General features: G+C 57.1%; 37 protein-coding genes. 20 read left to right on the top strand and 17 right to left on the bottom strand.

What is annotated here, in order from left to right; all coding sequences use genetic code 11:
- Positions 1-118: 118 nt before the first annotated feature.
- Together M7439_RS02825 and M7439_RS02820 are read right to left on the bottom strand one after the other, a co-directional pair.
- Positions 119-916 carry a lysylphosphatidylglycerol synthase domain-containing protein gene (locus M7439_RS02825; RefSeq protein ID WP_298345454.1) on the bottom strand — a complete coding sequence of 266 codons (798 nt, stop codon included), beginning with the start codon at positions 914-916 and terminating at the stop codon, positions 119-121.
- Between the two features lie 1,374 nt (positions 917-2,290).
- Positions 2,291-3,205, bottom strand: a complete 915-nt coding sequence (locus M7439_RS02820; protein WP_298345451.1) for an HNH endonuclease — start codon at positions 3,203-3,205, stop codon at positions 2,291-2,293.
- A gap of 481 nt (positions 3,206-3,686) precedes the next feature.
- Here M7439_RS02820 and M7439_RS02815 point away from each other — a divergent pair, with 481 nt between their 5' ends.
- A complete protein-coding gene (locus M7439_RS02815) occupies positions 3,687-4,103 on the top strand; it encodes a GNAT family N-acetyltransferase (protein ID WP_298345448.1) in 417 nt (138 codons plus the stop codon).
- A gap of 464 nt (positions 4,104-4,567) precedes the next feature.
- A complete protein-coding gene (locus M7439_RS02810) occupies positions 4,568-4,927 on the top strand; it encodes a DsrE family protein (RefSeq protein ID WP_298345445.1) in 360 nt (119 codons plus the stop codon).
- 277 nt (positions 4,928-5,204) lie between these two features.
- On the opposite strand, the gene dinB is transcribed toward M7439_RS02810, so the two are convergent.
- A complete protein-coding gene (gene dinB / locus M7439_RS02805) occupies positions 5,205-6,284 on the bottom strand; it encodes a DNA polymerase IV (RefSeq protein WP_374045741.1) in 1,080 nt (359 codons plus the stop codon).
- A 418-nt stretch (positions 6,285-6,702) separates the two neighbouring features.
- Between dinB and M7439_RS02800 the strand changes: the two genes are divergently transcribed.
- On the top strand, positions 6,703-8,148 hold the full coding sequence (locus tag M7439_RS02800) for an AMP-binding protein (RefSeq protein WP_298345440.1): 1,446 nt from the start codon (positions 6,703-6,705) through the stop codon (positions 8,146-8,148).
- A 708-nt stretch (positions 8,149-8,856) separates the two neighbouring features.
- Here the strand turns inward: M7439_RS02800 and M7439_RS02795 are convergent.
- The 3 genes from M7439_RS02795 to M7439_RS02785 all read right to left on the bottom strand — a co-directional run bounded on the left by M7439_RS02795 (position 8,857) and on the right by M7439_RS02785 (position 12,999).
- A complete protein-coding gene (locus M7439_RS02795; RefSeq protein ID WP_298345437.1) occupies positions 8,857-9,825 on the bottom strand; it encodes a hypothetical protein in 969 nt (322 codons plus the stop codon).
- Between the two features lie 900 nt (positions 9,826-10,725).
- Positions 10,726-11,772 carry an MBL fold metallo-hydrolase gene (locus M7439_RS02790; protein ID WP_298345434.1) on the bottom strand — a complete coding sequence of 349 codons (1,047 nt, stop codon included), beginning with the start codon at positions 11,770-11,772 and terminating at the stop codon, positions 10,726-10,728.
- A gap of 516 nt (positions 11,773-12,288) precedes the next feature.
- Positions 12,289-12,999 (bottom strand): YitT family protein, encoded by a 711-nt coding sequence (locus M7439_RS02785; protein WP_298345431.1) that lies wholly within the window; start codon positions 12,997-12,999, stop codon positions 12,289-12,291.
- A gap of 52 nt (positions 13,000-13,051) precedes the next feature.
- On the opposite strand from M7439_RS02785, the gene M7439_RS02780 reads away from it, so the two are divergent.
- Positions 13,052-14,479 (top strand): PLP-dependent aminotransferase family protein, encoded by a 1,428-nt coding sequence (locus M7439_RS02780; RefSeq protein WP_298345428.1) that lies wholly within the window; start codon positions 13,052-13,054, stop codon positions 14,477-14,479.
- Between the two features lie 326 nt (positions 14,480-14,805).
- On the opposite strand, the gene M7439_RS02775 is transcribed toward M7439_RS02780, so the two are convergent.
- The 3 genes from M7439_RS02775 to M7439_RS02765 all read right to left on the bottom strand — a co-directional run bounded on the left by M7439_RS02775 (position 14,806) and on the right by M7439_RS02765 (position 18,472).
- Entirely contained in the window at positions 14,806-15,912 is a 1,107-nt protein-coding gene (locus M7439_RS02775) for an MFS transporter (protein WP_298345425.1), read from the bottom strand.
- A gap of 719 nt (positions 15,913-16,631) precedes the next feature.
- Positions 16,632-17,150 (bottom strand): hypothetical protein, encoded by a 519-nt coding sequence (locus tag M7439_RS02770; RefSeq protein ID WP_298345422.1) that lies wholly within the window; start codon positions 17,148-17,150, stop codon positions 16,632-16,634.
- The gene (locus M7439_RS02765; RefSeq protein ID WP_298345419.1) at positions 17,147-18,472 is read right to left on the bottom strand and encodes a YCF48-related protein; all 1,326 of its coding nucleotides are present in this window, start codon (positions 18,470-18,472) and stop codon (positions 17,147-17,149) included. The genes M7439_RS02770 and M7439_RS02765 overlap by 4 nt, the downstream gene beginning before the upstream one ends.
- Before the next feature lie 378 nt (positions 18,473-18,850).
- On the opposite strand from M7439_RS02765, the gene M7439_RS02760 reads away from it, so the two are divergent.
- Entirely contained in the window at positions 18,851-19,615 is a 765-nt protein-coding gene (locus M7439_RS02760) for a hypothetical protein (RefSeq protein ID WP_308464372.1), read from the top strand.
- Positions 19,616-19,765: 150 nt separating this feature from the next.
- Complete coding sequence (locus tag M7439_RS02755) at positions 19,766-20,230, top strand: phage tail protein (protein ID WP_298345413.1); 465 nt, start codon at positions 19,766-19,768, stop codon at positions 20,228-20,230.
- Positions 20,231-20,382: 152 nt separating this feature from the next.
- Here the strand turns inward: M7439_RS02755 and M7439_RS02750 are convergent, their stop codons facing one another.
- Positions 20,383-21,138 carry a Fic family protein gene (locus M7439_RS02750; protein WP_308464371.1) on the bottom strand — a complete coding sequence of 252 codons (756 nt, stop codon included), beginning with the start codon at positions 21,136-21,138 and terminating at the stop codon, positions 20,383-20,385.
- 907 nt (positions 21,139-22,045) lie between these two features.
- On the bottom strand, positions 22,046-22,273 hold the full coding sequence (locus M7439_RS02745; RefSeq protein ID WP_298345406.1) for a hypothetical protein: 228 nt from the start codon (positions 22,271-22,273) through the stop codon (positions 22,046-22,048).
- 43 nt (positions 22,274-22,316) lie between these two features.
- On the opposite strand from M7439_RS02745, the gene M7439_RS02740 reads away from it, so the two are divergent.
- On the top strand, positions 22,317-23,255 hold the full coding sequence (locus tag M7439_RS02740; RefSeq protein ID WP_298345403.1) for a TIGR03621 family F420-dependent LLM class oxidoreductase: 939 nt from the start codon (positions 22,317-22,319) through the stop codon (positions 23,253-23,255).
- A 411-nt stretch (positions 23,256-23,666) separates the two neighbouring features.
- On the opposite strand, the gene M7439_RS02735 is transcribed toward M7439_RS02740, so the two are convergent.
- Positions 23,667-24,215: a GNAT family N-acetyltransferase gene (locus M7439_RS02735; protein WP_298345400.1), complete on the bottom strand. Its 549-nt coding sequence runs from the start codon at positions 24,213-24,215 to the stop codon at positions 23,667-23,669.
- A gap of 924 nt (positions 24,216-25,139) precedes the next feature.
- Here M7439_RS02735 and M7439_RS02730 point away from each other — a divergent pair.
- A complete protein-coding gene (locus M7439_RS02730; protein ID WP_298345398.1) occupies positions 25,140-26,390 on the top strand; it encodes an ATP-binding protein in 1,251 nt (416 codons plus the stop codon).
- Positions 26,391-26,792: 402 nt separating this feature from the next.
- On the opposite strand, the gene M7439_RS02725 is transcribed toward M7439_RS02730, so the two are convergent.
- Positions 26,793-27,860, bottom strand: coding sequence for an Lrp/AsnC family transcriptional regulator (locus M7439_RS02725; protein ID WP_298345395.1), 1,068 nt, complete (start codon positions 27,858-27,860; stop codon positions 26,793-26,795).
- 85 nt (positions 27,861-27,945) lie between these two features.
- Here M7439_RS02725 and M7439_RS02720 point away from each other — a divergent pair, with 85 nt between their 5' ends.
- From M7439_RS02720 to M7439_RS02705, 4 genes are all read left to right on the top strand, one after another.
- Positions 27,946-29,478, top strand: coding sequence for an MFS transporter (locus M7439_RS02720; protein ID WP_298345393.1), 1,533 nt, complete (start codon positions 27,946-27,948; stop codon positions 29,476-29,478).
- Positions 29,479-29,646: 168 nt separating this feature from the next.
- Positions 29,647-30,324, top strand: a complete 678-nt coding sequence (locus M7439_RS02715; RefSeq protein WP_298345390.1) for a 4a-hydroxytetrahydrobiopterin dehydratase — start codon at positions 29,647-29,649, stop codon at positions 30,322-30,324.
- Between the two features lie 305 nt (positions 30,325-30,629).
- Positions 30,630-30,884 carry a ribbon-helix-helix protein, CopG family gene (locus M7439_RS02710; protein WP_298345387.1) on the top strand — a complete coding sequence of 85 codons (255 nt, stop codon included), beginning with the start codon at positions 30,630-30,632 and terminating at the stop codon, positions 30,882-30,884.
- Entirely contained in the window at positions 30,881-31,270 is a 390-nt protein-coding gene (locus M7439_RS02705) for a type II toxin-antitoxin system VapC family toxin (protein WP_298345384.1), read from the top strand. Before M7439_RS02710 ends, M7439_RS02705 begins: the two co-directional genes overlap by 4 nt.
- Before the next feature lie 313 nt (positions 31,271-31,583).
- On the opposite strand, the gene M7439_RS02700 is transcribed toward M7439_RS02705, so the two are convergent.
- Complete coding sequence (locus M7439_RS02700) at positions 31,584-32,588, bottom strand: DMT family transporter (protein WP_298345381.1); 1,005 nt, start codon at positions 32,586-32,588, stop codon at positions 31,584-31,586.
- On the bottom strand, positions 32,588-33,634 hold the full coding sequence (gene ada / locus M7439_RS02695; protein ID WP_298345378.1) for a bifunctional DNA-binding transcriptional regulator/O6-methylguanine-DNA methyltransferase Ada: 1,047 nt from the start codon (positions 33,632-33,634) through the stop codon (positions 32,588-32,590). The genes M7439_RS02700 and ada overlap by 1 nt, the downstream gene beginning before the upstream one ends.
- Positions 33,635-34,229: 595 nt before the next feature.
- Between ada and M7439_RS02690 the strand changes: the two genes are divergently transcribed.
- The 5 genes from M7439_RS02690 to M7439_RS02670 all read left to right on the top strand — a co-directional run bounded on the left by M7439_RS02690 (position 34,230) and on the right by M7439_RS02670 (position 38,615).
- Positions 34,230-35,030, top strand: a complete 801-nt coding sequence (locus tag M7439_RS02690; RefSeq protein WP_298345375.1) for a GNAT family N-acetyltransferase — start codon at positions 34,230-34,232, stop codon at positions 35,028-35,030.
- Between the two features lie 263 nt (positions 35,031-35,293).
- Entirely contained in the window at positions 35,294-35,797 is a 504-nt protein-coding gene (locus M7439_RS02685; RefSeq protein WP_308464373.1) for an alpha/beta fold hydrolase, read from the top strand.
- A gap of 49 nt (positions 35,798-35,846) precedes the next feature.
- Complete coding sequence (locus tag M7439_RS02680) at positions 35,847-36,032, top strand: alpha/beta fold hydrolase (protein ID WP_298345372.1); 186 nt, start codon at positions 35,847-35,849, stop codon at positions 36,030-36,032.
- Between the two features lie 472 nt (positions 36,033-36,504).
- A complete protein-coding gene (locus M7439_RS02675) occupies positions 36,505-37,146 on the top strand; it encodes a hypothetical protein (RefSeq protein WP_298345369.1) in 642 nt (213 codons plus the stop codon).
- 917 nt (positions 37,147-38,063) lie between these two features.
- Entirely contained in the window at positions 38,064-38,615 is a 552-nt protein-coding gene (locus M7439_RS02670) for a hypothetical protein (protein ID WP_298345366.1), read from the top strand.
- Between the two features lie 186 nt (positions 38,616-38,801).
- On the opposite strand, the gene M7439_RS02665 is transcribed toward M7439_RS02670, so the two are convergent.
- Positions 38,802-39,533 carry a transposase gene (locus M7439_RS02665; protein WP_298345363.1) on the bottom strand — a complete coding sequence of 244 codons (732 nt, stop codon included), beginning with the start codon at positions 39,531-39,533 and terminating at the stop codon, positions 38,802-38,804.
- A 21-nt stretch (positions 39,534-39,554) separates the two neighbouring features.
- On the opposite strand from M7439_RS02665, the gene M7439_RS02660 reads away from it, so the two are divergent.
- A complete protein-coding gene (locus M7439_RS02660) occupies positions 39,555-39,782 on the top strand; it encodes a hypothetical protein (protein WP_298345360.1) in 228 nt (75 codons plus the stop codon).
- Here M7439_RS02660 and M7439_RS12970 read toward each other — a convergent pair.
- On the bottom strand, positions 39,750-39,959 hold the full coding sequence (locus tag M7439_RS12970; protein WP_366525223.1) for a DUF6444 domain-containing protein: 210 nt from the start codon (positions 39,957-39,959) through the stop codon (positions 39,750-39,752). The genes M7439_RS02660 and M7439_RS12970 overlap by 33 nt on opposite strands.
- A gap of 154 nt (positions 39,960-40,113) precedes the next feature.
- Here M7439_RS12970 and M7439_RS02655 point away from each other — a divergent pair, with 154 nt between their 5' ends.
- Positions 40,114-40,305 (top strand): CsbD family protein, encoded by a 192-nt coding sequence (locus M7439_RS02655; RefSeq protein ID WP_298345357.1) that lies wholly within the window; start codon positions 40,114-40,116, stop codon positions 40,303-40,305.
- A 78-nt stretch (positions 40,306-40,383) separates the two neighbouring features.
- Positions 40,384-41,049: SCO6880 family protein (locus M7439_RS02650; protein ID WP_298345355.1), on the top strand; the 666-nt coding region annotated here is incomplete at its 3' end.

Here is a 41,049-nt window from a genome sequence, read left to right as displayed (position 1 = left end):
TCCCCACCACCCCCTAGTTCCAGGAGCCTTCTCAGTACTCGTTCCTTCTGTTCTCTCGGGTATACCTTCATCTGACTCCTCGTTCCCCGCCCTTGATATGACTGTAGTGGATCTCCCTTCAAGGGCTCTGATGGCTAGGGCAGGGGACAGTGATATGTAAGGCGACAATTGATGCAACAAGACAGCCGATATCGGTAAGCCAATTCATCAGAGCAAAGAATAGGGACGCTATCCAGTCCTGCCATCGCGGATCAACCGTGCGAGCATACCGGCCGATCTCTTCGATAGCTTTGCGCACGCGACTCTCAGAGGAGAATCGAGCTAGGTGTTTTGAAGTTGCGCCGCGTGCAGTACGGCTCCGTTGGTGAAACACCAATATCGCAGATCCCCCGATTAAGGTGATTGCAACTGCGAGCAAGGGCCACCGTAGGTCACTGCTGGGTCCTTTATCACCAGCGATCCAAACTCCAGCGATCAAAATGCCACTTATCGTGACGCTCGATAGTACACCTGAAACGACAAGTACCCAAACGACAAGATGACGGGGCGCTTCGCGTCGCCGAAGTTGGTCTAACGCCCATACCGTCGACCACGCAGCACCGCCTGGAAGACTCACGGAAAGCGCATTGCCTGCAAGAGTTATCTCAATCATTGCCCAAAGATGCAGTGTTGTACCTCCTATGCGTAGAAGCCAGCGCTGCATCCGAGCGAAAGCGCCCATTGACGCCATCTCGGCGAGAATGGCGATGCCAACCCAACCCCATCGCAGATGTGCAAACAAGCCAATCGCAAGTGCGAAATTACGTCGTTGAGCGAAAATCGCATATCCTGCGACAACTGCAAGAGCGACTTCGACTACGGAACGAAGGATTCGAAACCAGTGAGAGTTACTTCGCCGCGAGCCTGCGCTGGTCATGTCAAAGTACGACCCATATAGGCGCTGACTACCACGTTCGCTGGATCACGGCCAGAAACCTTCATAAGGAACTCATTCCCACAATATTGGAAGTTCAAAATCTCGAGAACCGATCGATTCAGTGAGCTGCTTCGATCATAATAGAAGGTCTCACAGGAGGAGGCACAAATATTGGAAGTCAATTGGGGCGTCCTCCTCGAACCATCATTGGAGCTAGCGTAAGTGTTGCTTGCGTACTGGTGAACCAACCTGGTGTGGTCAAAACCCAAATGCTAACGGAAAGGCCCATTTTGCCTCGCTCCCTGAACAGCGTCCCCTTTCACCTCATGACCGAGCCTTCCCATAGGCCAGCTTCTCGTCGGACTCACCTTGACTGGAGTCCCTTACCCATTATTCATTGGGCCAAGATCACCGGGCCACTTGCGGGGTCTCCGCTGGATGGGGTCCACCGCTGAGGACCGCATCCGGAACCGAGAGATACACAGGATGGGTGCATACCGATCCTGATCGGATGGTATCGCATCCTTTAAGTAAACGGGCCAGACCAAGGATTTGTGGTACACGGGAGCAGGTGCCCGTTGAACTCTGGATCCGAAGTTCAAATCCTAGCCCTTCATGCCTACCCAGGCGTTAACATCAATGCAGGTCAGCAAGGGCGTGTTCTTCACTGTGTGTCATCAATAGGCATGCTTAGTCACGATTCCGTGACACGAAATGTGACAGGGATTGTGCCGTCGTGACCTATGCAACGACCGTGCACCAATGACTCCAGCTGATGCCTTCGTGCGGGTCTAGTCCTCGCATGGTGGCTGGGTTATATTTGGGACTGGACGGACTGCAATCGGAGCTATCCATAAACAGCCATCAATGAGATTGCAACCGAGCCACTCCTTCGTCAACGGGTCAAAACTGCAATCCCTGATTGGATCCAGTGGTGTAATGGGAGACATCGTCAATTGGGAATCGACTATTTATCGCCGATTCAGTTCGAACAAGCCGCTATGTTGCAGGCTACATAGGTAAGGGGAGTCCGGTGTCCCATTTGCTGAGCAAGTCCACTATCTGTAATCCATTGGTCTCATGTTGCTTTGTAATCCGTACATCGATGTGTCCAGGCGACATACTCGTGGTAGTTGGTCTCATCATCCATCTTGGGCCACTGAGTTTGATGCTGAGATCTTAAGGAGTTATACGGACAGTAGTTTACGAGCAGATCAGTAGTTGAGGGAGATGGTTACGGATATGACTGGACATATTGTGGTGCTCGATCCCAGATTGGGCGGTCTCTTGGGGGTTGCCCACAGCCAGTCAGGTTGAGGATCTTTAGCGCAAGCTGGTTCATAAAAACTCCGCCGTTTAGCGCGATTGGAAAGGTCACCTCGTGTTGCGAAACTCCTCATATCGCTCCGAGAGGCGGGCTCTGTCCGGATGCGACGCCCGCTCTCTTGGAAGTACGAGCTGAGTTCCATTCATTTCCTTGAGGCCATGTTGGAGCATCGGGCCATCGATCTCGCGTAGAAGTTCGGGTTTCACCTCCACGACGAAGTCGGGGCGAATACCCAAGAGATTGCGGTCAAAGGCGGCATGATGGAGCTTGCACAGGGTCAATGCATTGGGCACAATCAGTATCCCTCGCGGATGGCCATCGGGAAGAATGTGGGCAGCATCTAGTAGTTCGGCGTGATGGAGGCGACAAATCGCGCAGGTCGAATTATAGGCATAGAGAACTCGTGCTCGAAACGATGGTTGGTGCAATCTAGCCTTGGTCATCTTAGCGCGGTACTCACGTTGAAAGATATCGATCGAATCAAGGTCGAGTCCATGAAGATATTGGTCCACCGCTATCGCGAACTCGTGGTGTGATTGGTCCTCCGCTTCGACATAGACGGGATAGATGGGCAGGTAAATACTGCGTGCAATGCCAACGAAGTAAGCCAGGGGCAACCCCATTTTCATGGCATGACGTAACGCCCTATTGTCCGATTGCTGTCCATCTTCGCCTCGGTACTTATAGCGAACTAGGCCATGCGATCCAACATCATCGATATACGGTGGAACCATTGATGGAGGTGTGTAGGTGGTTCGAATGGTCAACGCGCCAGGGAGGTCCCGTACCTTTCGGATTCCATTTTGTACAATGAGTCGGATAGGTTGACCCTGGAACTCAAAGGTATTGATCATGCGAGAGGGGAGAAACTCTGCTTTCGCTCCTGCAAGGCAACGGTCCAGATGATCAAACATGGCCTGACGGAGCTGCAAATCACCGTCGTCTGTTTGAAAGTTCTTCACTGCTCCCAACCTTAGTGGATCGGCAATCTCAGTTTGCCCGTTGGCGAGGGGTCAATCCAACAACTGGTAAACTATTTTGGTAGAGAAACTGTGAATTCCCATTGCACTGGTGTGGCGAAACCGACCCAGGTGCTCCAGTGGCTTAGCGTTCTAAATTTTACTTACCTTTGACTTCCCCCGACCTTAGTGTGGGGGGGTTAGCTCGACCGCACAGGGTCAGCTGACGGTATTTGGACCGTAGCCTACCCGCCCGGCGTAGCTCTTACGTAGTAACTCTCACAGAGTTCAGTCAAAGCAATCAGACAAGTAGCACCCTTCGGCAACAGTCTGTGATCGCGTCGGGCTGCGGGAACAGAGATGGAAGTTGGTCTGACAGATTCCCGGGGATCGTGCTCGAATCATGATCTCCGACGTGTCGACTCCAGGTCGATTGTATTCGTGGCGGAAGCTCTTGGCGCTGAGACGCGGTTAGATTGAGTGCGTGCGGGATGCAGTCGATTTCAGAGAATACCAAGAAGGCGATCTTGATGGTGTGCTTGCCTTGTGCCGCCAAGAGGCCTGGAGTTCCTATGTTGACGACAGGGATCGGGCGCACGCAGTCTTCACGGCGCCAGGGGTCGTGTCCGTTGTTGCCACCGATGCCGGTCGAGTTGTCGGATTCGCTTACTTCCAAACCGATAGAGCAATACAAGCCCACCTGTCCCTTCTCGTTGTTGAGCTGAGTGTTCGAAGAGCCGGTATTGCCAGGAGAATCATATCCCACGCGTTCCCGCTACTCGGCGTGGCAAGGGTCGACCTCATCACTGATACCGCCGAAGAGTTCTATCGCTCCCTGTATCACAAGGAGGAGTCGGGCTTCCGACTTTATCCACCAGGGATTGCTGCTAGCGATGGATAAGTGATGTCGTTTGTCCTGCTAGGGCGAGTGGATCAAGTGCGAGGGTCGATCGTGCTAGCCACACAGAACTAGGCCGTGCCGACTTGCACGACCGCTAGAACGCTAACCAAAGGGAACACTCTGCAGGCGATAAAGCCCGAGGCGACACCGACCGAAGGTTTTCGACGGAACGGTCGCTGCTGTTGCTGGATTGTGCGTGTTGATCCAAACAAGCATTGACGATCGCACGAACGATTGTGAGCAGGAATGTCGCTCCTTCACATGACTGTTGGTATGATGCAGGGCTCTACGTGGTACGGATCCGTTGAGCCGATGGCCAGGTGTTATCGCGTAGGCGCGTCACCAAGAGGCAAGGAAGCAGTCAGTGAAGGTTCCAGTGTTGGTGGATATGGCTACCATGATGATGAGACCCATTGGGCTATCTGCTGGGTGAATATGAAAGTACTCAGTGATGAGGAGGAGATGTGGAGTCGACTGACCGATCAACACTTGTTGTATTGACAACAGGGAAGGAAGCCTTCGTCAGGGCAAATGCCGTGCTACAGATGACGCTCATGATCCGCAAGACAAAGCAGGAGATGCCCGTTGAACTATTACTGCTCGGTCCCGGTGTTGAGGTGTTGCGCTCCAATCAGAAAAACTCACCACAGTTCGAACAGCAGCTAATTGGATTGCGAGAGGCTGGGGTAAGGATTGCCGTCTGTGAGGTCTCCTTGGAGAGTCTTGGGCTGACCAAGGACCAGATGTTCGAGTGTGAGACGGTGAAGGGCGGCGTGGAAGTGGCCACGAAACTGGCGGAGGACTGGAACGTTCTTACCTTCTAACCGCCAGTCCTCCTATGGTGCTGGTGTGGCATGACTAGAGATCCGGAGCCAAATGGGTCTCTGCACTCATGTGGCCCCATGCCTAATCAGGCGGAACCGTCTCTTCCACCGCCTGGTACAATACCGGCATCAGCGAGGGAGTAGGTGGGGGAGGCGCCTCCTTGTCTTGAGGCTCTCATGTCGTAATCGGGATTGGGTGAAGGGTGCAATTCGAATCTCTTCACCATTCCTCCATGGCGCTGTGCCTGGGTGTGGATCGTGGCTCTCATGATGGCGGTTACCCATTGAGAACGGTTTCATCCAATAAGCTGAGCTGATCAACGATGACCACATCCGTCTGAGTGTTTACCAGACCGCTGATCGCCACGCCCAACAATCGAACCGATGCATGGGCACCTCGATCGGTGGGGACGGCTCTTGCCAGGAGTGTCGGCAAGATAGCTGAGATCGCCTCTGGGCGCCAGATTGGCTCCGGGACGGTGAGCGCCCTGGTCACTGTCTGAAAGTCTGGGAAGCGTGCTTTGATACTCACGGTGCGACCGGCAAGGTCCAACGCAGAGAGATGAGACGAGACCCGTTCTACCATCTCCGTGAGAACCGTCATCATCTCCTGCCTGTCGTTGAGGTTGGTTGGGAAGGTCCGCTCACTGCCGACGGATTTGCGTACACGGTTGGGTTGGACGGGACGCAGATCGATCCCATTGGCTACTTCGTGAAACCAGAGTCCGATCTTGCCGAAGTTGCTCACCAGTGTCTGCTGCGATGTATGGCGGAGTTCAAGAACCGTGTGGATCTCCAATTTGGCCAACTTGTCCACGGTGGCTGGCCCGATACCATGGAGCTTGCTCACGTGGAGGGGGGCCAGGAATGCTAATCCACGCTCTGGCGGAATCACCATGAGGCCATTTGGTTTACGCCAGTCGGAGGCGAGTTTGGCGAGCAATTTGTTATAGGACACCCCAGCCGAGGCAGTGAGCCCAGTCTCACTCTCGATACGCCCACGGATCTCTTTGGCGATCTCGATTGCTAGGAGCCCATCCGAGGTGGCCTCCGTCACGTCAAGGAATGCTTCATCGAGGGAGAGGGGTTCCACAAGGGAGGTGTAGCTGTGCAGAATCTCCATGACCTGCTGGGATGCGTGTCGGTAAGCGTCCATTCGGGGACGGAGAAATATCCCCTGAGGACAGAGTGACTTGGCTCGAGAAGCAGTCATGGCGGAGTGAACGCCGAAACGGCGAGCCTCATAACTGCAGGTCGCTACGACTCCGCGACCTGCAGGATCTCCACCGACGATGACGGGTTTCCCTCGTAGTTCAGGGTGGTCTCTCTGCTCGACGGCTGCGAAAAAGGCATCCATGTCCACGTGAATAATCTTGCGAACGCTGGAAGTCGTTCCTGTACCTTCGCTCGGCAACTATGAACTCCTTGAGCATCGACGCCATGGCGCCTAACTACTCCACCAGAGTCTAACACGCCCAAGAATCTGCGCAAGAACTGCACCAGTGGGTACAGACGGAGGTGATGGTGTTGTGAGGGAACGCGTTCATCGGCCGCCCGTTCGCGTGTACTCCCTTGGAGAATGAGTTTGGTTGATGATGACCAACACTGGGGTGGATACAAACACCCCGGACCACGGTGTCGGCGCTAGGATGCACGCGATACACCATATGGATTAGATTCTTTGCAGCGATCTCTCTGATGTGTCACCACCGCAGGTGTCCTCACCGGGACTGGGGATCCCTACGGGCGACGGGGGCTCAGTTTGAGATGCTTGGATGGGAGGAGAGCTCGTGGTCGAGACACTGATGTCGGTGTGGCAAGCGATGTATCGGGAATCACCCTCCAAGGTCGTGATTGACGAACCGCAGCATTCGCGCCAACTTACCGCGGAAGATCTCTTCACGAGATCGGAGCTCAGCGCTAGGCAGTTGGCAGCGCTCGGATGTGGTGCTGGGGATCGCGTGGCCCTTGATGTCGCGGAGCCGATCGACTTTCTCATCGCTCATCTGGGCATCCTACGTCTTGGTGCCATTAGCGTACCTGTTCCCAAAGGCGCAAGCGACAGCGAGGTGCGTGATCTCGCGCAGAACTGCTCGCCCAGAGCTGTGTTGACTGATCATTCTCGGAGCGCTGCATGGGATGAAAACGGCGTCATGGTTGTGCACCCCGGTGTCAACGTGAGTCCAGATCATGAGGTACCCATCGATGGTGCGGACGCTAGCAGTATCGCGCTCATGCTCTACACCTCCGGTACAACCGGAAAGCCGAAAGGAGTCCCGCTCTCTCATCGGAACCTGCTGGCCACCGCTCGATCGGTGATCACCGCCTGGGAGTGGAGTAGGGAGGATTCCCTGCTGCTCACGCTTCCGCTACATCACATGCATGGGCTCGGTGTCGGTCTCCACGGCACACTGTGTGCCGGAGCGACGGCCGTGGCCTTTGAGCGATTTGACGTAGATGCCGTGATCGAACAGGTGCGCAACCAACGGGTGACGATGTTCTTCGGGGTCCCGACCATGTATGCCAAGTTATTGGACCGGGAGGGTTTCGAGGCGTTTACAAATTTACGATTGATGGTTTCGGGTTCGGCCCCCCTCTCGAGGGAGACCTTCCGCCGAATCACCGAGGTGACGGGACAAGAACCGCTTGAGCGCTACGGGATGAGCGAGACGGGGATGATCACCTCGAATCCGTATCGTGGACGCCGCAGCGCCGGTAGCGTTGGCAAAGCACTCCCCGGGGTAACGATACGACTCTCGGGCGGTGACGAAGGAGAGATTCTTGTCCGTGGCGAAGCCGTCTTCGGCGGGTACTGGCAACGGGAGGAGGCAACTCTACAGGCCTTTACCAGTGACCAGTGGTTCCGAACCGGGGATCTTGGCACTCTTGATAAGGATGGATACTTGATCATCAGCGGTCGTGCCAAGGAACTGATCATCAAAGGGGGCCAGAATGTTTTTCCTCGGGAGATCGAAGCCTGCCTTGAGGAGATGGAGGGTATTGTTGAGGTGGCGGTGATCGGTGAGCCAGATGAATATTGGGGGGAGAGGATCGTGGCTGTCCTTGTCGCGGCGAGTGCCCCGCCCGATCAGGAGGTCGTACGCCAGTTCGTTGCCAACCGCCTAAGCCGTGTCAAGGTGCCGGATGAGGTCCGTTACGTTGAGGAGCTCCCCCGGAATCGAATGGGCAAGATCCAACGAGAACTCCTCCAGGGGCGGTAACGATCCCACTGGCCCCTCTGGCGAATCTCGGGTGATTCCGTTGTGAAGGAGGCAGATCTGCGGACTTCGGGTTCTGGCGGGTCCGTACGAATTCCCTGAGTGATGTAGCACACTACGGCCAGTGCAACACGGGGGCCTCCACCGGCCGGTCCCAACTCATAGGATTGCTGTCCTGCCAGCAGAGGGGCCGGTCAGTATCCACAACCTCCTCCAGCCGGCGAGGGCAGTCCCGTTGAGTCGAACACCATGAGCAGGGCTCCCAAGGTGTTACGGAACGAAAACGGCCGGAGGAGGCATCAAGGGGCTCGTGCCCGCCGAGCGCTCCACTCGAGTGAAGCACTCTAGGATCGTGACGACGTCGTTTCCCATCAGTTCAGAGGGTAGTGGCCCCTGTCGCCATGTGCTGACTCTCGGAGTGGATCAGCGGCTCTCTGTAGGCGCGGGTCTACTCGCCGATGGGCGTCTCTCGTGCTCCAGCGCAGTGGTGATCTTGGAAAACGAGAGGTGGCATCGGTGGTCAGGGGCATACCACAGGTTGGCATCGCTCCCCGTCCACCTTATCGGCTCCCCTCGACCGCCCTCAGCTAGCGACTCTACCCAGTTGTGTTGTGATCGGGCTGGAGTCGGCGAATTCACCGGTAGAGCTGTCGCTGTCCCTCGGGTTTTGAGGAAGCTGCCCGATCACATGCAGGTTCAACCGATCGACAGTCAAGACGATGAGGTCGACGAGGCAAGTGCACCCGAATCCGAGGGACCTCCGGTCTCGAGGACCTTGACCAAACCGGTCGGAGCGTGGGCAAGGATTGCATCAAGAGGAACGGTGGATCTGTCAGGTGTAATCGATGATGGGGCGAGAACGACGTTGGTCGTGTTGGCCACAGTTGTGCACTTGGCGTAGTCAAAGGGGACGGTGACTTCTGTGCCAACCTTGAAGTTGTCGGTTTTGAGATTGCCATCAGCGAAGGTTGAGAACCACTGAGCACAGCTGGGGGCCTGGTAAGCAACGCGTAAAGACCCGTTATGGAGCGCTGATGCTTGTTGCCAGGGCACCGAAAGCACCTCGCGAGCGATGGCGATCTTCGGTCCGGTCAGCGGGCCGCCACACGACGGAGTACCCCGACTGGTATAGACAACTGCTCCGTTCCCATCTTGCCCATAGATTACGACTGCGGTGTAGATCGGGTGATAGGAGGTCTTGGTTGACGGGCCATCTTTTGATGAAGTCATCGCGGGGCAAGAGGTGGTCCCACCCCATGCGATTCCTACCCATGCGCCACGGTGATCAAGGGGTGGGGTACCTGAAGGCACCTTTGTATCCCCTAGCGTCACGCGTCCGTAGCCCACGATCGCATGGGCGTAGGATCCTTGGACAGCAGAAGTAGCTGCGAACAACTTTGCGGCTTGAGACCAGCTCAGTCCAAGATGCTTCGCTGTGATCGCAGCTCGCGGTGGTGAGATCTGTAACCCACCCACGGTCACGACCCTGTTATAGCGGCCACCGGCGATGGTGCTCGCAGATGGGGAGGCCGGGAATGCTGGAGGCGGGTCATGCGCGGATGTTGATGATGATCCGCATGCGGCCAATCCCGAGGCCGTTGCACACAACAGAACCCCACCGACGAGGGCTCGCAAAGACTTGTAGGTCTCCAAGCGAAGAGCAATCTCTGGCGCCTTCATCGTCTGATGCCTACCGAGGCGTACCTGCAGTAACGGGTTGCCAAGCTGAACCAATCTGCTTCTTGTCTGGTGCCACGTTCCAGGCTGGCCTTCAATGACTTCATCGCGCCTCCTGTGTGCTCAGTCACTGCTCGAATCACGCCATCTGGATCACGCCATCTGGATCACGCCATCCGAACCACGCAATAGAGAGCTCTACCGAGCGAACATAGCATATTTATGGGTCCACTGGGCCTCGGAAGTCTGGTGGGGAAGTGATCTGATGATAAGCGCGGCCGTCCCAGGAGTGGGTTAGGGAGTATTCCGGTTTGAGCGGTCATGGGAGTGGGAGAAGATGCGATTCCAGGCTCACCACAAGTGCGTGGAGTGAAGTCCAGCGAGACACGCATCGACCCGCTGGTGGTCGATCGCTCGGCCAGAGGGAATGTGAGCGAATCGATACAACAGAATAGTAGCGAATCGATACAACAGAATAGTGAAGAACGCCTTCTGGCGTCGTGGTGTCTTCCTCGGCTTCGTTCCTGGTGATTCGCGCTCCGTGTAGATACCCGACAGCAGAGTAGGTTGTAGTCATTGGAATGCGCTTGCACGAAAAGGTCCTTGTCAACGGTCCTATTGGGCTTCGCGTGATGGGTCATACGCACGAGCACGCAACTCGATCACCTCCCGGTCGCTGTTCAAACAAACCAGAGCCCAAACGTAGGTGGCAACAGGTCAGGACTGCCCTTGGCGTGAGTCTCATGTAACATCGCTGGCGCGAGGGCCAGAGCGCGTCCGCCCACGCTCTCGATGATCAAAGGCTAGGCCAACGGGTAGTTAGCACAGTCGATCCAGCATCGCCTAGCAGAGGAAGTGGAATCCAAGGATCGTTTGCTGGTGGGCGTGATGAGGTGTGTGTCGCTACGAACTGGCAGCGATGATCATTTCGCTTCCGACGGTGTTAGCGAAGAAACGCTCCGGAAAAGCCTTTGCAATCGCAATGGTTGCCGCCATACCAGTGCAATGCGCCGGCAGAATTCGCTTGGGCTTTAGAACGTCGAAGGCCTCGATGACCTTAGGGATGCTGGGTGCAAAATCAGCCCCTGAGAGATGGAACCCGCCCACGACCGCCGCGATAGCCGATTCTCCGGTGAGATAGGTCGCGTAGTTGAGGGTGTTGATCACACCCGCATGACCGCAGCCGGTGATCACAACGAGACCCTGGTTTTTGACATTGATGACGATTGCTTGATCGTCGAGTACGAGAGCATCACGAATCCAATCCTCCCCGTCAAAGCGCTCTTGTACTGGAAACCCGTGTTCAAACGAGGTTGTTCGTTGTATCTCCCCAGTGACAAGGAGCGCCCCGTTGAAGAGGTAGCTCGGCTGAGGCTCTTCGATCACGTCAATCATGGAAGCCGCGAGATAGCTACGTGATGGAGTTGGTATCGGTATCATTCCCTCCTTCGTATTGAGGCGTCGGACATTGAAGGAGTCTGGATGAAGGACGAGGGGCAAGTTCTTGCCTTTGAGTTGCTCAACGAGACCGACGAGTCCGCCGGTATGGTCGAAGTGACCGTGACTCAACACGATGATGTCGATGTCTCGAGGATCAAGATCGAGCAGAGACATGTTGTGGACCAATCCATCTGGCGAGATCCCGGTATCGAAAAGTATGCGGTAGGTGTGGGGCCCATCGTCGATGGTGACCAGAGCGGAGTAGCCATGCTCTGCTCTGAGCGGAATGTGGGTATAGCCCTCAAGCGTTGACTCGGCAGGAACGGGATGAATGATATGGTGCCTTTTGATGACGTCTTCGGAGGGGGCGAACATATCGCCATAGTTGTCGACCAGCGTGAATACACGAACGCCGTCAACACCCCGGAGAGCAATACCCTTGTCGAGCGGTCTTTGATAGGTGGATTCCTGGGACGAGGAATGATGATGTTCGATGGTGTCGTCGCACATAGCGACTCCTTTCCAAAAGGCCGGCCGGTAGACCCCTGTCTGGCTATGCCTTCGCTAATGGAGCATAACCCATCCAGGAGCGGAACTCAAGGCGTCTCCACCAAGCGCGACATGACCGTACAACACTGCCCCACAGCGATACATCCTCTAAGAGGCTAACGGTCGAGAACCGTGCCATGTCAATAAGTCTAGATTGCACCAGATGTCGTGGGCCAACCCTGGCCAACTCAAGGAGTCCGTACGGTTGTTGCACTCGAAGATGTCAGAACCAGCGTGTTGGTGTTATTGGATCTTGCGTTCTCGATGGACGGGGAGGTCATAGTTGAATTGCTACGTACCGAGGTGTTTCGATCGGTGATGCATGCGAAGTGGATGTGAGAGAGGGTAATCGCCCATTGTGCCTAGTTGCCTTCGGTGGAGGTGATGCGGGAGAGCCATCAGATGATCCGATCAGCACCAGAACGTTAAGGGAGGTGTGCATCGTTGACCCGTCCGCCGCACAGTAGGGTGAGTGGATCAGTCCGTCGTTGTCTGTTGTGGAGCGGAAGGAGGCGGTTTGATTCGCAGAAGTGGGATGAGCAAGTGCACGAGTGGCCCAATGGCGATTGCGTAGGTGAGGGTGCCAAAACCAACTTGGCCCCCTAAGAGCCATCCCACGATGAGTACTACTGCCTCGATCGAGGTTCGGGTCACTCGGATACTGTGTCCTCGAGCTGCAATTCCGAGCATGAGTCCATCGCGGGGGCCCGGACCGAGTGTGGCACCGATGTAGAGACCGGTCGCAAGACCATTCAGGGCTACCGCGAGGGGCATGACAATCCATCGACTATCGCCATGAGCATGAGGGACCAGCCAAAGCACCAAATCCATCGTTGAACCGATGAGAGCCACGTTCGCTAGAGTACCGAGACCTGGTCGTTGACGGAGTGGAATCCAGAGTGTCAGCACTACCAACCCAAGGAGGATCGCCCAAGTGCCAATGGGGATACCTGTTTGTCGGGAGAGTCCTTGATTGAGGACATCCCAGGGATCGAGACCAAGCCTTGCGATTACAAGCATCGAATCACTCACCCCATAGAGGACGAGTCCAGTGAGGAGTTGGATCGCTCTTCGGGTGCGACGGTCTTGAGGGACGGGTGCAATCATGCCCGAAAGCACGTGTCTCCACCACTTGAACCGTGGAACCTCAGCATGTTCGAAACTCACAAGACTACTGTAGATTGGCATGGATACTCAATTAGGATCCACTTTGGATCATGTGGCATCTAAAACGAGGGCAATGGCGAGTTACCAGCTCGCGAAGAGCCTCGGCGATTGGCCATTGATAGGTCACAAGGGTCCACTCTATGCCCGTCTAGCATTGGGCATTCGCTCGCTCATTCTTGATGGCCGTATTCCCAATAGCGTTCGTCTGCCCGGCGAACGTTCACTAGCCGTGGAGTTACACGTGAGCCGACGAACCGTCTCCTCTGCGTATGCAATGCTAAGAGATGAGGGATTCCTCGTGAGCCATCATGGCGGAGGTAGCGTGACTCAACTACCGGCAGGGAGAAGCCGACAGGGTGCGGCGTGGGGACCTGCGGTTTTGCAGGACTCCAGCTGGCTCGATCTTGCTGTCGCGGCCATGCCTGGTGATCCACGCATCGCATCTGCAGTGGTGGGTGTGCTTGAGACTCTGCCGCACCATCTCACTGACCATGGCTATGTCCCTCAGGGGTTGTTGCCGCTACGTGAGGCTGTTGCTGATCACTACTGTCGTCGTGGCCTTGCGACCTCCGTGGAACAGATTGCCATTGTGAGCGGTGCTCAGCAAGCCATCTCACTGGTTGTCGAGACCCTCAGTGGCCCTCTCGACCCAATCGTGATCGAGACGCCTACGTACCCCGGGGTGCTGGACGTTCTGCGTCGGTGCCGATCGCGGGTGATCGACGTTGGATTGGACCACGACCAGATGGTTCTGTCTCATGTGATACGCCAGGTCCTGCCAAAGCTTATATATCTGATTGCTGACTTCCACAACCCAACGGGGAGACTTCTCGGAGCGGTCGAACGTGAAGAGCTGGTGCGGATGACTGGCGAGAGTGGTTCCTATCTGCTTGTGGATGAGAGCTTTGTAGAGCTGGGTTTAGAGGATGCTCCGGCCGTTGCTCCGTTGGCAAGCTTTGGAGGCGATCGACATGTGATCTCCGTTGGATCCATGAGTAAGTCCTATTGGGCTGGCCTACGGGTGGGGTGGGTGCGAGCAGATCGTGCGGTGATTGCGCAGCTGATTGAGACTCGGGCCAGTGTTGACATGTCGAGTCCGGTCGTTGATCAACTGCTCGCTGTGGAGCTTCTCCGAGCAGGGCGGGATCTGCTGCATGCGAGGCGAGAGGCGCTTCGCATGCAGCGCGATACTTTGGTCGATGCCCTCCACACCCACCTTCCACAGTGGCAGTTCCAGGTACCACCCGGTGGCGTCTCGCTCTGGATCGATTTAGGCAAACCCGTCAGCACGCTCGTTGTGGCAAGGGCAGAGAGTTATCAGATCCGACTAGCAGCTGGATCCCGGTTTGGACTCTCAGGGACATTTGAGAACTGTCTTCGGATACCCTTCACGCTCCCCGCTCAAGAACTTGTCGTCGCGGTTGGGCGCCTGAGTTCGGTTATGGCCGACGTGGATAATGGCTGGAGGTTTACCCCGCCAGTTGGTGGCCCTCTGGTATAGATACTGTTGTCCGATGGGTGGAGGTTCGTCCCAAAAGCCACATGTGTTGGCGACGTGATCAATGGATCTCCTCATCACGCTGGGAGCTTTCGGTGGCGATTCAGTGGATACGTCTCTCTTGGCGAGTGGGAGGAGCGGCAGACAGACCAACCACGCATCGAGAGCAGGGGTACTTGAGACAACTGCGAGGTGGGACATTCGCTGCACCATGACGATGCATCGGGAAGGAGCCTTCCAATAGCCCACCTGTGATATCGGTTGATTACTCTCGGTTGATCAGGGAGTTCTGGGCAGACAGGTGCGCGTGACCTCGCTATGGCGTGGTATCACTGGTCCCCACTGAGTTTTCTGGTGCGCCTTCGGTAAACCAACAGTACTGCAACGGCAACCAACGCAGTGGTGACCGTGGCGAGACCGGAGAAGGCAAGGGTTGCCCGAGCCCCTAGCGCCGCTACCAGTGGACCACCGAGCGCAGCACCGACTGGTGAGGCGCTCACAGTGAAGACGCCACTTGCAGCCGCGACTTGGGTTAGAAGTTCCCTACGTGCACTTCGCTGAATGATGGTCTTCTTCAGTGGGATGAAGGGCCCATAGACGAGACCACCTACCGACATGGCGATAAATCCGATCACCACCGAGGTAGTGAAGCCAAAGGGAATGAGGCAGACACCCCAGGCTGCGACGGCAGCGATGGTCATTCGCCATAGTCCAAAACGGTGGATCGACGTAGCACCAAGAGCACCAAGGGTAGCTCCTAACGCGAAAACGGTCCAATAGCCGCCGAGCACGCTGGCACTCGCGTGCAGGACGGAGGAGACATAGAGCGGCAGGGCGACCTCGACGGGTCCGTAGAGGCCATAAAAGATGACACAGAGTAATGTGATGGCACCAAGTGCCGGGAAGTTCCATAATGCACGCAGACCGTCGCGAATACCAGCGGAAGAGCTCTTGACGACGGGAGTAGGTGGTTGGTACCTCCGCCTCGCGAGCACTGCTCCTGCTAGCAAGACGTAGGTGGCGGCGTCGATTGCAAAGACAAGACCTGGTCCTACTGTTGCGATGAGCACGCCAGCAACTGCAGGCCCGCCGATGCTAGCTGAGAAGCTTGCTACCGAGTTCAAGGAGTTTGCCGCGACATGCAGTTCGGACGGCAACAGCTCAGTAGTGGCAGCCAGGTCGCCAGCGATACCGAGCAGGCCAAAGAGAGAGGAGCATCCGAGAAGCGAGACGTAGAGAATAGGTGATAGTGTGTCAGTAAGTGCAAGGCCAGCAATCAGAGCGAGTGGCACGGCTCGAAAGATTGCATCGACCAAAATGATGAAGCGAGGGTCGAGACGCTTCAGAACTCGGCTCGCGCCTAGTGCCACAAGGACACCCGGCAGCGTGTAGGCCGCTACTGCTTCTCCAATCAAGGAGACCCGCACCATGGCCATGGGCAAGCTCTATGGCGAGCCAAGCAACCGCGACTGCGCTCATTCCGTTGCCAAGAGAGGAGACTGAATACCCGATGAACAGCGTTGCAAAACCTGAATAGTGCAGCGGTGCCCAGACTCTAGGGCGTGGGATGCCATGGGATGCTGGTCGGTGAGGACTCGTCACAAGTAGTAGTCTCTAAGGTTCTTACTTCTCGAGTCGTTGTGTGGCGTCACATGGCATAGGGACATTGGCTCACCTACCTACGATGCGCGCAGGTCGGACAGGAAAGCACGTGATTCGGTTCATAGGTGGCTATCCTACGACCTCAAGTTCACTTGAGGTCAAGTCGACACCGTGAAGAGTCTTCCCATTGATCGGCGTGGAGTCACAACTCGGCCGAATTTGTGGCGTATGACGAGCGTACGCATCTGGAGTGAGGGCCCAAGACAACACAAGGAGCGCATCGACGGCTATGGATGTGGTCTCTCCTCACGTGAGGAACACGTCCCTACTCAGCAACGCTCGGGAGTTCATACTCAGCCTTGTGCGCCTTCATCGAAGATTGACCTCGGCGCAAGTCCCAGGCTACTCTAGAGTTCGAAAGTTTCGTCGGGGAGAGACAGGACGGTTGTGACGTATTGGCAGTGTCCCAGCGAACCCGATCTGGCTCATACAGTTGGGAACGCTGCTCTATTGGGGCGGGGGAAACGCGTGGCCCGCCGCATGGGGAGCGGTGTCAGGTGCTCGGGTGTGAAGCGTAGGTCCAGGTTAGACCCCCGTTGGTTGTTCGCAGTAGAGAAGACCCTGACCAAGTCCAGCCATCCTGGGCGTTGATGAAATCAACATTCTCTCCGATCAATTCGGGGGCCACGCCGGTATTGTCAGCGTTCGCAAAACCGTTGATGAGCCTCGCTTTGGTACCGCTGTCGGTGACGAGAAGGAAGCCATTCTGATCGGGGAACCATGCCGCCGTGGAACCAGCAAAACTTACCTGAGTCGGAATTGTGTTCGACTGCGACTGAACCAACTTTGCCAGACTCGTAGCTATCGCAAGATGCGCCTTCTGTGCCAAATACAGGCCACCGATCGCGGGATCCGATGGAGGTAGTGCAAAGCGTGAGAGTGCCGCTTGGTCGACAGCATGCCAGGACTTCCCACTGTCTGTCGTCAGCCAGAGGTGGGTGGAGCTGCAAGCAACTCCGTCTTTGGTGCCCTCAAAGGTCAGAGACACTCCGTTCCCGGCGAGTCTTCTCACAAGGGTCCAGTGCCTTCCCCGTCAGTGGTTTGATAGACCTTGCTTTGGTTCTCACTTAGCATTTCGTAGGCGAGAAATCCTCGTTGTTGGGTCAGAAATACGATCTGGATCGTCTGAGTCGCGCCAACTCTTGGAACAACACCAATTGTGTCCCAGCTCCTACCTCCGTCGCTGGTCCTCAGAAGCGCGCGAGTATCTCCAGGTATGCCGATTCCATAGCCGAGGTGGTCGTTCACCAATGAGACTCCATTCACTGGATGGGGATGGGTCGTTGGGTATACCTCCTTCCAGCTCCTTCCTCCATTGAGCGTCTGAAGGAGGACACCAACACCCGCCCCTGAATCGAGTAGCCAACCTTCGCTGGGCGAGACAAAGGACATGCTGACAGGCGCCCCCATGCCATTTGGAATCCAAGGTTCATTATTCCAGTTGGCCCCTGCATTTGAAGTCGTGCTGATCGACTCCGAGCTTGAGAGGCTACACGCCTCGCATTGTCCCGCCACGACCGCTGTGTCCGTTCCTTGCACCACCGCCATCGGTCCGGGTGCAGAGCCTGGACCTACAGGTACGTGGCCTGGCTCGCCAGGGGCGGGTCCATCGCCAGCGGTGGCCTTGGCCAGAACTGGAATCCAGTTCGTTCCATTTGTGGTTCGAAAGACTGAGTAGGAGCCTTGACTCATCTGACCGCTATCGGCGACAAGTGCCCAACAGACGTACGCTGATGCGGCATGAAGTGAGATAGACGATGGCGGCGCATAGCCACTGAGAGTGGGAATCTGTTCCACCTTGGACCACGCTTCGCCTGCATCCACCGTCTTAAGGATGGAACCACTGGCGGTACTCATCCAACCGATGTTCGGACTGCCAAAGGAGATCGACATCGGTGAACCTGGCGATCGGAGCTGGTTCCATTTGACGCCACCATCGGTTGTCTGCCACAACAGCCGATCCGAGTTCCCCGATTCGCTCTCTGCACCGTCGGTGATGGCAAAGCCGCTGGAAGGCGTGGAGAACGCGACCTGGTGAATCCTCGTTGGAAAGGTAAAGGTAGACCAACTCGAACCACTGTTGTGGCTGATCAGAGTGGTGTGTCCGCCCCAAGTCGCGATGGAGTTTGGTGCCACCATGGATACCGATAGCTGCGTAAGCGCTACCCCAGGGTGTGCCACGGTCCGAAAGTGCAGACCGCCATCCGTTGTTTTGAGGATGAGGCCGTTGCCAACCATGTATCCGGTTGTCGCCGAGCTGAACCGCATCGCGTTGTCATAGCGCCCGCGAGGTTGTCCAAGAACCCTCCCATCAATGGACTCAACTTTCGGCATCGGCACAAGCTTTGCGTTCTTGGACGTGGTGATTGCAGAGCCATCGTGGCCCGATTGGTTGCTGTTGGTCTGGCTGCTCCGGGTTTGATTGCATCCTGAAAGGGTGATGGCGGCGGCTACTAAGGCGAACGTTACGAGTCTTGCCTTACTCACCTTCTATCACCTTATCATCCACCCGTCAGCGACATATAGGGAAAACATATAGAGAAATTGTTAGCGACCATCGCAAGTATATGGATGGGGGAGTGCCAAGGCAGGCATAGCGACTCTCATGGTTGTCGGAGGGTCGCTACGGTAGATCCCGACTCTTTGCTCGGCGCACAAGTATTGCTCATACTTTGAAACTGGATGATCCCTTCTGTCGACCCTTGGAGTAGGGTGACGCTCATGAACGGTATCGAGCTACCCACTAGTTCCCTGATCGAGGTCTATACTGCCGAGGAACGTCCGGACCTCTGGGAGAGATCTCGGTCGCTTTTCGTAGATGTTTGGCCAGAGTACAACCTGCATGGCAACGAGACGTCTACCTATTTTGGTGCCCTCTTTCCAAAGTACGCTCCGTTCCAGCTACTGGTTGTGGAGAAGAGCAGCGAACAAATCATCGCACGCGGCCGATCGATACCGTTTCGCTGGGATGGAACCCAGGCAGACTTGCCAAGGGGCATTGACGCTGTTGGACTGCGTGCAGTGACAGACGATGTCGAGCCCACTGCACTTTCAGCGCTGGCGGCCGAGGTGGCGATGGACCACCGAGGCGAAGGTCTCAGCCGTCTACTGATCCAGTCGATGATCGTCGCAGCCCGATCCAGCGGTCTTGGAGTCCTGATGGCCCCCGTGCGGCCGAGCTGGAAGGATCGCTATCCACTCATACCCATCGAGCGCTACGTCCATTGGACCAGGGAAGACGGGCTCCCCTTTGACCCTTGGCTACGCGTACACGCTCGACTAGGTGGAGCGATCGTCAGGACGGAGCCGAAGTCGCTGTTGATTGAGGCTCCCATCAGCGAGTGGACGCGCTGGACAGCGATCCTCTTCCCCGCGGATGGCGACTACGTCTTCTCAGGCGGTCTGAGTCCACTAGTCGTCCACGATGGAATCGGCACCTACTGGGAGCCAAACGTCTGGGTGCGCCATGAGGTCTGAGGATGCGCTCAATTCACCTACTTACTTCCTCTCTATGGTAGTGCCGAGCTCGTAGGTGCTTATGGTCAGCGATGCGTAAGGAAGATTCAAGTTGGTGCTGGGGCATGGGTGGCAACCGAATATCCTTGGACGCGGTTGACTGGAGGTGCTATGTCGTACCGAGTCGATTTCGAGAGTGTGTCCACCGTTGGGTTGGAGTCATCGCCGGTTGCTAATGCGCTTGCGGGACTGCGCGCGAACGAAGCTCGCTATTTCAAGAACAAGTACAACTATGACTTTGTAGTAGAGCCGGCAAGTGACGCAGGCGAGACCATCAGTAGGGTGCAGCGAATCCTCAAGGAAGAACGTGACATCGTGATCGCCTCTGAGCCGCTCGAGGGCTGCACGTCGAATGTCGAGAATATCAGATGGGACCACGTCTTCTACGAGAGTGGTCTTGCGATCAACGTGATGTACCCCACCGATGATCCGAAGAGGCGGGCGGTTGGCTTCAAGCTCTCAGAGGGAATGGACATTCCAGACGAACTCGCTTCCCGATTTAAGTTCGCTCGGCAGAGATCGAAACTCGCTGGCACCATTCGTGGTTCTTTTTTTGTCATCAAGGGCGAGTACTAAACTTGGGCGAAGCCGGTCTCGCAAACGCCTCCGGGTCTCCCGACAAGAATTCGCACCCGAGAATGCCGCCCCTGCCACCCACGGTTGAGGCCGGTCACAAGGCAAGACCGTGTTGCGTAACGCGTTTCGGAAAGGTTGCGCACTCACTGCGGTCACAGGTGTGAATGTGGTGGCTTCGCAACGTGAGACAAGTGAAGCACCTCTTCGTACACGGTCAGCGTCCGCGCCACACCATGGGCTACGACCTCGATAATCGGGTTCGTATCGCCCCGGTCCGCTGACGATAAGGCAGCGTAGTATTGGAGTCGGTCCGTAGGTTCTAACAAGGCAGGCAGATACTCATGGCGCAGCAGCCAGAGGTTGAGAAGCAATCGACCAGTACGGCCATTGCCGTCGGCGAAGGGATGTATCGCCATCAGTCGTGCGTGCATCTCGGCACCAATCGCAACAGGATGTCCCTCTGATTGGTGCCACTGTGCAAACAAATCGTCAACCTCGCCCGGAACAGATAGAGGATCAGGTGGAATGAGTGTGCTACCCGAGATTGCTACAGGCACCTCGCGGTAGTGCCCGGCTTCACCGGGTTGTGATCGACACAACACCAGCGCATGCAGTGACCGCAAGAGCCAGGGAGTAAGCGGTTGATCGGATTGTGACCACAGGATCATCGCATCCCAGGCTTCAGCGTGGTCAATCGCTTCTAGATGATCGCGCAGGGGTTTCCCTCCCACGGTGATGCCTTCAAGTACCACCTGCGTCTCAGCGAGCGTGAGATGATTGCCCTCAATAGCGTTGGATGTGTAGGTGATGCGTACTCTGAGCGCGTCTGCAAGGGAACGGCTGGTTTCTGAGGGCAATGGACGTAACTGGTGAAGATTGTGCATTCGCTGGTCCAGCGATGCTAGCAAGTGTTCGGACTCGTTAATGACAACCCCCTCTCCCTTGATCGTATCCTGCCTTGGCTCCACCTTGACCATAGTGCCAGGTGTAGGTAGCTCCGCCTTCGCCGCTGGTTGCGATGCGGAGAGGGCACGGCTTTTGAGCGCACCTAGGCAATATCATCCCCTGCTCCTGGCATCTTTGACCTCAGCAAGGGTGCTGTTGGCAGTTCGGACACCCTCTGCCAAGGCTTGGCGTGTTGTGGCCAGCACGTGGTTCGCATCCACTCTATAACGGGAAAGGCGTCGTAATGCATTGGCGCTGTCCTCAAAGGTTGATGAGGCAAGGTCGCGCTCGAACGGTACACCGTCAAAGTGCAACCCAGCCAGTTCTTGCCGGTGTGCAAGTGTCTTATGCATTTCCTGAAATGCGTACTGCTCCGGGTTTGCCTAGCGAATAGCCTTCATGGGACCATCCCAGCAAAGCGAGCCGCCTGTCGCCAAGCTCTGCTTGAACAGTGGTCACGACCGCGTCGAGAACAGCATCTGATTGGGGAGGGCAGTAAGCTGGCGAGTCACCAGTTCCCGGTAGATCGACGTAGAGGCGGCGCCATCCGGAAAGTTCGGCGAAGACGGGCTCTATTGCAGCTGCCAGAGCAGCGTGATCAAAACCAAAGGAGGGCACACGATGATCGGGTCGCCGTTACGCTCACCATGTTCCTGGAGGTGAAGCGTCAATGCTCTTGTCCCTCCTTAGCAGTGCCTACGCCGATAGGTGATGAGGAACCGGCAAACCCCGGCGGCTTGCGCTCTGGAGTCTCGTAGCCATGGAGCCAGTCCAGTGCCGCGCTTCGTGCGAAGCGTCATCCGGCCCCGAACCGTCGAACGGGGAGTCCACCCGAGTGGACGCGTACCAAGACGGCATCGTCGTCAAGCTTTAACAGGCTAGCGAGCTCGGTGAGGGTGAGTACCTATCAGCCTCGCCCTTTGGCCCACTCGGTACTGGCGAAGGAGTATCAGGTGTAAGCGTCGACTCGAGTAGATCATTAACGAGGTCCTGTTTGGTACGCCCAAGGGCGTGGGCTCGGGAGTCGAGTTGGCGAGCTCGTGATGCAGGAATGCGGACGAAGAGGGCAGTACGGGTTTCAGCCACAGAAAAGGGCATAACACGATGCTATCTAGATATCAATTCTGCTAGCATCGGTAATATGAATCCATTTCGTTTCGGCTATCAGATCCGGTCCAACGATCCCGTGACACTGCGCCAGGAAGTGCGAGCAGCAGAGGCCGCCGACTTTGATGTGCTTTGCAGCTTCGACCACCTTGGACGATACCTCTCTGCACTCGAACCCCTCGCGTTCTGCGCAGCCTGGAGCGAACGGATCCGACTCTGCCCATTAGTACTCAACAACGACTTCCATCACCCAGGGGTTTTAGCTCAGCGTCTCGCGACCCTGGATCGGCTCTCTGGTGGGCGAGTCGAGGTTGGAATGGGAGCTGGGCATGCCTTCCCTGAGTATCATGCGATCTCTGTTGCCTTTGATCCACCCCAACAACGAAAGCAGCGCCTCGCCGAGTCGCTCGACATCCTTCGTCGGCTCCTCGACGGAGAACAGGTTGAGCATCATGGCGAGTACTACGACCTAAGTGGTTTTGTCTCAATTGAGCCCGCACAGGATCACGTCCCGATTCTGGTTGGAGTGAACGGGCGAGCCGGCCTCGCTCACGCTGCGAGGATGGCCGATATGATTGGACTCACGATGCTCGGGGTGACTCTGCCCGATGGTAACTCTCACGCAGTGCGTTGGGAGCCAGAACGCCTCGACACCACCGTTAACTGGATTGTCGAGCAGGCTGGCGAACGGGCTCAACACCTCGAGTTGAACGCACTTGTTCAGGCAGTGGTCGTCACCGATGATCGTCGCAAGGTGGCACAAGAGTTTCTCTCAGAGGTTCCTGGTCTCGAACTCGACCACGCGCTCTCGACCCCCTTCCTTGCAATTGGGACTCACGCCGAGATCGCAGCACACCTCCTTGCCTGTCGAGAACGCTGGGGGATCTCCTACTACGTGGTGCGAGACATCGAAGGTTTTGCCCCGGTCATCGAGATGCTCCGAGCTGAGGACCACTCTTTACAACTGGGTTGAAGATATCAGTGGAGGAGCGTTCAACTTAGGGAAGTGTTCGGGTACGGTCTCGATACGAAGTCAGAATCGATTCACCCAGAGCGTTGAGGATCCATGCGATCGCCGGCTATGGCCCCCGTAGGCTTTGAATGGCTATATGGAGTCTGCTGGGCTAGAGCGGCGATGAGGTGGAGAGCATAGCTCACTTGTTGTGGAAGGTCCTTCGCGCATCGGTCGTGAAGCTGTCGGCCCAGATCACACTGCAGTTTCTTACGGAAGACCCCGGAGATCCCGATGGAGTAGTAGCGTGGTGAGTTACTCGGTTTCCGCCCGTACCGTACCTTGCACGCCCTTATGGCCTGATCGGTGAGGCACCAGGACGTTGAGACATGCAACGCGAGTGAACTCAGCAGTTGAAGGAGGTCGACTCGATCACACCCGCCACTCTCGTCTGATCAGGCCGTAAACCCAAGAATCTGAGACTTCGCCGTTCACGATACAGTCTTCTCGCAATGTTCCCTCGCGTAGAAACCCGAGTTTCTCCAGTACGCGGGCAGATGCAACGTTACGCGTGTCGACCTCAGCCTGTACGCGGTTGAGGTCCAGAGTGTCGAAGGCCCAACCCAACAGTCCGCGTGCAGTCTCCGTGGCGTAACCGTGACCCCACGCAGCGTCCCCGTAGCAGTAGCCCAGAGATGCGCTCCGAAGGTCCGGGTTCCATTGGTGCAGGCTGCACCAACCAATGAAGCCGCCATTAGAGGCGAGGTCGACGGCTAACCGCGCTCCGGTGCCCTCCTCAGCTTTCTGTTGTGAAGCCATGATGAACTTCGTGGCACGCTCTCGGTCGTTCCACGGAGGTGCATCCCAGTAGCGCAGCACTTTGGTATTGGTATGTAGGGCAAAGAGGTCGTCGGCATCGGTGTCGACAAAGGGACGAAGGTGCAGACGTGCAGTTTGAATCATGGGGGTGTGGAGCGGCATGTGCGACATGCTCCTTTCATTGCTTGGGGTCAAACAATTTTAAGGGGCTAAATGACTTGATGTGCTCGCCGCCAGATGAGGTCCTTCGAGGGGCCGTTCAAGGATGAGGTGTTCGCTGGTCTGTTGATATCTGGTCATCATGGTTAGCCATAAACTTGGAGCCACCAGCCATAGCTTTGGTGGATCCCTCGTTCAAGCTAAGCACATGGAGCCCTTGTGGCACCCGATTTTGTGAGGGAGCGTTCAAAGACGCCCCAAGCTGTACAGACCAACTTGCCGGTAGAGAAGGCTGGCTAAACCAACCTTCGGGAGCTGCTCGTTTCCTAATGGTTCGATTAAGAGGCACTCGGCAGCTTCGATCCAGCGCAGCTTCCTCGGAACTGCATTATTGCTGTGCCAGGTATCCCTGTATGGTGCACCTCATAGACGAGGAGCGCCATCTGTTAACGGTCACTTGTTACCTAAGCCGTCTCCAGTCGTAGCGTCACACTTTCGCCACTCCAGCTTACTGATAAGCGTGGAGGAAGATTTTCAGGTCAGTGACCTGGTGGGGTGCAGATTCCCGGTCTGGTTTACCAATGGGGAGATGATGATCCCAGAAGAAATCGTAGGTGATCACAATAACAGCTAGCTTCGCGGGTGCCCGAGCGAGTCTGCGGTATGGATCTCCGGATGTTCCCCCATCATATCCCAGGGCATTTTGGGCCAATCGCGCTATTGTCAAGCGGTACCGTGGCTGACTTTCTTTGCGGCCAAAATGACCATTACATGACGGACAAATCTATCAATATCCAATAGCTAAACCAATCAGGAACTAGTGGCCAAACCAATCAGGAACTAGTGGCTGAACCAATCAGGAACTAGTGGCTGAACCTATCAGTTTGTCTCCTAGACTTCGCACAGACCTTTGAAGCGGAGTCAGAGATGATGTACAAAGATAGGGTTGTCGATCGCGAGCTGGTAGAACGCATGGAGGCGTCCGGTGCAGTGCTGATCGAAGGGCCTAAGGCATGTGGCAAGACCGAGACTGCTCTCAGAATAGCTAAGAGTTCGGTGATGCTTGATGTCGACCTGGAGGCAAAGCGAGCTCTAAGCGTCGATCCGTCGCTGGTGCTTGATGGTCCCACCCCGAGACTGATCGACGAGTGGCAGGAATCGCCAAGCATCTGGAATGAGGTGCGCCGTATGGTTGATCAGCGCAAGACATCCGGTCAGTTCATACTTACTGGATCATCAGTTCCAAATGATGAGTCGAGTCGACGCAGCGGGGCTGGTCGTTTCTCTATCTTGAAAATGCGGCCCATGACATTGTTTGAGATGGGGTATAGTACCGGTCTGGTCTCTCTCGAGCAACTCATGGAAGGAGAGTCTCCAAAATCTGGCCAACGCGAACTCTCGCTTGCGAAGCTGGCTGATCTCCTGGTGCGCGGCGGTTGGCCTCGGCATCTTGAGCTAACGTCGCGCGCCGCTGCTCGTTCAGTGCGTGACTATCTTGACAATATCTGTCATGTGGATGTCCAACGGGTGGCAGGTGGACATCGAGACCCCGGACGTCTTTGGCGACTCTTGCGTTCGTTGGCGCGCAATGTCGCTACCGAAGCCGCCATTGAAGTTTTGGGTTCCGATGCTGGAGGGGAGTCTGGTTCATTGGCTCATAATACGGTCGTTGGTTATCTTGACGCGCTTGAACGGCTCATGGTGATTGAGAGCCAACCGGCCTGGTTGCCTCACCTTCGTTCGCGTACAACGCTCCGTCGTTCACCCAAACGCCACTTTGTCGACCCCTCGCTTGCCGTGGCTGCGCTTGGAGCTACTGCAGAGAGACTAGTCAAGGAACTCGAAACCCTAGGGCTCTTGTTCGAGTCGTTAGTCGTTCGCGATCTGCGCGTACTCTCACAGTCCCTTGACGGAGAGGTATTTCACTATCGAGACAAGGGAGGCCAAGAAGTGGACGCGATCGTGCAGTTGCGTGATGGGCGCTGGGCGGCCTTTGAAATAAAGCTTGGTGTTGGGCGAATTGATGAGGGAGCCGTATCGCTCCTCAGGCTTGCAAGGAAGATCGATACCGCCTTGACTGGTGAACCGAGCATGCTCGGGGTGATTGTACCAGCGGGTTACAGCTATATGCGATCTGACGGGGTGGCGGTCATTCCCATGTCCGCACTGGGGCCGTAGCTAACTGGGCCGTAGCTAACTGGGCCGTAGCTGGCTAGGGTACTCCGGCGTTCGCCGCGCTTGGTCGTTTGTGTAACTCCGGGACTCTCGGCCCTCGCACTGGCGGTCTTATCATTCTCCGTGTATCTGATCACCTGCGATGACGTACTCTGAACCGGGTACCTGTTCTTCTGAAGCGTGCCTCCTGAAATTGTCTCCAGTCGTTCATCTCGTATTCGATGCGGATCATCTGAGGGGATGAATCTAGATAGAGCGCGCGACAGGGCTGGTTAGGCGGACCTTCGGGCGAGTCACTTCAAGGCGATTGTTGCGAGATACCATGCAAAGCTGCGATGAAGTCGCATGCGCCGCTGGGTCGGCTGGCCTGACATCCTTGGGTTTTCCACAGTCTCTGTCGAGTCCTTAAGTCTCTTTGTTATCGAAGCTTGGGGAGATAGCGAGTCTCTCATCGGGACCAGCAGCGTGCGAAGAGGCGTCTTGTGGATTCGCATTGAACTGCGTAATCATAGAGTAGTGCTTCACCGTGTGCATGATGGGGGCGACCTCCAAGTGCAGGACCCCTTCCAGATCCGCCAACTCTTTTGTGAGATACCCATACAACACTGCTTCGTCGCGGCAAAGCACCATTGCTAGCAGGTTCGTCGAACCGGTAGTGGCTGCGACAAAGGGGATTGCCTGATGGCTCGCGAGTGTCTCTCCGACTTCAGCAAGCTTCGATACGGACACCGACATCCACAGGAGCGCAGGTGCGCCCATCCCAATCGCATCGTTTTCAAGGTCGACGTGGAAGGAGAGCACCCCTGCTCGAACAAGATCCTCAACACGCCGTCGTACCGTTGACTCATGCCAGTGGGTGGCTTCAGCGAGTTGACGATAGGTCGCTCGACCATCTTCGCCTAGCGCTCGGATCAGCGGCCAGTCGGCTTCGTGCAGGACGGTGAGGCTTCGATCCACCTCCGAGAACGCCACGGGGTCTTGGGTCAATCGATTGATCTCCTGGGGGGTGAGCCAGTCCGCTCCCAACGGAGAGAATGCATCATTGCTGTATTCGTGCAAGAGGCAGTAGGCCCTTGCGTCCACGATTTGGCTGCTGCCAGAGAACTGGTCGAGCAGCGGATGAGCTCCTTTGATCCGTCGTTGAGAGCGGATCGCGGCAAAGACCTCGGTTCCGCCGGAGACGACCTGGACCCAGGAGGCATCTGGATCTCGCGCTACCTTGGTGGCAACTGTTGGCGCAGAGCCGGGAAGGCAACGGAGACGGATCGCCCAGTCCGATTCGGAGATCCGCTGCGAGTTGAGTTCGGCGACGACGCGAAGGACCTGATGTTCGACCAGTGACCGATAACGACGGGCGATGGTCTGTTCGGAGACACCGAGGGTCTCTGCAAACCGTCGAAACGAGGCGCGCGGATCGAGGTGCAGGGCCTGGATGATTCGACGGTCCAGGAGGTCTAGATGGGCAGTTTGCACAAGCGAGAGCGTAGCACTTGGAAGTTAACAGCAGAATAGTACGGGCTCATAGTGGACCTTACCGCTAGCGGGTACGTTGGTTGGTATGGATAAAAAGTGGTGGACACTGATCGTGGCCTGCGTGGCCACGTTTATGTTTTTGCTAGACCTGACTATCGTGATCGTGGCACTCCCCCAGATTGAACGGGCGCTGCATACGAACTTCGCCGATGTGGAGTGGGTGATCGACGCCTATGCGCTCACGCTAGCGGCGGCACTTCTCACCGCGGGAGCCCTCGCCGACCGATATGGCCAACGGCTCATCTTCGTGATTGGGCTTGTCATCTTTACACTGGGTTCAGCTTTGTGTGGTCTCGCTCAGTCACCATTGATGCTGATTCTCTCGCGCGCCGGGCAGGGCATCGGTGGCGCCATTCTCTTTGCAACGTCGCTCTCACTCCTTGCCAATAGCTTTCACGGGAAGGACCGGGGGGTTGCGTTTGGCATCTGGGGAGGCATCACCGGACTCGCCGCTGGTGTGGGTCCCATCCTCGGAGGGTTGATCACCACCGACATCAGCTGGCGAGGAATCTTTTGGGTCAACGTTCCCCTTGGCGCCGCCGCGATCATCGTGACGCTCGTCAAGGTCGATGAGTACCGGAGTGATCAGTCGCACCGTCCCGATTGGGCAGGATTCTTGAGCTTTACCCTCGCCATGGTGTCCTTGGTCTATGGTCTCACCGAAGCCGGCCAGACCTCCTGGAGCACCGGATCGGTGATCGCCTCCCTCGTCCTGGCGGTTCTTCTGTTCGTCGCCTTCATCCTGATCGAGATCAGAGTGAGCCATCCCATGCTGGATCTGACGCTGTTTCGGGTGCCGACCTTTGATGGTGGCCTCGTGGCAGCCTTTGCGATGAATGCCTCGCTCTTTGCCATGCTGCTCTATCTCGTGCTCTACCTCCAGGATGATCTTGGTTTTTCAGCCCTTGGTGCCGGTGAGCGTCTTCTCCTGCTCACTGGGGCGACGCTGATCGTCGCCACGGCAGCCGGTCGTGCGAGTAGCCATCTTCCGGTCCGTTGGCTGATCGGTCCCGGGCTCGCCCTCGTTGGGCTGGGATTGCTGCTGATGGCAGGGCTTAGTGCAACGACAACTTGGACCCATCTCATTCCAGGGTTCCTCGTCGCCGGAGTCGGCAGTGGACTCGTCAACCCACCACTCGCCTCGACGGCGGTTGGGGTGGTCAAACCCGCGAGATCCGGGATGGCCTCGGGTGCCAATAGTACTGGACGCCAGATCGGCATCGCGGTGGGTGTCGCCGTCTACGGGACCCTCTTTACCTCGTCGCTGCTGCACCCTCTCGATCACGTGCTCTCACTCACTCCAAGTCTCGCTCACCGTTCGGCAGCCATTGCTAGCGCCATCGATCAGGGCACTATCGGACGGGCGATCCTAGCGAGCGCGCCACGCGTGCGGGGTGAACTGGTGACGGCGATTCACGCGGCCTACACCGGCGCGTTGAATGAGCTCTTGATCGTCAGTGGCCTGCTGGCGATCGTTGGTGCTGGCGCCGCCACGATCTCCATTCGGCCACGAGACTTCGTGGGACGCTCCGTCGAGGTGAGGGCGGACATGAGCTAGCAGCCTAGCCTTGCGAGCGGATCAAACTCAGGTGCCACTTGGAGAACGGGCTCGGTAACCTTCAGGGACATGAAGGTCACGGGCAAGCTTCTGAAGTGATACACTCGGGGGCAGCGGCGGATCTTATTCGGTGATAGGCCACCCCATGTCCGCAAAAAGGAGGGATCCATGTCGCCCGTAGATCGCGAACTACTGAGCCCCGACCAAGTACAAGATGGCGAGCTGAAGGACTGGAGACAGTTGAACAAACAACTGCGGGCGCGTTTTCGCACCAATAGCTTCGCAATTGGTCTTGCGTTTGTCAATAAAGTTGGTGCGGCTGCTGAGGTCATGGATCATCATCCTGACATTGCGTTGACCTATTCTGAAGTAGTTATTACCTTGTCCTCACGCGACGTTGGCGGTATTACCAATCGCGACCTCCGCCTCGCACGAGAGATTTCGAGCTTGGCTGACGAATTGGGGATTGATTCGGATGTCCGAGGAGTTACGCTCGTGGAGATTGGCCTTGACACCCAGTTAGGAGCACAGCTCGCACCGTTGTATGCGGCACTGTTGCGGTCGGGGATTCGAAATGGCGAGCCTACTGACCCTAGCGATCAGACCCCGACACTGTGGTGGCAGGACACCGGGGAGGTTGATGAGGAGCTTGCACTACCACCTCAGACGTTCGAACAGCGTTGGCACTTGGATGTTTGGGTCCCTAGCGATGACGCGGAGGATCGCCTTCGTGAAGTGATCCAGGCAGGTGGAAGACTGGTGAGCGATGCCGGAGCACCGAGCTACTGGGTGGTGGAGGATGCCGAAGGTAATCGCTCATGTATCTGTACTCCTCTTGGGCGATAAAGCGAGATCATCTGGGCGATCCATCGGGCGTGCTCATGCCTTCATTCCCTACATTGGAGCGGGAAGGTGGGAGAGAGTGGTGCCGACGACTCCGATGATCAGAGGGTTGACGGGGATCGGTGATCCGAATGAACTCATGAGTCTGCGGGGACGGGCTCGAGGAGGTAATCGGTGGGCTCCAGTCAGATATTTATCGGAGCGCGGGTCTTGTTATGAAGGATGATCGAGACCAAGACGGTCGGCTCGCGTGGGAACTATGCGCGTGATCAGCGAGGCAGATGCGCGACATGATGTAGACCTATATCATGCGGACAACACAGATCTCCCTGACCGAGCAGGAACGACGTATGCTCGACGAAGTCGCAATGCGAACTGGCCGATCGCTCTCCGCCTTGATTCGGGATGCGGTCGAGCAGGTCTACGGCTCCGAGCGCTCTACGGAGGACGATCTTGTGGCCATGCGCCGAGCATTCGGCGCCTGGAGTCGCGATCAGCTCGATGGTGCAGCATGGGTGGAACAACGACGTTCCGGCTCTCGTCTGGGACAACATAGATTGTGAGCACACTCATCGACACGCCGATTCTGATCGACTATCTTCGCGGCCACCCAGATGCCAGCGTGCTCCTGGAACGGGAACGGGAACGGGAGCGGTTAGCGGGCGTATTGCACGCGAGCGAAATCACCCGCCTAGAGATCCTCGCTGGCATACGTCCATCCGAAGAGGAAGACACGCGTGCGCTCCTGTCGACTCTGATTTGGCACGCTGTCGACGCTGACATCGCGGAGGAGGCCGGTTTCCTCGGCCGACGTTGGCTTCCTAGTCATCACACCGTCGACAGTGCTGACCTCGCCATCGCCGCTACCGCCATCCGCACAGGCTCGGAGTTGTGGACGCGCAATGTCAGACACTTTCCGATGTTTCCCGACCTCCTAGCGCCCTACTGAAATCGTGCGGTGCCCCTTGACCGCGCACGAACAGGTTTGTGTCAGCTAACCATACGTCTTTCGTGAACTGCGACGAGCAGGTCGAGTGCGCGAACCGAAGGAACCGAGGTTTGTGAGTGAGGAAGACAACGTCCTCTCGTCCGGATCGGTCGTGAGCATACCGGTGGTCAACTCGGTTATACGACCCGGTGGTCACCGTGGTCAGGTTAGTCGATCAGACTGCTTGCCGAGGAGACTTTGGGTGTGCTTGTGGATTTGAGCAGGGCGATTGTCTCCCTTCTGTTGTCCTTAGGTCTCGCCCAGGGTAGCGACTTCACAAGGTCTCGTCGGTTTCGATCGGCTCCGAAGGAGGGCGGCCGATGCGGGGGAGGCAGGACAACATCGTGCTCTGGGTCTCGGGTTCTGGAAGCCGAAGACGACCCTGCGCAAGAGCTGCGCCAACAAGAATGACAAGCCCACCAAGAGGTTCTCGCCACAGGAACGGCTCGCCTAAGAACAGGATCCCTGCAACAACAGCAAAGAAGGGCGTGAGGTACGTGACCGTGCTGGCGACGGTCGCTGAGGCAGACTCTAGAACATGAAAGTTAAGAACGTAGGCGATCCCGGTGCTAAAGACCCCGAGACTGAGTAATCCAGCTATCGCCGCGACGACGATGTGGAGAGGTCGTTGTAGGTAAAGATGCCCAAAAACCAGGGCAAACGGCAGCGTCTGGAGTGCTCCGCAGAGGACTTGACCGGTGGCGAGTGAGACGGGGCCATACTCGGTGGCACTTAGATAACGCCGTGCATAGGGGAAGGCAATACCATAGCTGGCCACAGCGAGGAGGCAGGCCCCTATCCCAAGCAGCTGGTTGTGGCCAAGACCATCCCAGATGCCTGTCACGACAAGCACCCCAACCAGGCCAACTGCGATCCCTAGGATGACCTCAGGCTTGGGCCGTCTCTGGCCAAAGATTGCCAGGCTCATCGCGATCGTGGCGAGGGGTGTCAGTGAATTGATAATGCCCGCGAGCACCGCTGACACGTGTGTTTCTCCGTAGGCGAAGAGCGTGAAGGGTATGCTGTTGAGAAAGATTGCGAGTACACAAAGGTGAACCCACACGCGAATGGATCGCGGTAGTGTGCCGTGGGTGATCGCGAGAATGACAAGGAGAGTAAAGGCTCCAATCACAAGGCGAATGGCGGTGACGTCAATCGGGGCAACCGCACCCAACCCAAGCTTGATCCACCAGAACGAGCACCCCCATATTGCGCCCAAGAGGACGAAGGAGGCTAGCCACGGGAAGCCTGGTGGCCAGCGTCGAGGCATGCCAGTCATCAATCCACCTTCTCTTGCGCGATGAGATACGTCTTCCTCTCGATCCCCCATCGGTAACCCCCGAGAGAGCCATTTTTGCGTACGATGCGATGACAGGGGATCGCAAGTGCGGTCGGATTGGCGCCACAGGCATTCGCGACAGCGCGGACTGCCGTTGGTTCGCCGATCTGCTCGGCGATCTGAGAATACGATCGAGTCTCGCCGATTGGAATGGTGCGCAGCGCCTCCCACACCCGGACCTGGAAAGCGGTACCAGCCAGGTCGAGCGGCAGCTTGGTAGCTCCATCTTCACCTCGAATGGCTCCGGCAAGCACGAGGGCGATATCGTAGAGCTCATCATCATCGCGTTCGATGTCAGCCATCGGAAATTCGGTGACCAGTTGTGCAATGAGCGAGGCTTCGTCATGGTCGATTTTGATGGCGCAAACACCGCGTGCCGTGGAAGCCGCTAGCACAATGCCGATCGGGGATTCGAGCGTGGTGTAGTGGATGGATGCTCCTGCACCACCCAAGCGATATTGTGCCGGGGTCATCCCAAGACGAGTCGCACCGTGGGCGTAAAAGGCGCGACTCGAACCGTATCCAGCCTCAAAGGCGGCTTCGGTGATCGAGAGATCGCTGTGCAGCGTTATTCTCACGCGCTCAGCCAGTTGGGCTCTCGAATAGCTCCTGATAGAGACGCCGACCATGTCTTGAAAGAGGCGATTCAGATGACGGAGGCTCCACCCCAACTCGCGAGCGAGCGCAGCCAGATCCTCGGTGGCAGAGCCGGCCTCCAAGCGCCTGCACACTGCGATAACCGACAGAGCAGCAGGGTCGGAACGCATTGGATCCGCTGGATGGCACCGTCGACACGGGCGAAATCCCGCCAGCTCTGCTTCGGCACTCGTGTTGAAGAATTCGACATTTTTGAGAAGGGGGGAACGTGAACTACATCCAGGTCGACAGTAGATCCCCGTAGTGCGCACCCCATAGACAAAGAGGCCGGCACTCTTCTCATCCCGCGAGACCACCGCATGCCACCGCACCTTGCTCAACTCTTCCATACCTCAAACTTAGGTGCGGGCGGATCCGTAAGCTCTCCGATTTGGGACGAGTAATTTGTTACCCAGTCGATCGAGCCGCAGGCGTACCAACTGCTCCTCCCTGGAGACCCAGACGGAACAGAGAAGCGATGCCAAGTCCCCCAGATAGGTCTTGGGCATCACCCATCACTATGAGGAGGTTCGCAGCCAAGCTATGTTCAAATGGCACAGGTGCTTACGTGTGCTAGGACGAGACAAGGGAAGCGAGAGCTAACACGCACGCGAAGCATGTTTGGGCAGGAATGGATATACGTCCAGGATCCGTATCTTATCCCATCCCAATAGAGTCTGCGATGGAAGTGACTAGCTTCTGCTTCGTGACACGTCAACCTCGTTGCTTGCACCATTTCCTTGAGGTGATTCACGGAACTCCGAGATGATGAAAACACCTGGCAGATCTGGCCCAACCCAGTGCCAAGATTGTGATTCAAAGCTTGCTGGAGCGAGTTTGGCCCATGAAGTCAGTGGTCTCCGACGATTGCAGCACTCACCCAAGGAATGGTTTTCGAAAGACCGTAGGACAACCGACGTGATCCAAGGGTTATAGTGAACCTTCGTGAACGCACCACAACCTAGCTCTGCAGAGCTTCTCGCAACGTATGATGCACAGCTTCGAGGGGAGGCTGAGGTCTACGATGCGCTCAGTTGGACTCGAGATGGTCCGCTCTATCGAGGTGTTCTCGACGGCGGGGGCTTTGTCAGCTACGTATCCCTCGACGGCATCGATAATATCGCTCGTCTCGTTCAACGAACGATTGGTCACTACAGGGACGAACTTGGAGTAGATGAGTTCGAGTGGAAGACCCGAGGCCACGACGAGCGTGCCGAACAACTTCACCAAGAGTTATGCAATGCAGGGTTCATTGCCGAAGAACCCGAGACAGTCATGGTCGGTGCCGCCGAACTGCTATCGCATTCAGTTGCGATTCCGACGACGGTGAACGTTCGAAGAGTCGACAATCTCGCCGAGGCCGCCGACCTCATCGCTCGCGCCACAGCGATGCAGCGGAAGGTGTTTAACGGTGGCCCTTCGGCAGAGGAGGCATTGGCTCGTCTACATCGATCGCAAGGTACTGAGCAGTTCTGGGTAGCTGAAGTCCATGATGAGATTGTGTGTGCGGGTCGACTGACGCTGATTCCGAATGCTGACTTTGCGGGACTATGGGGCGGTGCTACTCACCCTGACTGGCGAGGTAAAGGGATCTACCGTGCACTCACCGCCGCGAGAGCTGGTGCTGCTTTGGCGGCTGGTAAGCACTATCTCCAAAGTGATTGTTCCCCGATGTCAAGACCCATCCTCGAGCGCAGCGGTTTGACAGCAGTTACCACGACGACTCCCTACATTTGGCACCGATGATCGTTTGGACCTGACTGGCTCGTGCCACCCCGGGTCAGACCCAGGGGAAGTATGACGGCTGCGAGAGAGGTGCTGAATCGAAGGACCACTCTCTGTTGCGGCCTCGGCTGACTATGACGACAGGACGGGAAACAAAGAACCTCCAAGCCCCTGTCGCGCTCCCTTTCCAAGGCTACAGTGAGAAGATGTTGCTCGGTGAAACACTGGTGGTAGACCGTGGGTCAGTTTAGTTATTCGGCAGGCGTTTCCAGAGAGGGCAACCTATCGTTATTCTCCTATACGCAGGAGTGACGGATCAACGGAGCTGGCAAGAGGTGGTATCTGCCATCGGCGAGAGAGCTACCGTCATCTGTTATGATCGCCGGGGCTATGGAGAGACGTCTCCCTCTCCGGAGGAGTTTTCCCATGTGAAGGATCTTTTTGCCGTCCTTGACGAGATCACCGATACCCCTGTATGGTTGGTGGGAAGCTCTGCTGGCGGTGGGATTGCGCTTGATGTCACAGTCCTTGCGCCAGAGCGGGTGGCAGGTCTCGTACTGTTCGCTCCGTCGGTGAGTGGTGCGCCCGACCCTGAACTCGACGGCGATACCGCCCGCTTGGTCGAGCAGCTCGAGGAGACGATCTCGGTCGGTGACCTAGAGGAACAGAGCCGCCTCGAGGCCGGGCTCTGGCTCGACGGTCCGACTCAAGGCGAAGGCAGGGTAGGAGGGCCCGTCCGTGAGCTCTTCTTTGACATGAACAGGGTCATCCTCTCACGGCGTTCCTGAAAGGGCGGGAGCGAGTGGTATCGATGTATGGGGTCAACTTGAAAAGGTGATGGCCCCAACACTCGTGGCTTGTGGCGCTCTTGATATTCCCTTCATTGTCGAGACCAAGCACTTGCTGGCTGAGCGCCTTCCAAACGGCTACCATCGCTTGCGTTCAGGTATGGCTCACTTGCCCCAGCTCGAGGACCCGACGGTTGTGGCGGAACTCATTGTCCATGCCATCGACGCTAACTGAGCTACCAATCCCTGCGATGAAGTCCCAAACGTCTCATAGGCGAAGTGGACGAGGCACAAGGGCCCGCGCCTGTCGTTGCTTCAGTGCTGATCGCTACGCTGCCAGATCGCCGTGCTGCCAGATTGCGAGGCATCCATGTCGCGAGGTCGCTGCCGGTATTGTTTATCTGACTGGTCCTGAGGGTCGAGGAGAACAGGTCGCCGTTCGCATCAGAGCTATGAGATGCGAGACGCCCAAGGTGGCGGGAGGAGAGAAGTCCGACGGCTGGCAGTGTCGGGCCCTCAGTCGGAGTCGGCGAGTCAAAGGCGGGAGGATGATGCAGTCAGTGCGGTGGAGGCGAACGGTATCCGTCGTCATAGGGAGTGTGTTGTTGGGGGCTTGTGGCTCGACCGCAGCGTCGAACTCGGGCTCGAGCAAGCCTACAGCCCCAAACTCGCCGGCTCGATTCTCACGTCCTCGTACGAATCAGAAGATGAAAACTATGGAGGTCGCTTTGACTCGGCTCCTTGCTACGACCGATGTGACGTATTACCGGGATGCACGGCGTCGCCAAGTGCCAGTCCTCCCAACGGGATCGAGTGAGCGCCAATTTGTTGGGGCAAGGAGCAAAGTCGTTCTCCTCGACGGACGCTACGATGCGGTCGCCGCTTTTCCATGGGCGCCAGATGGGTTGCCAATCAAGATCTATGAGTACTCATCGAATCGATCATGGAACACGGTAGCGGCGCTGAAATCGCCCTTTGGTTTTACAGAAGGAGCGATGTATCTTGCCTCTGCCACGATTCCGGTGGCCTCGCTCTCTGGGCTTTCGGGTCCTGCGTTTCTGATCCGAGAGGTAGGGGGTGGCTGCTTTCAGGGTGCGGTGGCAGCCTTTGTTGGGGGGCAGTGGATCTTGCTCAGCGCCTCGAATGCGGCGGATCAAGAGAGTCCAGAGATCGGTGGTGATCCGAGTTTTCGGCACGGCTATCTCTTCACGACGACTGTGTGTGGTGCGGTCCCGGCATATACCGGCGATACGGTCGCGTGGTGGAAGGTGAACCCAAGCGCCGGAGACTTCGTGATGGTGCGCCAAGAGGTGATCAGCACCGATAAGAAAGCCAGCAGCGACTCCTAGCCCGCATCCAAAAGTTTCGCAGCGGCACTCTCGCGCCGACCCCGCTTCAACGACTTTCCTCGTTTTCCTTCCAGTGGGCACCTTCAACTTTCTTCTAGTGGGCATCTTCAGCGGTTCTATCCCGGCAGCGGACAAGGAGTTGACGAGCCACCTTCTCGAGTGTGATCGGTTGGTGGAAGCGGTGCAAGACCCATCGAGAATTGCCACACAGGGCAGCGGCTGTTGCCAAACTCTTGAGGTTGCAAGGGTCACTCCTTCTCGCTTCAAGGATCTTCAGTGTCGATGAGCTACAAGCGGCGCTCTCGGCGGATGCACGAGCCCGTCACGAAGCAATCCAGCGACACCAAGGACCCTCCTTCGTCACGACTCAGAGCTGATGGAGGCCCGCAGTGAAAGCACAGGGCTACCCTCACGTGAGGAGCAAGCCAAACCTCACCAGCAGCCCAGCAAGTCGTAACTCACCTTCGTATCTCCTCCCTCCCACAGCCCGCCTAACGCGGTAACGACACCCTCTTTCCTGCCAAGGATTCATTGGGGAGCGTCAAGAGTCTCGAACTATTTGTCGTGCTCTAGCGAACCCTCCATGCCGTATCTACGAGCCGAAGTTGTCCCTGGAGCACTCCCCCGAAGCGTTCTGTCAGGACATATTCCAGAGTGCCTGCCTACGGTAGGCATGCACAGAGGTCGCTCACTCAGGGTGGGGTAATTCTGGAGTGGGAACTTTGGATTGGGGAATGCAAAGGTTGGGCTAGCCTCAGTCCCATTTGGAACCGGGCACCCAATGCAGATGAGGCGGCGACCGGGATGCTCGTGGCGTGTGAAGCCATATCACAGGGCCGAGTTGGTGCCTGGCGCGATGCACGGCAGGGTTTGGTCGGCCTAATGACCACAGTCCCGGGGCGCCCCCACAACAGGATATGTGGTCTCGATGGGACCGCTACCCCGAGGATGCAAGCGCACTTGCAGTACGACTCGCTGCCAGCGGAGTGTCCTGGGCCGCACGGCTCCGGCCAAGCGTTCCCGACGAAGTCGATGAGGCGTTAAGTGATATGGGGCTCTTCGCGGAGGATGAGATACTCTTGATGGCGACGTCGCTAGTCACTGATGAAGTTCAAGGTCAAGAATTACCTGGTCTCACTTTGAGCATGCGCCGCGCGCATGACGATCTCGCGATTACCGAGGTACTCGGTGCTGTTTTCGGCACGCCGCCCGCAAACGCAACAAAGCTTCTGGACCCTGCACACCTTGAGTGTGACGAGATCCAGTGGCACCTTGGCAAGGTAGACGGGGTGCTTGTGAGCTGTGCGATGTCGGTAGTAGCCGCCGACGCTGTCGCCATCTTTGCGGTAGGAACAGTTGCTGAGGCGCGTGAAAATGGCTACGGATCGGCGGTGACTCTGCGCGCCCTTACGCACGGATTCACTGGGAGCGCTCGCTGCGGGGTGCTCACCGCAAGCCCTGAGGTTTAAGGCGTCTATGAACGTCTTGGTTTCACGGTCGTAGAGCGCTGGAGGCGGCTCGTGCCATCACAGTGAGTGACCGAGCATGCGAGGGTAGTTGCTTTGCCCGTCAGACTCAACCCCCTCGATCAGGGTCTGCGACCAAGCTCCATGAGCGATGCCGAGTGAATAGCTGTGACTCGTCAGCGCCGTCGATCACTCATCGGTGCCCTCACCGAATCGGCCCTGGGACGAGCGCTTTTGACGGTCGAATACTCTGCGCTCGATCCTGTGGGTGATGTCAGAAGCGAAACGAGCAGTCGTGCCGGTACTCCGGGCATCGTGCGCGGAGTTGTCGATCTCGCGCAACATGACCGCCGTGTCGTTGGCCGACCCCTGGTTCCACCCAATGCCGACCGGCTCTAATTCACGAAAAACGTGCGCCAAAGAGATCGCATAGTGCGCCTTGTCGTACTTGAAATACATGGCAGGACGGTCCTGCACCATCACCCCAGCGAACTCGGGCAGCACGCCTGCTTCGTCGGGGGCAGACGTGAGCCGGGTAGGACTGGCGAAGAGGTGGGCCTGGAGGCTGTTCGAGACGGCGTGGAACCACCATTTCGCGATCGGCACCTGGGCAGAGGTCTCATTGGCGTGGGCGACGAGGTTGGGCGTAGGACGGCGCCGGATCACGTCGATGAACCAGGTAAGTCCGCTGGCTGCCTCGTTCGCTAGAGGGGCGACGAACCCGGTGGACGCCTTCGCACCGAGGATGGTCGACATTATGTCTGCAGCTGGTTCCACCGAGAGGTGCTTGTCGAAGAGGAGGTAGAGCATGGTGACGCGTACGTTTGGTCCGTAGCTCGCAGGCGTGGTCGACTCTTTCGGGGACGTGCCCGCATTGAGTTTCCTGCACGGACAACGTAGCTTGACCGACCGGTGCTCCATGGATAAGAGGGTCGGGTCCGGGTGTCAAACACCTGGCGTCGCTCCATCCCCTCCTCGTCCGCCCCGCACGAGCTACGGGTGGATTGGCTCGTGCATGGCGATCTTATCGGAGACCGCACGCAGCTTGAGGTTCTTCCCTGGTGCACCGGGTTGCTTGCCACGGCGGCGTTCGACATCGCCCTTGCGCTTCGCGTTGGCCTCAGCCCGACGATCCGCTCAGGTCTTGGTCCCTTCGGCTTGCCGCTTTAGCGAGTCGGTCGACGGCGGGAGCGACGAGTTCTCCGACCCCTGGTTCAACCGCTGTTTCAGCTCGGTGATCTTGCGAGAAAGGCGTTCGATCTTGCTGGCTTGTTGTGTGTTCTCGGCGCGCAGTGCCTCGAGCCCGGCTTGGGGTTGTTCACGATCCACATCCGGCACGCCTGACATTTGAGACCGTCCGAGACGACTTTACGAATCACGAGGTCAGGATGCTGTTTGAGGCGGCAGGGGAGGTGAAAGGTTGCTGTGGGATCCACGGTAGGCTCGCAATCAGGGCGCCAGGAGTTCGGCACGCGTGCCGACGTTGAAGGAGACAAAGTACATGGCTGGAAAGAAAGATCAGATGAAGGGCAAGGCGAAAGAAGCCGTCGGCGACCTGACCGGGAACGAGGACCTGAAGTCAGAGGGCACAGCAGATCGCCAGGCCGGTGAGGTCAAGGAGAAGGTCGGCAAGGTCGAGGAGAAGGTCGAGGAGGGCATCGACAAGGTGAAGGATACCCTCCACAAGAAGTAGCGGGTCCATCGTCCATTCAGCGGTTCCCGCAGACTGATCACAAGGATTGGTCAGCCGAGGTCCGGCGAAGACACCACGGTGCGTTACTCGCGACGACAAGAATTAGCTGAGTCCGGTACCTGTGCTGCTTTGCAGGTATTGGAGTCGACGGTACCTGACCCAGGCGTTGGCGTCGCGGGCTGGTATGAGCATCAGGGCCTCCATGACGGTAGTTGGACCGATGAGGCCTATCAGTCATTGCTCGATCAGACCTCAGTAGGTTCTTCAACGCATCGATCCACGATTACCATTGCCCTTGACATGAAGGCAGCCTCCAAGGCCATCGCCTCGGCTGGTCGAGGGATGCGCGGTGCAGCAGCAGTGCTCTCGGCGGACATGGCCGCGATTGAACACAGCCTACGAACCTCGGGACTGAGAGTCCAGCATTGGTTGGCGGCCGCCGAACTGGCGGCCATTGTCCGCTCTGCCTATGACCCTATGGAGAACATCGTGCCAGGCCAACCCGGTTCAAAGCTTGCCACCGCCGGACCGGTTGCGATCTCCGAGCACTGGGATCGTTTTCGTTCTGATTCAGGCTTCTCAACGGTCCTCTGGATCAGTGACTGGCCACGAATCGATGTACCTCCATCATTCCTCCATGCGTTGGTCTTCTCTCCAGGGGTTCGAAAGTCGATCTCCATTGTTGCCCATCCAGTTGGCACCACTGATGCACTCAAATCCATCCGCAAGGAAAAGACGGAGGCA

This window comes from Ferrimicrobium sp. (assembly GCF_027319265.1).
Classification (GTDB): domain Bacteria; phylum Actinomycetota; class Acidimicrobiia; order Acidimicrobiales; family Acidimicrobiaceae; genus Ferrimicrobium.
This window is presented reverse-complemented; position numbering and strand designations above follow the sequence as displayed.

Bases quoted from the DNA above. Each gene is read 5' to 3' on its own strand.
- M7439_RS02795 (WP_298345437.1), bottom strand. From the start codon at position 9,825: ATGAAGGCGCCAGAGATTGCTCTTCGCTTGGAGACCTACAAGTCTTTG.
- ada (WP_298345378.1), bottom strand. From the start codon at position 33,634: ATGGAAGAGTTGAGCAAGGTGCGGTGGCATGCGGTGGTCTCGCGGGAT.
- M7439_RS02675 (WP_298345369.1), top strand. From the start codon at position 36,505: ATGAAAACTATGGAGGTCGCTTTGACTCGGCTCCTTGCTACGACCGAT.
- M7439_RS02745 (WP_298345406.1), bottom strand. From the start codon at position 22,273: ATGCCCTTTTCTGTGGCTGAAACCCGTACTGCCCTCTTCGTCCGCATT.
- M7439_RS02825 (WP_298345454.1), bottom strand. From the start codon at position 916: ATGACCAGCGCAGGCTCGCGGCGAAGTAACTCTCACTGGTTTCGAATC.
- M7439_RS02780 (WP_298345428.1), top strand. From the start codon at position 13,052: ATGGCGAGTTACCAGCTCGCGAAGAGCCTCGGCGATTGGCCATTGATA.
- M7439_RS02785 (WP_298345431.1), bottom strand. From the start codon at position 12,999: ATGCCAATCTACAGTAGTCTTGTGAGTTTCGAACATGCTGAGGTTCCA.
- M7439_RS02775 (WP_298345425.1), bottom strand. From the start codon at position 15,912: ATGGCCATGGTGCGGGTCTCCTTGATTGGAGAAGCAGTAGCGGCCTAC.
- M7439_RS02720 (WP_298345393.1), top strand. From the start codon at position 27,946: ATGGATAAAAAGTGGTGGACACTGATCGTGGCCTGCGTGGCCACGTTT.
- M7439_RS02655 (WP_298345357.1), top strand. From the start codon at position 40,114: ATGGCTGGAAAGAAAGATCAGATGAAGGGCAAGGCGAAAGAAGCCGTC.
- M7439_RS02710 (WP_298345387.1), top strand. From the start codon at position 30,630: ATGCGGACAACACAGATCTCCCTGACCGAGCAGGAACGACGTATGCTC.
- M7439_RS02730 (WP_298345398.1), top strand. From the start codon at position 25,140: ATGATGTACAAAGATAGGGTTGTCGATCGCGAGCTGGTAGAACGCATG.
- M7439_RS02670 (WP_298345366.1), top strand. From the start codon at position 38,064: ATGTGGTCTCGATGGGACCGCTACCCCGAGGATGCAAGCGCACTTGCA.
- dinB (WP_374045741.1), bottom strand. From the start codon at position 6,284: ATGGATGCCTTTTTCGCAGCCGTCGAGCAGAGAGACCACCCTGAACTA.
- M7439_RS02755 (WP_298345413.1), top strand. From the start codon at position 19,766: ATGTCGTACCGAGTCGATTTCGAGAGTGTGTCCACCGTTGGGTTGGAG.
- M7439_RS02665 (WP_298345363.1), bottom strand. From the start codon at position 39,533: ATGGAGCACCGGTCGGTCAAGCTACGTTGTCCGTGCAGGAAACTCAAT.
- M7439_RS02700 (WP_298345381.1), bottom strand. From the start codon at position 32,588: ATGACTGGCATGCCTCGACGCTGGCCACCAGGCTTCCCGTGGCTAGCC.
- M7439_RS02735 (WP_298345400.1), bottom strand. From the start codon at position 24,215: ATGCCGCTCCACACCCCCATGATTCAAACTGCACGTCTGCACCTTCGT.
- M7439_RS02715 (WP_298345390.1), top strand. From the start codon at position 29,647: ATGTCGCCCGTAGATCGCGAACTACTGAGCCCCGACCAAGTACAAGAT.
- M7439_RS02765 (WP_298345419.1), bottom strand. From the start codon at position 18,472: ATGCCGAAAGTTGAGTCCATTGATGGGAGGGTTCTTGGACAACCTCGC.
- M7439_RS02680 (WP_298345372.1), top strand. From the start codon at position 35,847: ATGGCCCCAACACTCGTGGCTTGTGGCGCTCTTGATATTCCCTTCATT.
- M7439_RS02740 (WP_298345403.1), top strand. From the start codon at position 22,317: ATGAATCCATTTCGTTTCGGCTATCAGATCCGGTCCAACGATCCCGTG.
- M7439_RS12970 (WP_366525223.1), bottom strand. From the start codon at position 39,959: ATGTCAGGCGTGCCGGATGTGGATCGTGAACAACCCCAAGCCGGGCTC.
- M7439_RS02800 (WP_298345440.1), top strand. From the start codon at position 6,703: ATGGGAGGAGAGCTCGTGGTCGAGACACTGATGTCGGTGTGGCAAGCG.
- M7439_RS02790 (WP_298345434.1), bottom strand. From the start codon at position 11,772: ATGTGCGACGACACCATCGAACATCATCATTCCTCGTCCCAGGAATCC.